Genomic DNA, 50874 nt, shown 5'->3' with positions numbered 1-50874 from the left:
GTAGTTCATCGCCTTGCCGCCGCCCGACTTGGCCAGCGTCATCGTGATCGCCGCCGTCAGCGTCGTCTTGCCGTGGTCAACGTGACCGATCGTGCCGATGTTGCAGTGCGGCTTGGTGCGTTCGAACTTTTCCTTGGCCATGGCCAAAACTCCTGTGGCCCTGGTGGGGCGGTGGTCAGCGACAGAAAACTGGAGCGGGTAGACGGGATCGAACCGACATCCTCAGCTTGGAAGGCTGCTGCACTACCATTGTGCTATACCCGCGCGGAGAATGCGTCGGCCAAAGCCCCGCAGGGCATCCTGTCCTTCGCACCCGGCCTCCTCGAGGTCCGATCCGTTCCGGTCTTCATCAGCGCGTGGTGGGGGAAGCAGGACTCGAACCTGCGAAGCTTACGCAGCGGATTTACAGTCCGCCCCCTTTGCCGCTCGGGACATTCCCCCGCGCGCGATGTGAAGACCGATCCGGAACGCCCGAAAGCGGTCGAAAGACCGTTCTCGAACAAAAGCCTTCGAAGTCCGGCAATCCCTGGTTTAGAGGAGGCGCCTGACCCGGAATGCCCTTGGGCCCCAAATCGGAGGGCGTCTTATAGTGTCGTCAAACAGAGAACGCAACGACCGGAAAACCGGGAAAAAGCAAGGCTTCCGGGGGCGTCCCGAAGGCCCGAAAAGCGGCGGCTGGAGCCCGACTCCGCCCGCCCGCGGCGCTGCTGATTCCGCCCCGCGCGACCGCAAGCCCAAGGTCGACGCCGATCACTGGCTGTGGGGCCGTCATCCGGTGCTGGCGGCCCTGGCCAATCCGGCCCGCAAGGGCATGGGCCGGCTGCTGGCTGTCGCCGACCGCGCCGCCGAGATCGAGACGGGCCGGCTCGCGCCCCACGGCCACAAGGTCGAGGTCGTCGACGGGCCGGCGCTGGCCCGCATGCTGCCCGCCGGCGCCGTGCATCAGGGCCTCGCCTTCAAGGTCCAGCCGCTGGAGGGCGTGGCCCTCGAGGACTTCGCCGACCCGGCCGCCGGCGTCATCGTCATGCTGGATCAGCTGACCGACCCCCAGAACGTCGGCGCCATCTTCCGCTCGGCCCTGGCCTTCGGCGCCCGGGGCATCGTGGTGCAGGACCGGCACTCGCCGGCGCTGGCCGGGGCCCTGGCCAAGGCGGCGGCGGGGGCGACCGAACGGCTGCCCTGCGCCCGGGTGACCAATCTGAGCCGCGCGCTGGAGCGGCTGGCCGATCTCGGCTGGCGCGCCGTCGGCCTCGACGGCGAGGCCGAGCTGACGCTGGATCAGGCGCTGGACGCCCGCCCGACCGTGCTGGTCATGGGCTCCGAGGGCGACGGCGTGCGCCGGCTGGTGGCCGAGCATTGCGACGTCATGGCGAAGATCCCCATGCCCGGCGGCTTCGAGAGCCTGAACGTCTCCAACGCTGCGGCGGTCGCCCTCTATGAAGCGGCGCGCAAACAGTCCGGAACCTGAGGCGGCTCTGACGCCTTGCCCAACCGCCCTCCCCTGCCCTAGAGCGCGCCCATGGAATTCCTCAGCTCTCCCGAACTCGCCTCGCAGATGGCCGCCCTCGGCCAGGTGCTGATGATCGACCTGGTGCTGGCCGGCGACAACGCCGTCGCCGTCGGTCTCGCCGCCGCCGCCCTGGCCCCCGAACAGCGCAAGAAGGCCATCCTGATCGGCCTCGCCGCCGCCGTGGTGCTGCGCATCGGCTTCGCCCTGATCACCGTCCAGCTGCTGGCCATCATCGGCCTGCTGCTGGCCGGCGGCGTCCTGCTGCTCTGGGTGTGCTGGAAGATGTGGCGCGAACTGCGCGAACAGGCCACCCACGACCAGGCCGAGGCCGAGGCCGAGCTGGAGATGGCCCTGTCCGTCCACCACGGCGGCGGCCCGCCGCCCGAAGCCCTGGGCGTCAGGCGCAAGAGCTTCGGCGCCGCCCTGCTGCAGATCATGATCGCCGATGTGACCATGTCGCTGGACAACGTCCTCGCCGTGGCGGGCGCGGCCCATGAGCATCCGGTCATCATGGTCTTCGGCCTGATCCTGTCGATCGCCCTGATGGGCGTGGCCGCCACCTTCATCGCCAAGCTGCTGACCAGACACCGCTGGATCGGCTACGTCGGCCTCGTCATCGTGCTGTACGTCGCCCTGCACATGATCTGGGACGGCGCCCGCTCGGTGATCGTGCGCACCGACCGGATGGCGGAGTTCAACGCCTCGGCCCCCGCCTTCCTCGACATCAGCGAGGAAGAGGCGGCGCACCACCTGAAGGGCACGCGCGGCGAGGAAGACAGCGCGGCGCCCGCGCACGGAGACCCGGCCGAGCCGCCCCCGCCCCAGCCCGCGACGCCGAAGACCCCCTAGGCAAAAAGGCCCGGAGCGATCCGGGCCTTTTCTGTTTCTGGGACGGGCAATGGACCTCAGCCCTCCGCCCCGCCGAACCGCTCCGACCATTCGGCCACCTGGGCGTCCTCGATCTTGGTGAACAGCACGCCTTGGGCGGCGACCGTCTGGCCGCGCGGCAGGGCGTCCAGCAGCGCCTCCTCCCGCGCAGGCCACGACAGGTCCGACGCCCCGACGGAGGCAGCGATCTTCTCCGCCGAAAACGGCATCACCGGCGCGGCCAGTCGCGCGAACAGGGCGACCAGGTTCAGGCCCGTGCGCACCCCGACGGCGGCGCGATCCACATCCGTCTTGAAGGCGGTCCACGGCGCCGCCTCCTGCAGATATTCGTTGCCCAGCACCCAGACCGCCCGCAGCGCCTGCGCCGCCTTGCGGAACTCCATGGCCTCGAACGCTGCCGTGGCCTCGGCGATCCCTGCGCGCAGATCGGCCTCCAGCTTGGCCTCCAGCGGCCCCGGCTCGCCCGCGTCCGGCACAACCCCCTCGAACTTGCTCTCCGCGAACTTGACGATGCGGTTGACGAAATTGCCCAGCACGTCGGCCAGGTCCTTGTTGGTCGTCGACTGGAACTGCTCCCAGGTGAAGGCCGCGTCCGAGCCCTCGGGCCCATAGGCGGTCAGATGCCAGCGCCAGTAGTCGGCGGGCAGCAGCTCCAGCGCCTGGTCCATGAACACGCCGCGCTTCTGGCTGGTCGAGAATTTGCCGCCGTACCAATTCAGCCAGTTGAAGGCCTTCAGCGTATCGACCGTCTTCCACGGCTCGCCCGAGCCCAGAATCGTCGCCGGGAAGCTGACGGTGTGGAAGGCGACATTGTCCTTGCCCATGAACTGGACGTAGCGGACGTCGTCCGCGCCCTCGTCGGTGCGCCACCAGTCGCGCCAGGTCCGGCCCGTCGCCTCGGCCCATTCCTCGGTGGCGCCGATGTATTCGATCGGGGCGTCGAACCAGACGTAGAAGACCTTGCCCTCCATGCCCGGGCGCGGCCCGCCGTCGGGCCCCACCACCGGCACGCCCCATTTCAGGTCGCGGGTGATGCCGCGGTCGATCAGCCCCTCGTCGAGGTGTTTCAGGGCGATCGAGCGGGCCAGGGTCTGCCAGTCGCTCTTGGTCGCGATCCAGTCGCGGATGCGCTGCTCCAGCTTCGTCTGCAGCAGATACAGATGCCGGGTGTCGCGCACCTCGAGGTTCCGCGACCCCGACACCGACGAATAGGGATCGATCAGGTCGGTCGGGTCCAGCAGCCGCCCACAGTTGTCGCACTGGTCCCCCCGCGCGCCGACGTGGGCGCAGTGCGGACAGGTCCCCTCGACATAGCGGTCGGGCAGGAAGCGGGCGTCGTCGACCGAATAGATCATCCGGTCGACCCGTTCCTCGATCAGGCCATTGTCCTCCAGCACCCGGGCGAAATGCTGGGTCAGCCGCTGGTTCGGCGCGTTCGACGAGCGGCCGAACCAGTCGTAGCTCAGCCCGAAGGCCTCGCCGGCCGCCTTCTGGATCTCGTGCTGCTCGTCGCAATAGGTGCGCACGTCCTGACCGGCCGCGGCGGCGGCCAGCTCGGCCGGGGTGCCGTGCTCGTCGGTGGCGCAGATATAGAGCACCTCATGACCCTGGGCGCGCTTGAACCGCGCCCAGACGTCGGCCGGCAGCATCGACCCGGCCAGATTGCCCAGATGTTTGATGCCGTTGATGTACGGCAGGGCCGACGTGATCAGAATGCGGGCCATGGTCGTCCGGGGAGTCTGCGGGAGGCGTCGGATATAGAGGGCGGCGCCGCCAACGTCACCACAGGCTGTGCGATTGCGCGGTCCAGACATAGATTGGCCGGATGGCGATCATCCCCACAGTCAAATGCAGCGCCCTCAAGAGGTCGATCGCCTTCTACACCGAAGTGCTGGATTTCGAGGTGCGGCGCGAATGGTCGGATGAGACCGATCCCGGCTTCGCCTGGCTGATGCGGGCTGGCGACGTCCTTCACCTGTCCAGCCATCGCGGCGACGGCGTCTTCGGCCAGGCCATCGTCGTGGATGTGCCCGAGGTGGACGCCCTGTTCGAAACCTTCCGCGCGCGCGGCCTCGACCCGTCGGGCAAGCCGGACTCGCCGGTGCATCAGGGCCCGCTGGATCAGACCTGGGGCACGCGGGAGTTCTACGTCGACGACCCCGACGGCAATACCCTGCGCTTCACCCGGCGCTGACCGGAGCCGCCTCGCCGGGGTGAGCCGCGTCAGGTTCGGAGGGCTCGCCAGTCTGCCGGGATCGTGCACACTGGCCGCAGAGGAGGGATTCCATGCGCCACACACTGCCTGCCGTGCTCGCGACCTTTCTCCTTCTCGCCGGCTGCGCCAGCGCGCCGGCGCCGGCCGTCGCCCAGACAGCCGGGCCGCCCCTGTCAGAGGAATGCGCGGCCTTCCGCTTCCATCCCGTCGCGGTGTGGGTCGACGCCGAGGTGATCCGCCCGGGCGACACCGCGCCGCTCAGGGCGGGGTCCACCCTCGGCCGCGCCTCGGGCGTTGTCGCGCCGGAGCCCATGCCGATGACCTGCCTGTCCGACTGGCGGATCACGCCCGCCGGCGCCGCCCAGGTCTCCGCTGACGGCGCGACCCTGACGGTGTCGCCGGACGCTCCCGCCGGCGCCGCCCTGACCCTTGAAGCCCGGACGCCGGGCGAACCGGCCCGCTACCAGACCCGGATCGTCGGCCGCGACGAGATCGTTCTGACCGGCCGGTACAGCCAAGTCGAGGTCGACTGCGGCGGGGCGGAGCTCCCCGCCCGCCCGATCAGGGAGCTGGTCTTCGGTCCGACCGGCCGCTTCTCCGTGACCTGGCAGCCGTTCGAGACCTACACCGATTACTGGGGCGAGTTCGTCTGGGACGCCGCGGCCGGACGGCTGGCGCTGACGATCACCGGCGGCAACCGCCATCCGGGCGCGAACGCGCGGCTTGAGGGGACGGTTGAGGTCGAGGCCGACGGGCGGCTGGTCCTGAACGGGTTCAACCTGGGCGACGTCCTGAACGGCGGGGCGCCGTGCCGCTATGTGTTCGGCAAGACCTGAGAAACGGGCAACCGTCGCGCCACCCGGACGAACCGCCCGGTCAGCAGCACCGACGACACCAGGCTGGCGATGACCACGGCCCAGACGAGGCCGTCGACGCCCATGGCGTGCGCCAGCTGCCAGCCCAGCGGCATCATCACCAGGCTGTAGGCGCCGAAATGCATGATGGTCGGCCACCAGACGTCGCCGGCCGCGCGGTTGGCCGAGGCCGACACCACCTGGATGCCGTCGGCCACGAAGAACAGCGTCGCCAGCACCAGCGCCGGGATCACCACCGCCAGCAGGGCCGGATCGCGGTTGTAGGCGCTGGCCACCAGCGGCGCCGTCGGCCACAGCACCAGCGCCACCAGCAGCGTCAGGGCGCTGACCACGCCCAGCCCGACCAGCCCGGCCCGCAGCACCCCGCGCCCGTCGCCGGCTCCATAGGCCCGTCCGACCAGCACCGCCGTCGCCGCCGACAGGCCCATGGGGACCATGAAGACGATGGCCGACACGTTCAGCACGATGGTCCAGGCCGCGGTCTCGATCGCGCCCAGCTGGCCGGCGATGAAGGTCATGGCGGCGAAGGCGCCGACCTCGATGAAATAGCTCGACCCGGCGCCGTAGCCGATCTTGCGCTGCTCCCGTTCGGCGGCGATGTCCTTCGCCGGCCGCCGGAACACGCCGATCTCCCGCGCCTCGGGCAGGCGCATGATGTAGACGATCAGGAACACTGCCAGCGAGGTCCGGGCGAAGAAGGTCGCCCAGGCCGAGGCCACGGCCCCGTCCAGCCCGATCCCCAGCAGGTCGGGGACCAGCAGCAGGTTCAGCGCCAGGTTGATGCCGTTGGCCACCCACATGGCCCACATGCCGGCGCGCGGCCGGTGCATGGCCTCGAGGAAAAATTGCGCCGCCACGCTGACCAGATAGCCCGGCATCGACAGGGCGAAGACCACCAGCACCGGCGAGGCGCCCTCGCCCAGCCCGTCGGCCAGACCCATGTGCCGCAGCGCCCATGGCCCCATCAGGATCATCCCGATCATGGCGGCGATCCCCAGCTTCAGCGAATAGGCCACGCCCCGGCGGAGCACGGCCCCGACCTCGTGTCGCCGCCCCTCGCCGAGGAAGCGGGCGGTCATCACCTGCACCCCCATCATCAGCCCGACCGCCGTGGTCACCACGATCGCCGTCGGCGCCAGCGCCAGCGAACTGAAGGCCAGCTCCAGCCCCGAATAGTTGCCGACCACGATCACGTCGGTCAGCCCCATGGTCATGATCCCGACGCGCGCCAGCACCACCGGCCACGCGAGGTGCAGCAGGTCTTTCAGGGTGGCGCGGGTCTGGAGGCTGAGGGCGAACATGGGACGCGCGACAGGCCACGGGGAGGGTTCGGCGTCAACACAGGAAAATCGATCGAGGCATAAGGGCAGCGCCTTCTCCCTCCCCGTCCCGGGGAGGGTCGTCGATGCGAAGCATCGACGGGGTGGGAGCGGCTCGGCGAGAGAGGCGCTCCCGTCGCCGAGCCGTCCCCACCCGGTCGCTGCGCGACCACCCTCCCCCGCCGGGGGAGGGAGAACGCTTCTTCCCCGCCGCGCGGAACCACCCTAAACCAGCCCCATGCCCAAGCTGACGTCCGCCATCGATCCGAACAGCCCCGCCTTCAAGGCCCTCGACGCCCACAACCGCGCGCTACGGGACGAACTCCACGCCCGCGTCGCCGAGGCGGCCCTCGGCGGTCCCGAGAAATCCCGCGAACGCCACGTCGCCCGCGGCAAGCTGCTGCCGCGCGACCGCGTCGAACGCCTGCTCGATCCCGGCTCGTCCTTCCTCGAGATCGGCCAGCTCGCCGCCAACGACATGTACAAGGGCGAGGCCCCCGGCGCGGGCATGATCTGCGGCGTCGGCCGGGTCTCGGGCCGCGAGGTGATGATCGTCGCCAACGACCCGACGGTGAAGGGCGGCGCCTATTTCCCGATGACGGTGAAGAAACACCTGCGCGCCCAGGAGATCGCCGAGCAGAACAATCTGCCCTGCGTCTATCTGGTCGATTCCGGCGGCGCCAACCTGCCGCACCAGGCCGAGGTCTTCCCCGACCGCGACCATTTCGGCCGCATCTTCTTCAACCAGGCGCGGATGAGCGCGAAGGGCATTCCCCAGATCGCCTGCGTCATGGGCTCCTGCACCGCCGGCGGCGCCTATGTCCCCGCCATGTCGGACGAGACGGTGATCGTGCGCGAACAGGGCACCATCTTCCTCGCCGGCCCCCCGCTGGTGAAGGCCGCCACCGGCGAGGTCATCTCGGCCGAGGAACTGGGCGGGGCCGAGACGCACGGCCGCCGCTCCGGCGTGGTCGACTATGTCGCCGACAATGACGAGCACGCGCTCGAGATCGTCCGCACCATCGTCGACGGCCTCAACACCGTGAAGCGCGTCGACCTCGACGTCCGCGAACCCAAGGCCCCCGCCCTCGACCCCGAGGAGCTGTACGGCCTCATCCCCGACGACGTCCGCGCCCCCTACGACGTGCGCGAGGTCATCGCCCGTCTGGTCGACGGCTCGGAGTTCGACGAGTTCAAGGCCCTGTACGGCACGACCCTGGTGTGCGGCTTCGCCCGCCTCTGGGGCTATCCGGTCGCCATCCTGGCCAACAACGGCGTGCTGTTCTCCGAGAGCGCGCTCAAGGGCGCCCATTTCATCGAACTGGCCTGCAAGCGGAAAATCCCGCTGGTCTTCCTGCAGAACATCTCGGGCTTCATGGTCGGCGGCAAATACGAGGCCGAGGGCATCGCCAAGAACGGGGCCAAGCTGGTCACCGCCGTCGCCTCGGCCGAAGTTCCGAAATTCACCGTCCTGATCGGCGGCAGCTTCGGGGCCGGCAACTACGGCATGTGCGGCCGCGCCTACTCCCCCCGCTTCCTCTTCACCTGGCCGAACAGCCGCATCAGCGTCATGGGCGGCGAGCAGGCCGCCGCGGTGCTGGCCACCGTCCACCGCGACGCCGAGACCTGGACGCCGGAGGAGGCCGAGGCCTTCAAGGCCCCGATCCGCCAGAAATACGAGGACGAGGGCAACCCCTACCACGCCACCGCCCGCCTCTGGGACGACGGCGTCATCGACCCGGCCCAGACGCGCGACGTGCTCGGGCTGGCCATCTCGGCGAGCCTCAACGCCCCGATCCCGGACACGACCTTCGGCGTGTTCAGGATGTAGGAGTGACGGTGCTGGTGAGCGGGAGGTGAGCCGCTGTCGCCGGCGGCGAGCGCCGTCCCGCTCACCCCTTGCTCACTGGCACTGGCACCTCACCCCGCCCGCAGCACCTTCTCCATCGCCTTCCCGGCCGCCGCCTCATCGACCAGCTTGTCGAGGTGGCGCACCTCGCGCATGAACGGGTCCTCGATCTCCTCGACGCGGTGGCCGCAGATCATCCCGGTGATCCGAAAGCGGTTCGGGTTCATCGCGGGCGCCTCGGCGAAAAACGTCTCGAAGTCCGTCTTCGCTTCCAGCAGCGCCTCCAGCTGGTCCTGCGAATAGCCGGTCAGCCAGCGGATCACCTGGTCGACCTTCTCCCGCGTCTGGCCCTTCCGCTCCGCCTTGGCGACATAGTGGACGTAGACGCTGGCCACGCTCGTCCTGCGGATGCGATCCGTCGCGCTGGTCGCCATCCGTAACACTCCGTATTCCGTTCCGCCGTCGGCGCGTTATACCGCTCATGCCGCAGGAGAGCACCATGACCGATCCGACCGAAGCCGACCTCAACGCCCTCGACGTCACTCCGGGCGAAGCGGCCGAGATCAACGCCATCGCCCACCCGCTGCTGGCCGGGGCCGCGCCCGACGCCAACGACCAGCTGGTCCAGATCCGCTCCACGCCGGACGGCGTCGTCTTCGTCACGATCAACCGGCCCGAGAAGCGCAACGCCTTCGACGCCGCGACCATCGCCGCCCTCTACGAGGCCTTTGAGACCCTGCAGGGCGCCGACCACGTCCGCGTCGTCTTCATCCGCGGCGCGGGCGGGACCTTCAGCGCCGGCGCCGATCTCGGCTGGATGCGCGACGCGGCCGACTGGTCGGAGAGCGACAACCGCGACGACGCCATCGGCCTGGCGAAGATGCTCAAGGCGCTGCACGACGTTCCGGCCCTGACCGTGGCCATCGTCGAGGGCGCGGCCATGGGCGGCGGGGCCGGCATCGTCGCCGCCTGCGACATGGCCGTGGCCGTCAAGGGCGCCAAATTCGCCTTCTCCGAGGTCAAGCTGGGCCTGATCCCGGCGACCATCGCCCCCTATGTGGTCGAGGCGGTCGGCGCCCGCACCGCCCGGGCCCTGTTCATGACCGCCGACGCCTTCGACGCCGACGCCGCCCGTGAGTTCGGCCTCGTCGGCCACGTCCTCGCCTCGGCCGACGACATCGACGGCTTCGTCGCCGCCTTCGCCGACTCGATGAAGGCCTGCGCCCCCGGCGCCGTCGGCGACGCCAAACGCCTCGTCCACCACGTCGCCGGCCACCGCCTCGACCACGGCCTGATGGAAGACACCGCCCGCCGCATCGCCCACGCCCGCGTCTCCGAAGAAGGCCAGGAAGGCGTCCGCGCCTACCTCGAAAAGCGCAAGCCGCGCTGGGCGGAGTGAGGCCGCGGTCAGTGGCTGGCGGCTAATGGCCAGTGATTGCCGCTTTCCCGGCCTGCGGAAGGGCGGCGCCGTCAGCGGAGAGCCGCAGACGGCAGCCAGCCACTAATCACTAGCCACTCCTCCCCGCTCGCCTCTAGAAGCGAGACATGTTCACCTCCGTCCTGGTCGCCAATCGCGGCGAGATCGCCTGCCGCGTGTTCCGCACCGCCCGCCGCATGGGCCTGCGCACCATCGCCGTCTATTCCGAGGCCGACGCCGACGCGCTGCACGTGCGCGAGGCCGACGAGGCCGTGCTGATCGGCCCCGCCCCCGCCCGCGAGTCCTACCTCGACGCCGCCAAGGTCCTCGCCGCCGCCAAGGCCACGGGCGCCGAGGCCATCCACCCCGGCTACGGCTTCCTGTCCGAGAACGCCGACTTCGCCGAGGCGGTCGCCGCCGCCGGCATCGTCTGGATCGGGCCGAAGCCTGCCTCGATCCGCGCCATGGGCCTCAAGGACGCGGCCAAAAAGCTGATGATCGAGGCCGGCGTGCCCGTCACCCCCGGCTACCAGGGCGAGGACCAGTCCGACGAGACCCTGACGGCCGAGGCCGCCCGCATCGGCTACCCCGTCCTGATCAAGGCCGTCGCCGGCGGCGGCGGCAAGGGCATGAAGCGCGTCGACCGTCCCGAGGACTTCGCCGACGGCCTCGCCTCGGCCCGGCGCGAGGGCCAGTCCTCCTTCGGCGACCCGCGTGTGCTGATCGAGAGCTACATCACCCGCCCGCGCCACATCGAGGTGCAGGTTTTCGGCGACAGCCACGGCAATGTCGTCCACCTCCACGAGCGCGACTGCTCCCTCCAGCGCCGCCACCAGAAGGTCATCGAGGAGGCGCCCGCCCCGGGCATGGACGCCGCCACGCGCAAGGCCGTCACCGACGCCGCCGTCCGCGCCGCCAGGGCCGTGAACTACGAGGGCGCCGGCACCATCGAATTCATCGCCGACGCCTCCGACGGCCTCAAGGCCGACCGCATCTGGTTCATGGAGATGAACACCCGGCTCCAGGTCGAGCACCCGGTCACCGAGGCGATCACCGGCGTCGACCTGGTCGAATGGCAGTTGCGCGTCGCCGCCGGCGAGCCCATCCCGCTCAAGCAGGGCGATATCCCCCTCAACGGCTGGGCCATGGAGGCGCGGCTGTACGCCGAGGACCCGGCGAACGGCTTCCTGCCCAGCATCGGCACGCTGGAGCATTTCCACCTGCCCGACGACATCCGCGTCGACACCGGGGTCACCTGGGGCAGCGAGGTCAGCCAGTTCTACGACCCGATGATCGCCAAGCTGATCGTCCACGCCGACAGCCGCGAGGCCGCCGCTGCAGCGCTGGCCGAGGCCTGCGGCGAGGTCGGGGTCTGGCCGGTCAAGGCCAACGCCGGCTTCCTCAAGCGGTGCCTCGAACACCCCCGCTTCGTCTCGGGCGACGTGGACACCGGCTTCATCGCCGCCGAGGAGGGGGCGCTCGTGGTCAGCACGCCGCCCACCGAGGCGAAGATCGCCGCCCTGGCGGTGCTCGCCTCCAACGCCCACCACGAGGAGGAATGGGCCCGAAGCGATCCGCGCAGACGGGGGCAGAGTCCCTGGTCGCCGACCGTCGGAGGCCTCTACGGTTTCCGCATGAACGGGGCCCGCCCCGCGCCGCTGGGCGCCCGCCTGAACGGCGCGCTGATCGAGGGGCGCGCGACCCCGGGGGAACATGGCAGCTACTGGACGGTCGATCTCGGCGAAACGAGCGGCGGCGCCTATGTGCTGACCGGCGGCGTCACCCTCTTCAACGACGGCGAGAAGGACCGCGAACTGGGCCGGTTGGTCGACGAGCCGGTGGTCTTTGTCGGCGGGGAAGCGTGGTCGTTCGAGCCGGTCACCCACAGCGGCGGCGCCGCCTCCGGCCCCGCCTCCGACGGCGCCCTCCGCGCGCCCATGCCCGGCAAGATCGTCGCCACCCCCGCCAAACCGGACGACAGCGTCACCAAGGGCCAACCCGTCGTCGTCCTCGAGGCCATGAAGATGGAGCACGCCCTCGTCGCCCCCTTCGACGGGGTGATCGAGACCGTTTCGGCCGCGGTCGGAGACCAGGTCGCAGACGGGGCGGTGCTCGCCGTGGTCAGGGCGGCGGAGGCCTGATCGCCGCTGGTGACAGTGGGTCCCAATCACGCCAAAAGGGAATCGGAGGACCCATTCAATGAAAACGATGATGATCGCGACGGCTTTCGCCCTCTCGCTGGCGGGCGCCGCGCCGGCCGCGGCCCAGGATCTGGAGCCGCAGAACAAGGCCGACATGCAGTGCTTCGCCGCCCTCTCCTGGCTCGGCGGACAGGTCGCCGAGGACAGTCCCGAAATGGCCGGGCTGACCGGCGGCATGATGTATTATCTCGGCCGCCTCGAAGGCCGGTCGCCGAACACCGACTGGCTGCGCCAGCTTGGGATCTATCTCGACAGCGTCACCGAGGCCGAACTCGGGTCGGACCTCGAACGGTGCGGGAACGAGCTGTCGGTCAAGGGCGCGGCCCTGGTCGCCTGGGGCGACTCCCTCGGCGGCGAATAGCTGACGCCGGCCGGGGCCGGTGCTAAGGCCCCGCCATGTCCCTCCACATGATCAAACTGTGCGTCGGCGTCGCCAGGGTCGAGACGCTGGAACGCCGCGCCTCGAAAGGGGAATGGCTGACCGTTCACACCCGCATGACCCCCAAGCGGGCCGTCGAACTCGAGGACGGCGGCTCCCTGTTCTGGGTCATGAAGGGTTCCGTCGTCTGCCGCATGCCCATTCTGGACATCTCCACCAGGGGCGAGGGCAAGGCCTCGATGTGCCACATCCAGCTGTCGCCCCAGGTGATCCGCACCGCGCCCCAGGCCCGCCGCCCCTTCCAGGGCTGGCGCTATCTCGATGCGAAAGACGCCCCGCCCGACCTCTCCTCCATGGACGCCGGCGACCTGCCGGAAGACCTGGCGAAACAGCTGCGCGAGATGGGGGCTTGGTGAGACAGGCAGCAGGCGACGGGCAGCAGGCAGCAGGGTGCCGGGAACGTATCTCACGACGGTTCGATCGCGGGTTCTTCCTGCTGCCCGCTGCCTGTTGCCTGCTGCCTCGCTTCCCCCCGCCGACTCCGGTTAGCCTTCCCTGATGGCCCAGCCCCGCTCCGACCGCCTCGAAGACGCCCTGCAACGCATCTTTGAGGGCGGCAAGAACACGCAGGCCAGTTGGTTCGCCCTGACCGGCGGCGAGACCCTGTTTGCGGAGGGCGACACCGCCGACACGCTTTACCTGGTCCGCTCCGGCCGTCTCGGGGTCTTCCGGCCCAACCCCGACGAGGACCGTCCGCCCCAGTTCGTCGGCGTCATCCGCCCCGGGGAACCCGCCGGCGAGATGGCCATGCTGGCCGGCACCGAACACACCGCCGACGTCGTGGCCCTGCGCGATTCCGAAGTCCTGGCCCTCCCCCGCGACGCCTTCTTCGAGGCCGCCCGCACCGAGCCCGACCTGATGGTCGAGCTGTCCCGCCTGATGATCCAGCGCGCCCGCGACCGGCGCTCCGGCGGCGGCGAGCCCAGCGTGTTCGGTTTTCTTTCAGCCCGGCCGCGCCCGATCCGCGCCTTCGTCGAACGCATCGCCGCCGCCATCGAGGCGGACGGCTTCTCCTGCCAGGTGATCGACCAGTCGGCCCTGTCCTCGGCCAGCGAATGGTTCAGCCGGGTCGAGGACGCTCACGACTACGTCCTCTACGTCGCCGAAATGGACGAGCCGGCCTGGGCCGCGCTGTGCGCCCGGCAGGTCGACCGCGTCTTCGTCGTCGGCGCCGGGCTGATGGCCCCGCCGAACCGGCCCCTGCCCCACGCCGGGGTCCTGGACGCCCAGCGCCGCACCGACCTGATCCTGCTGCGCGATCCGCGCATGGCCCATCCCGCCAACACCGGCGTCTGGATCGACGCCATCAGCCCCGGCCGCTGGTTCCAGGCCGTCGAGGGTGACCAGGCCGATGCGGAGCGCATGGGCCGCGTCATCACCGGTTCGGCCGTGGGCGTGGTCATGTCCGGCGGCGGCGCCCGGGCCTATTCCCATATCGGCGCCCTCAGGGCCCTGCGCGAGGCGGGCGTGCCGATCGACTTCGTCGGCGGGGCCTCCATGGGCGCGGTGATCGCCGCCGGCCCGGCCCTGAACTGGTCGCAGGAAGAACTGGAGGCGCGCATCCGCAAGGCCTTCGTGCAGAGCGATCCCCTGTCCGACCTCGCCTTCCCCATGCTGGCGATGACCCGCGCGAAGAAGGTCGATCGGCTGCTGGAGGAGGCCTACGGCGACGTCGATCTCGCCGACCTGCACCGACCCTTCTTCGCCGTCTCCACCAACCTCACCAGCGGCAAGCTGGAGGTCCACCGGCGCGGCCTGATGCGCCGCGCCATGCGCGCCTCCATCGCCATTCCCGGCATCCTTCCGCCCGTGGTCATGAACGGCCAGGTGCTGGTCGACGGCGCCGTGCTGAAGAACCTGCCGGCCGAGGTGATGCGCCAGATGAACTCCGGCCCGGTGATCGGCATCGACATGTCCGAGGCGCGCGGCGTCGATCCCGCCGTGATCGAGCATCCGCCTTCGATCTGGCGCCTGATCGCCACCGGGGCCTGGCGGCGAGGGCCGCCCATCGTCTCGATCCTGATGCGCTCGGCCACCCTGACCACCGACGCCGATCTGGAGAGCTCGCGCGCGGCCACGGACTTGCTGATCCAGCCTACGCCCGACGGCGTCGACATCCGCGACTGGAAGGGCTTCGATCCCGGCGTCGAGGCCGGCTATCGGGCCACCCGCGAGGCCCTCGACGGTCTCGACCGCCCCGTCACCCAGTTGCGCCGCCGCGCTCCGATCAGCGTCTGCGCGCCAGCAGAAACAGACGCGGAAACGGCATCAGCGTCGTCCCGTCCGCCCGCCGCGGAAACGCCGCGGAAAGCCGCTCGCCGAGCACGTCGAGAAAAGCCGACCGCATGACCTCGTCGGGCAGGGCCGCCAGATAGGGCCGCAGCGCCGTCCCCTTCATCCACTCCAGCACCGCGTCCGGCCCCGACAGCGCCTGGAGGTAGGTCGTGGACCAGATGTCGATCCCGACACAACGCTCCGCCAGCACCGCGTAATAGGCCTCCGGCTCCAGCAGCGGCGCGATCGTCCCCACCCCCGCCAGCGCCTCGGCCCACGGCCCCTCCGCCGCCGCCTCGCGCATCAGCGAATGGTGCCGCGTCTCATGCGCCATCGGCATCTGCACCGCGATCACCCCGCCGGGCGCCAGCGCCCGGGTCAGCCGCCGCAGCAACGCCTCGTGATCGGGCAGCCAGTGCAAGGACGCATTGGCGAAGATCAGGTCGACCGGTCCCTCCGGAGCCCAGCCGGCGATATCGCCCGGCCGCCAGTCCACTTCCCCGCCGAGCGCTCTCGCCTGCGCCAGCATGGCCTCGCTGGTATCCAGTCCATGCACCCGGGCCCCGGGATAACGTCGTTTCAATGAGACCGCATGCTGCCCCGCCCCGCAGCCCAGATCCCAGACCTCCCCAGGCGCGAGATCGTCCGGCAGACGCGCGATCAGGTCATGCGCGGCGCGGTCCCGCTCGCGGTCGAAACGACAGTACTGGAGGGGGTCCCACGCGGGCGCGGTCCTGGTCATCACGGCTCCCCCTGGACGGGGATGGTACAGCCTCTCAGGATTGAACTGAGGACCTCCGGCTCCACAAACCGGCGCTCTAACCAGCTGAGCTAAGGCTGCACATATCCGCGCGAGCGGCGTATCTAGCCGTGTCGCTGGCGCCGATCAAGGTGGATTTGAAAGAAGCAGGCAACAGGCAGCAGGCAGCAGGTAAGAGGCGCCGGGTCCGACAGAAGCTGGAGGATGGCTGCGGGAAGGCGACCCCGTCATCCTGCCGCTCCTCGCCGGCCCCCTGCTGCCTGCTGCCTGCTGCCTGCTGCCTACTGCCCGCCGCCTCCTGCCTCAGCTCCACCCCTTCGACGCGATATACTCTTCCAGCGCTGCGATCCGGCTGGCGTCCGACGGGTGGGTCGAGGCGAACTCCGGCGTCGAGCCCTGACGCTGCTCGGCCATCAGCCGCCACAGGGCGATCGCTTCGGAGGGGCGGTACCCGGCGCGCTGCAGATAGTCGACGCCGAGCCGGTCGGCCTCCAGCTCGTGCCGGCGCGAGAACGGCAGCAGCACGCCCAGCTGGGCCCCCAGGCCGCCGATCGCCCCCGCCGCCTTGGCGTAGTCGCCGGCGGCGCTCTGCACCCCGCTCAAGACCAGGCTGGTCGCCGCCGAGGAGGAATAGCGCTCCGCCGCATGCCGGGCCACCACGTGCCCGACCTCATGGCCTAGCACCGCGGCCAGCTGGTCGTCATTGCGCACCAGGCTCAGCAGCCCGGTGGTCACGCCGATCTTGCCCGACGGCAGGACGAAGGCGTTCGGGCTCTGGCTGACGAAGACCGCGTAGTCCCAGCTGCGGTCGGTCAGGCCGGCGGCTTCGACGATGCGGGCGCCGACGCGGCGGATGCGGGCGTTGGCGGCGGCGTCCGACGAGGTCGGCTGGGTGCGCAGCGCCTCGGCCCAGGCCGCCTCGGACTGCTGCGTCAGGGCGCCGTCGTCGACGATCAGGAACTGGTTGCGCCCGAGGGTCTCGTTGTAGGCGCAGCCGGCGGCGGTCAGGGCGGCGGCGGCGGCGATGGCCAGGGTCAGGGGGCGTTTCATGGCGGGCTCCGTTTTCAGGCTCGCCGCACAACGTCCGAAGCGGCGCAACGCTCCACCACGCACGAAAACGCCCCGGCCGCAGGGACCGGGGCGTTCCGCTTTACTGTATCGCCGGTCAGTCCCTGGGGAGCTGGAACCGGGTGGTGAAGGTCACCCGCGCATTGACGGCGGCGCCGTCGACGGTCCGCGGCGACAGCCGGGCTCGCCGTGCGCCGGCCAGGGCGGCGGATCCGAAACCGGCGCCGGACGGGCTTTCCGACACGATGTTGCAGTCCGACACGCTGCCGTTCTGGTTCACCAGGCAGTTCAGGACCACCGTACCGCTCTCGATGCCGCGCGACTGGGCGCGTTCCGGGTATTCGATCGGCGGCTGGCGGGCCCAGCTCGGGTTGGTGATCACCGACGGCTTCGGCGGCGGAGGCGGCAGCGGGACCGTCACCGGCCCATCGATACGGCCCGGCGGGATCGTCGAGGCGATCCGGTCTTCTTTCGGCGTCGGCGGCACCGGCAGAGGCGGCACCGGCAGGGTCACCGGAAGAGGAGCGGGCACCCGCACCTGCAGCTTCGGCGGCGGCGCCGTTTCGGGCGGCGGCGGCGGGGGCGGCGGGGGCGGAGGCGGCGGCGGAATCGGCTCGATCAGCTCAACGTCGACCGCATCGTCCGAATAGTGCACCTCACGCAGCTTGAACTGCGCATTGATGAAATAGAAGGCGAGCAGTCCGAAGAACAGGCACACCACCACGATACTGGCGATGAACACGTGCGGAGGGACACCGAAGATGCCCTTCTGCTTCGGCGGATCGTAGAGGCTGCGATGATATTCGACTTCAGTCATGCTCTCACCGCTCCTACTTCGTCGTCTGCTCTTCGCCGACCAGGGCGACGCTGTAGAAACCACTGTCCTGGAGCGAATTCATGACCTGCATGAAGTCGCCGTACCGGGTCGTCTGATCCGACCGGATGAAGATCCGCTCGTCCGACGGCGTCTTGTTGCCGATCAGGCCGAGCAGGGCCGCGCCGACCCCGTCGGGCCCTTCCAGGATTTCGTTGTCGCCGATGTAGACCTTCGAATTGGCCTGGATCGAGACGAAGAAGGGCTTGGGCGGATTCTCTTGCGGTTCGGCGACCGCGACCGGCAGTTTCACCACCACCGACACGGTGGCGAGCGGAGCCGCCACCATGAAGATGATGAGCAGGACAAGCATGATGTCCACGAACGGCGTGACGTTGATCTCGCTGTTCTGCTCGATGGCGTACTTGCCGCCGCCGCCACCGGAAAGTTTGGCGGCCATCCGGGTTACGCCCCCTTGTCGAGGTTACGCGACACGGCGTTCATCAGCTCGGCGTTGAAGCCGTCCGAACGGGTGCCGTAGGCCGCGATGCGGGTGTTGAAGTAGTTGTAGAAGATAACCGCCGGGATAGCGGCGAACAGGCCGATGCCGGTGGCCAGCAGCGCTTCCGAGATACCCGGGGCGACCGAGGCCAGGTTGGTCGTGTTGGTGTTCGCGATGCCGATGAACGAGTTCATGACGCCGTAAACCGTGCCGAACAGACCGATGAACGGAGCCGTCGAACCGACGGAGGCCATGAACTGCTGGCCGCCCGACAGGCGCTTGGCCAGGCCGGACTGGACGGCGGACACGGCGGCCTGGGCGCGGTTCAGCGCCGAGTCGCGGTGGTCGCCGGTGACCGACAGGCCCGCCTGACGCGACAGTTCGACTTCGTCGGTGGCCGCGGCGGCCATGTCGGCCAGCGGGTTGCCTTCGAACTCTTCCGAGGTGGCCACGCGACGCATGTCGGCGATCGTGCGGGTCTGGCGGAAGGCTTCCAGGAAGCGGTCGGTGCTGCGGTTCAGGGCGCCGAACTCGAACAGTTTGATGAGCAGGATCACCCAGGTGAACACGGACGCCAGCAGCAGGCCGATCATCACGACCTTAACGACGATGTCCGCTTCCATGAACATCTTGGCGGGGGTCAGCTTGTTGCCGCCGCCTTCGCCTTCAGCAGCGGCTTCCGCGTCGGCGGCGGCCGGGGCCGCGTCGGTCGGGGTCGCAGCGGGGGCCGCGGTGGTCGCGGCGGGGGCCGTGGCCGCCGGAGCGGCGGCCGGGGCGGCGGCATCCTGCGCGAGGACCGGCGTACCGGCCATCAGCACGGCGGCGCCGGCCATGGCCAGGAGGATGTTGGTCTTCTTGATATCGAGCATAGTTCGCCAGTTCCTGCTTTTTTGGTCTGACTCGTGGAACCCTGAGGAACGGCCGCAGACGACGCCCGCCCCTCCATGAAAATCTCGTCTGCAGCGCCGGGGGTTTGTGGAACCCCGGTCTGCGGAACGCCTCCTGACGCTTCCGGTTGCCTGTCGGCTTCCGGGGCGGTGTCGACGGCGTGGGATATGGCTAATCCCGTCCCCGCCGACCGCTTGCCAAGGAAAGCGGTCAAGCTCCTTTGGCGAACGCATACCAGAGCGTCAAGTGCGCAACGGCGCTTTTCCCCTTGAGGGAGAGCAAGCGCGTTCAAAGCCGAGGATTCAGGCCGAAAACGACATTTTCATGATGCGATGACACCGATTTCCGGCCGGGCGGGAAACGATGGTGCCTGGGGGCGGATTCGAACCACCGACACGCGGATTTTCAATCCGCTGCTCTACCAACTGAGCTACCCAGGCGAGGCGTCCATTCGCGAGAGCGGCGTCTATAGGCGAGCCGTTTTCAGGTGTCCAGCGGTCTTGTCAGCCTTCGCGGTCGTCGTCCGGCGGCGTCTCGTCGGGGGGGCCCGGAACGGCATAGGAGCCGGCGAACCAGCGCTGCAGATCCACGTCCGCGCAGCGTTTGCTGCAGAACGGCTTGTATTTCGGGTCAGCCGGCGCGCGCCGGCAGATCGGACAGGTCGCCATCGTCTCAGCTCAAATCGATTTGCACGTCGTCGGCAAGCGCCTGATCGGCCTTCACCCTAGCCCGCGGGCCCAGCCGCGCCGCCAGCGGTTCCACCGCGGCGGCCACGGCGGGCGGGCAACGCACGGTCAGATAGGGCGTGGCGGTGTCCTGCGCCAGCGCAAGCCGCAGCCGCCGCGCCGCGTCGATGGCCCGCGTCGCCAGCGTCGGCCGATCGCCCGGCCCCAGCAGCCGCTCCTCGACCGGCGTGGTCCGCCACGGCAGCGACAGCATCAGCACGCCGAAGCGGTTCACGGGGCCCCAGGCGATCTCCGGATCGTCGCCGAACGCCGCCCGGGCTGCCGCCAGCATCGCCGCCCCGTCGTGCCCGGTCCCGACCAGGTCGATCGCCACCAGCCCGCCCCAGCCCTTCAGCCGGATCATCCGCGCCGCCTGCATCAGCCCGTCGCGATTGGCCCGCGCCTTGTCGCGCCGCCCCTCCCGGCCCGGCGCCGCGGCGTGATCGATATCCACCGCGACCAGCGCCCGCGTCCGCTCCACGGCCAGCCGCACGCCCAGATGGGCGAACAACCCGCCGGGGGCGAGCGCCTCCTCCTCCGCCTCGAGGGCCGCGCGAATCGCCGCCGCCCCGGTGCGCGCCTCCGTGCCGGGCGCCAGCGCCGCCAGACTCTCCGCCACGGTGGCCCCGGCCTTCAGCAGCCGCGGCTCGCCCTCCCCCGGCCCGACCAGCCTCAGGGTCGGCCCCTTGTGCTCGCGCGGCTCGGCCGAGACCTCGACCTCCACCTTGGCGCCCGCCGCGGCATGGTCGCTCTTGCGCAGCGGCAGGAAGCCGAACGGCTCGCCGGCGCCGAGGTCGACGAAGGCGCCCCTCAGCCCCCCGTCGACCGCCGCGATCCGGCCGACCGACCGCGCCCCCAGCCGGTGCTGCGCCGCGTCGCTCTCTCTTTGTATAAGGAGGCGTTCGAACCGGCCGTTCCGGACGACCACGCCCCGGGTCTCTCCGGGCGTTTCGTCCAGAAAGGCCTCGAGCTCGCTCACTCGGCCCGCCAGCCGGCCCCGGCCAGCAGGTTGACGGTCTCGAACAGCGGCAGGCCGACGATGGCCGGATAGCTGCCGACGATGCGGGTCACGAAGGCCCCGGCCCGGCCCTGGATCCCGTAGCCCCCGGCCTTGCCGCGCCATTCGCCGGAGCGGGCATAGGCGGCGATTTCGCCCTCCGACAGCACCTTGAACGAGACCCGCGCCTCGACCACCCGATGCCGGATGGTCCCGCCCGCCGCCACGGCGACGCCGGTGAAGACCCGGTGGTTGCGCCCCGACAGCAGTTTCAGGAACCGGACCGCCTCGGCCTCGTCGGCCGCCTTCTCCAGCAGCCGACGCCCCACCGCCACCACGGTGTCGGCGGCCAGCACCACGGCTTCGGGCGCCCGGGCGGCGACAACCCCGGCCTTGCCGCGCGCCAGCCGGGCGGCGAGGCGCGGCGGCGTCTCGTCCTTCAGCGGCGTCTCGTCGATGTCGGCGGGTTCGATTCGGTCGGGAGCGATCCCGATCCGCGCCAGCAGCTCCACGCGGCGCGGGCTGGCCGAGGCCAGCACAAGTTCCGGACGGGCGGTCACGCCCCGTCCTTACTTGAAGCGGTAGGTGATGCGGCCCTTGGTCAGGTCGTAGGGCGTCATCTCGACCAGGACCTTGTCGCCGGCCAGCACGCGGATGCGGTTCTTGCGCATCTTGCCCGCGGTGTGGGCGATGATCTCGTGGTCGTTCTCGAGCGTCACGCGAAACGTGGCGTTCGGCAGCAGTTCGCTGACGGTGCCGGGAAACTCGAGCAGTTCTTCCTTAGCCATGCGGCCTCTCGCGCCCTGTGAATACGAGTCTGGACGCGCGCCGGGCGGAGCGCGCGTCGTTTGGAGGGGGCGCTAATGCACCAAAATCGGCGGTTAGTCGAGGCGGCAGCGAGAGTGAAGAGTGTTAGTGAGCAAGGGGTGAGCTGGATGGCGGAACCGCGGCGTCCCTTCGCTCACGACTTGCTCACTAGCACTCTTCACTCCCTATCCCCGCCGGTACAGCGCCGTCACCAGGGTGAACAGCCGCCGCGCCGTCTCGTGGTCGATGGCGATCTTGCCGTCCAGCCGGGCCTTCAGCAGCTCGGCGCCCTCGTTGTGCAGGCCGCGCCGGCCCATGTCGACCGCCTCGATCTTGCCCGCGTCGGCGCCCCGCAGCGCTTCGTAATAGCTGTCGCAGATGGCGATATAGTCCTTCACCACCTTGTTCAGCGGGTTCAGCGACAGGCCGTGGGCCTTGGCGAAGTCCGGCCCCGCGATGTCGAACACCAGCCGCCCGTCCAGCAGCGACAGGGTCAGCCGGTAAGGTCCGCCGTTCCCGCCCACGGGCTCGAAGCTGTTCTTCTCGATCAGATCGAAGATGGCCACCCGGCGCTCGTGCTCGATCTCTGCGGTGGCGGCGGGAAGGGTGGCCGTGTCCAGCTCGATTGACGACAGGCGGTGCTCGCTCACGCCGGCTCCGGACCTTCGGCCTCGTGGGTGGGCGCAAGCCTGGCCGGCCAGCGCTCGGACAGATCGGTCAGCACCGCGTCGAGGCATTCCACGTCGATGCGCAGGTCGCCGCCGCCGGCGAACATCAGGGTCACCCGTCCTCCCGGCGCCTCGCCCGGCTCGAAATCCATGGCCAGCAGCTCCAGGGCGTGCTCCGGCCCGCGTGGCAGCCGCCGGCTCTTGACCGATATCACGTCGCCGAACTGCATCGCCGACATCACCCGCGTGCCGCCGCATTCCCAGCAGAACCGGCTCAGCGCCAGGGTCACGCGCCGCGCCGACGGCTCCCAGACGATATCGACCGGACGCAGGATCGCGTCCTGCAGCGCCGCCGAGATGATGTGCAGGTCGTCGGCGTCCTCGGCCAGCAGGCGCAACGGCTCTGCGGCCGTTCCCGCGGGCGTGTCGTCGGCGGCGGCCGCCTCAGTGCTCATGGTCCTCGCCCTTGATCCGGCGGATTTGCGCGCCGCAGGCGCCGAGCTTCTCTTCCAGCCGCTCGAACCCGCGATCCAGATGATACACGCGTCCGACCGTGGTTTCGCCCTCGGCGGCCAGGCCGGCGATGACCAGGCTGACCGAGGCCCTCAGGTCCGTGGCCATGACCTGGGCCCCGTGCAGGACCTCGACGCCCTTCACCACCGCCTCGCCGGCGTGAACGTGGATGTCGGCGCCCAGCCGCATCAGCTCGGGCGCGTGCATGAAGCGGTTCTCGAAGATGTTCTCGTGGATGACGCTGTCGCCCTCGGCGGTGGTCATCAGGGCCATGAACTGGGCCTGCAGGTCGGTGGCGAAGCCCGGATAGACCTCGGTCGCGACATTGACGGCCTTCAGCCGCCGGGTCGGGTCGCGCCTGACGATGACGCCGTCGGCGGTCGGCGTGACCTCGACCCCCGCCTCGACCATCTTCTCGCTCAGCGCCGTCATCAGCTCCGGCCGCGCCTTGGTCAGCCGGACCTCGCCGCCGGCCATGGCCGCGGCCACCGCGTAGGAGCCCATCTCGATCCGGTCGGGAATCACCGACCAGGTCGTCCCGCCCAGCGAGCCGACGCCGGTGATGACCAGCTCGTCCGTATCGATGCCGTCCACCCTGGCCCCCATGGCCACGAGGCACCGGGCCAGGTCGCCGATCTCCGGCTCGCGGGCGGCCTTTTTCAGCACCGTCACGCCATCGGCCAGCACCGCCGCCAGCAGGGCGTGCTCGGTCGCCCCGACCGAGACGAACGGGAACTCGATCTCGGCCCCCTTCAGCCCGTTCGGGGCGCGCGCGATGACATAGCCCTCGTCCAGTTCGATCTCGACGCCCATGGCGGTCAGCGCCTGCAGGTGCAGATCGACCGGCCGGGCCCCGATGGTGCAGCCGCCCGGCAGCGACACCTTGGCCTCGCCGGTGCGGGCCAGCAGCGGCCCCAGCACATTGAACGAGGCCCGCATCTGCCGGACCAGGTCGTACGGGGCGAAGGTCGATTTGATCCCGGCGGCGTGGAACAGCGTCTCCTGCTCGCCGCCGTCCCCGTTCTCGGTGACCTCGACCCCCAGTTCGCGCAGCAGCCGACCCAGGAATTTGGTGTCGGCCAGCCGCGGCATGTTGGTCAGGCGCAGCGGCTGATCGGTCAGGATCGAGGCGGCCATCAGCTTGAGGGCGGAATTCTTGGCGCCGCTGACCGGAATGGATCCGTTCAGCCGGGCGCCGCCTTGGATGGCGATGCTGTCCATGTCGTCTCTGTTGGCCGGCCCGAAGCGATCTGCCTCGGGCGCCGGGGGGCCGGCTATCTAGCCCGGACGACGGGGGTTGCGAAAGGCCGCCTGCACCGTACGGCCGATGACATTCAGTTGCTTGGCTTCGTGGCCCTGGGCGGCCGGGCCGCCGCCTTGCGCCGCTTCAAATTGGCCCGCAACGCCGTGGCGAGCCGCTGGGCCCGCGCCGTCGCGGGCGTCTTCGGCGGCGCCAACGGATCCGGCAGGCTAGGCGGAAGGTCAGGCAGGGGCGCTGGAATCTTCGACTCGTCCATGGCTCGATCAGACCCTTCCGGAACCTTTTTCGCAAGCGGGGGAAATCGGGGCTTCCCCCATTGTCCACCGTTGGCTATAGGGCCGCTTCCTCAGTGACGGCCGCCGTAGCTCAGTGGTAGAGCGCATCCTTGGTAAGGCTGAGGTCGTGGGTTCGATTCCCCCCGGCGGCACCACTAAGCAAAAGGCCCGATCCGCCGGATCGGGCCTTTTTCTATTCCGCGGCCGGCGGTTGCGGCACGGGCGCCAGTCGCGCCCAGGGCGGGCCTTCGGGGCGAGCCAGGCGGCCCTCGTACTCCGCCGCCGCGCCGGCCCGGGCGGCGCCGGGGAAGACATAGCCGCCGTCATCGAAATACGGCTCATAGCCGTAGCCCCGGCCGTAGCCGTATCCGTAGGGATACAGGCCGTTCTCGACCTGGCGGACGCTGATATCCAGCCGCCCGCTCTCGCCGATCGGCAACGACACCGCCGCGCCATAGTCGCGATAGCCGCCCGTGCCGATGCCGAGGCTGACCTCGCCGTGCGGCTTGCGATCGTCGCGCCAGAATTCCGTCTCGCCGGAACGCGTTTCCACCGGGGCGCGGGCCGCCAGCCATTGTGCGATCTGCTGGTCGGTGTTCAGGCCATGGGGGTCCATGGCCGGGGCGGCGTCGTTCACCGAAGGCGCCACGGGCCCCGCCGCGGCGTCGAGGGCGACGGCGGTCGCCGGGGCGGTGGCCACCACGCTGTCCGGATCGGCGCCCGGCTCGCCCGGCGTCGCGGCGCCCGGCAGGAGGGCGGCCATCAGCAACGCGGTGATCAGCATGGGTTCGACTCCTGCGGGAAACCCACCCTAGCCTCAAATGCGGCCAAGGTCAGGCGCGCCCGTCCCCGCGGCCCAGCGGATCCGGCAGCGCCTCGCCGTCCGGGACGAAGGCCAGGGCCACCGAATTGATGCAGTAGCGCAGGCCGGTGGGCGGCGGACCGTCCGGAAAGACATGGCCCTGATGGCTGCCGCAGCGGGCGCAGCGCGTCTCCGTCCGGGTCATGCCGTGCGAGCGGTCGGTGACCGCCTCCACATGGGTGGGGTCGACCGGCTCGGTGAAGCTGGGCCAGCCGGTGCCGCTCTCGAACTTGGTTCCGGCCCGGAACAGCGGCAGGCCGCACTCGCGGCAGCAGAACACCCCGGGCCGCTTCTCGCCCAGCAGCGTGCCGCAGAACGGCGCCTCGGTGCCGTGGGCCAGCAGGACCCGCCGCTCCTCCGGCGACAGGTCGGCCTCCAGCCGGGCCCGCTGGGCCTCGTCGGGCGGCGTCAGGTCGAAGCCCGAGGGCGAGCGCAGGGTCGGGGCGATGTCGGTCATGGCTTCGAAATAGGAAGGGCCGGACGAGGGTTCCACCCCTTCTCCCTCCCCTTCATGGGGAGGGATGTCGCCGCAACGCGGCGACAGGGTGGGGTACGTCCGCGCCCCACCCGTCTCGCTTCGCGATCCACCCTCCCCACAAGGGGGAGGGAGATCATCTCGCTTAGGAGCCGAAAAGGCTCCCCACCCAGGTGCGGACGGCGGTCTCGTCCACCGGGTTGCCGGTGTAGGTCAGGCCCTGCGCCGGGATGAACGGCTGGTTGTTGCCGCGCTGGCGCGACGTCCAGGCCTTGTGGCCATAGCTCAGGTCGGCATAGGTCGACGGCAGCCGGGTCACGGTCTGTTCGATGAAGATCGAGTCCGGGGCCGTGGTCGTGCCGGCGATGCGCACGTTGGGCAGGCGGCTCAGCAGGTCCAGCGTGTCCAGGCAGCCGCCCGAGCAGCCCGCGTCGACCAGCACCACCACCGGTCCCTGCACCGGATTGGCGGCGTTCGGATCGGCGGCCGTGGCGGCCTGCGGTTGGGTGAAGCTCGGCTGGCCCGCGGCGATGGCGGCGTCGAAGGCGGCGAGGATGGCCTGGGTCTGCTCGATCACCTCCGGCGCCTCATAGACGAAGCGGGCGTCCTGCTGCATCCGGCCGATCACGTCGGCGTACCACTGGCGGTTCCCGGCGGTGGCGCGATAGGTGAAGTCGCCGCCGGTCGGCTGGCGGCTCTGGGTGAATTCCGAGGTCCAGAGGCGGTTCAGCACGCCGTAGCCGCGCGCCGTCGAGCCGAGGTTCGAGGCCCCGCTGCCGCCGCGCAGGTCCAGCACGAAGCCCTGCGGCCCGCGGATCGTGGCCAGCTGGCCCTCCAGCTGGGCGTTGAAGGCGTCCCAGCCGGCGCTGTCGGCGAACGAATGGACGTTGATCCACGGCCGGCCGTTGACCGACTCGACCGACAGCGGCACGGGTCCCGGGGTGTACAGGGTGGCGCGATAGGCCGCCTCGAGATTGGCCGGCGTGGCCGTGGCCAGCTGCGGCCGCATCTCGTAGTCGCGCTCGCGGCGGTTGCCGACCTTGAACTTGCAGGTCGAGGGCACGCCGCCGGCGAACGGGTTGTTGCGGTTCCACAGCAGATAGGGGGCGGTGGTGATCCGGCCGGCCTCGGTGTTCAGGTCGCCTTCCCACAGGTCCAGCTTGGCCCGGGCGTAGTCCTCGATCGGCGTCGCATTGCACTCGGTGACCACCGCGCCGACCGGCGGCAGGCCGCGCAGGCCCGGCTGCACATAGGTCACCACATATTTGCCGTCGCGCCAGCCGGTGGTCACCCCGGCCCAGTTGGTGGCCGAGAAGCGGTCGGCGGCGGTCTCGTAGCTCGGGCGGATGACGATGTTCGAATCGCGGAAGCCGGCGGCGTAGTAGCGCAGCAGATAGGCGTGGCTGGAGCCGCTGTTGGCCTGGCCGGCCTTCGACATCGCCTCCTGCAGGCCGCGGTCCAGCCAGGCGCGGAAGGTGTCGCTGGCCTGGCCCGGCACGACCGGCGCGGGATGGTTGGCGGCCAGCTGGTCATGGGCGGCCTGCAGGTCCTGACGCGCCAGGGCGCGGAAGTCCTGCGCGGAGACGGAGCCGGCGCCCAGCGCCAGGGTCAGGGCCGCGGTCGCGGCGACGGGGAGGATACGGGACATCAAGTCTGGCTCCGGGGCCGTGGAACAGGGAACGGGCAGCGTTAAAGCCCATAGGAGCCGGCCTTGCCAAGCCCGTACCCCGTCCGGATGAACGCCCCCTCCGGTTTACTCGCCCCGGATCGCGGCCTAATCGGGGCGACGCCCTCACCGGCGGATCACGTTCGCTTCAGAGCCCCAGACTCATGTTCTCCAAGATCCTGATCGCCAACCGCGGCGAGATCGCCGTCCGCATCATCAAGACCTGCCGCCGCATGGGGATCGCCACGGTGCAGGTCTATTCCGAGGCCGATGCGGGGTCGCTGGCGGTCGAGATGGCCGACGAATCGGTGCTGATCGGCCCGGCCCCGGCCAACCAGTCCTACCTGCTCGCCGACCGGATCATCGAGGCGGTGCGCCAGACCGGGGCCGAGGCGGTCCATCCGGGCTTCGGCTTCCTCAGCGAGAACGCCGGCTTCGCCCGGCGCCTGCGCGACGAGGGCATCGCCTTCATCGGCCCCAACCCCGAGGCCATCGAGGCCATGGGCGACAAGATCAGCTCCAAGAAACTGGCCGCCGAGGCCGGCGTCTCCACCGTCCCCGGCCACATGGGCCTGATCGAGACGACGGAAGAGGCCGTCCGCATCGCCAACCAGATCGGCTATCCGATCATGATCAAGGCCTCGGCCGGCGGCGGCGGCAAGGGCATCCGCGTCGCCCATTCCGACGCCGACATGGCCGAGGGCTTCGCCGCCGTGAAGGCCGAGGCGCTGAACGCCTTCGGCGACGACCGCGTCTTCCTCGAGAAATTCATCGTCGACCCGCGCCACATCGAGATCCAGGTGCTGGGCGACAAGCACGGCGATGTCGTCCACCTGTTCGAGCGCGAATGCTCGATCCAGCGCCGCAACCAGAAGGTCATCGAGGAGGCCCCCTCCCCCCTGCTCGACGAGGCGACACGCGCGGCCATGGGCGCCCAGGCCGTCGCCCTGGCCAGGGCCGTGAACTACGACTCCGCCGGCACCGTCGAGTTCGTCGCCGGTCAGGACAAGTCCTTCTACTTCCTCGAGATGAACACCCGGCTGCAGGTCGAGCATCCGGTCACCGAACTGATCACCGGCGTCGATCTGGTCGAGCAGATGATCCGTTCCGCCTGGGGCGAGACCCTGGCCTTCAAACAGTCCGACCTGGCCATCAGCGGCTGGGCCATCGAGAGCCGCGTCTACGCCGAGGACCCCTACCGCGGCTTCCTGCCCAGCATCGGCCGCCTCGTCCGCTACGACACGGCCGAGGAAGGCGACCAGGGCGACTACGCCGTGCGCAACGATTCGGGCGTCCGCGAGGGCGACGAGATCAGCATGTTCTACGACCCGATGATCGCCAAGCTGTGCGCCTGGGGCGAGACCCGCGACGCCGCCATCGACGGCATGGCCCGGGCGCTGGAGGACACCCACCTGCAGGGCGTCGGCCACAACGTCCCCTTCCTCGCCGCCGTCATGGACCAGCCGCGCTTCCGCTCGGGCCAGATCTCGACCAGCTACATCAAGGACGAGTTCCCCGACGGCTTCCACGGCCTCGCCCCCACGCGGCGCCAGACCGACATCCTCATCGCCGCCGCCGCGGCCATGAACGAGATCCTGACCGAGCTGTCCGGCGATCCGTCCAACCGCACCGACTGGATCGTCCTGATCGGTCCGGAGGCCCACGGCGTCACCCTCGGCTATGACGACGACGAGGCCCTGACCCTCGACCTCGCCGGCGAGGACCGGGCCCTGCAGCTCTCCGACATCGACTGGCGGCCCGGCCAGGCCCAGTTCCGCGCCCTGCTCGACGGCGAGCCCTTCACCGCCGAGGTCGCCCGCGTCGCCGACGGCTTCGTCATCCGGCATCGGGCCGCCCGGGCCCGCGTCCGCGTGCTCACCCCCGCCGTCGCCGCCCTCTACGCCCGCCTGCCGGAAAAACAGGCCGCCGACACCTCGAAGCTGATCCAGTCCCCGATGCCCGGGCTCGTCGTCGCCATTCCCGTCGCGGTCGGCCAGGAGGTCAAGACCGGCGAAACGGTCGCCATCATCGAGGCCATGAAGATGCAGAACATCCTCAAGGCCGAGCGCGACGGGCTGGTCAAGGCCGTCAGCGCCGCTGCCGGCGACCCGGTGGCTGCGGACGACGTGCTGGTGGAGTTCGAATAGGCGGCGCCGCCGCCTCAGCCGCCGACGGGATAGAGGATGTCGAAGCGGCCGTCCCGCTCGCCCCCGACCACCCAGGTCATGGTGTGGCCGACGCTGAACTGGACGGTCCACGCCTCGACCCGGCCGTAAGGGGGCTGTTCGCCCGCCTCGACGAAGGTCACGCCGTCGATGGTTCCGAGGTCGGCGAGCGCCGGCGTCAGCTGCGGCAGCTGCTCGGTGCAGGCGGCGCGCAGCGCCTCGCCCATGATGTCCGCCGGACAGCGCTGCCACCCGATCTCGTGCAGCATCCGCCCAAGCGCCGCGCCGTACCGCCCCGCTTCCGTCGGCGCAGGGGCGTCCTGTGCGACGGCTGACCCGGCCGTCAGGCCCGCGGCGGCGATAGAGGCGAGCAAGAGCGGGAGGCGCATGAGCCGGTCCTTGGAGCTGAGCGGAGGCGAGGATGCAGGAGGGCGAGGCGACCGGCAAGCGGCGGACGGCTCGCCCGGCGCCCCGGGGGCCTAGCTCTTCTGATTGCGCGAGCTCCCCGCCGCGCCCCGGCCTCGCCGCTCTTCCGGGGCCGCATCCGGGCCGCCGCCCTGGTCCCCACGCCGCTCCTCGCCCGCCCTGCGCCGGTCATCGCGCCGTCGATCGTCGCCCGCCCTCCGGCCGCCGTTCATCATCATCAGCTCCAGCCGGATCTCGATCAGCCGCTGCTCGATCGAGCCGAGGGCGATCATCAGCACGGCGCCGCCCAGCAGCACGCCCTGCAAGGTCAGGGCGAGGGCCGGGATGTGCAGGGCCAGCATCTCGCCGGCGAGGACGGTCAGGGTCAGGACCGCGCTCATGATGGCCACGCCGAAGGCGCCGAATACCTTGATCAGCGACTGGTTGGGGGCGGCGCGGTTGACGCGGTTGCCCGGCTTGCGCCGCTCCCGGCGTCGGCGCTCGGTGCGGGCCCGACGCTCGACGTCGTGGTCGCCCTCGAGGCGTTCGGTGATGACTTCGGCTTCCATCGCCATGGGCGGGCTCTCTACTCGATCAGACGGACGCCGCCGGCGCGGGGTCCGACGCCGGCCGGGACCGGCACGTTGGACGCGTCGTAATTGGCGTTGATGAACAGCGACGGAGAGCCCTTCAGCTGGACCTCCTTGGCGACGATGACGGTCCAGGCGCTGTCGCGGGCCACGTCGGCGTTGCCCTCGACGATCAGCCGGGCCGAGGGGACGTAGAGGACGCCCAGCAGGCTCTCGACGTTGTCGGCTGAGATGATGAAATTCTGCTGATTGTTGCGGGAGCTGCCCATGACGATGCCGGCGTAGGGGCCGGATTTACGACCGTCCAGCGACACCAGGGCGTTGTCGGTGAAGGTGAAGCTGGAGGCGCTGTCGAAGAACAGCACCACGTCGACGCCTTCCAGCCGGGCGTTCTCCTTGATGACCAGGCTGCCCTTGAGGAAGAAATGCTCCCCGGGGGCCAGGACGATGCGGGCGTCGCCGATGGCCTCGACGCCGCCGCAGTGGCGGCCGGGCGGGATGGTGTGGACGCCGGACGAGACCTTCACCCGGTTGAGCAGGTCGGCGACGGTGCACAGCAGGCCGAGGCCGTTGGCCTTGTCGATGTCGAGGCTGGCGAAGGGGTCGTCGATCGAGGCGGCGCCGGTGCTGGGCGACGGGCTGATCATGCCGCCGGCGGTGGTCACGGCCTGCACCGAGGCGGCGTCGATCATGCCGCCCTCGACAAGGATGTCGCGGTTGGAATGGACCAGGCAAGCCGGGGCGTTCATGCGGCCGGAGTCCTGGATGTTGAGCAGCTTGTTCCCCGTCTTGCCGGTGACGAGGACGCACAGGGGCACCAGGCCGACGGAGCTGGCCACCGCCTCGGCGTTGAAATTCCAGCCCCCGGGCGGAAGCATGCTGGCGAAGAAGGACGGCCGGTGGCCCTTGAGCAGCACCCGCAGGGCGCGCTGGCCCATACGGTCGACGATCTCATAGGTGGCGGTATAGGTCGGGGCCTCGTCGCCCCACTCCTCCATCTGGGCGTCAATGAAACTGGCGGCCCGCTCGCGCGCCTCGGTCCCGTCGGTGGCCAGCGCCAGCGAGGGTGCGCCGGCGAGGGCGCCGGAATCGGCGATGGCCTGCAGCCGGGTGTCCGCGGCGTTGACCGCCAGCAGGTCGATGGCCCCGACGCCGACCAGCAGGACGGCCGGACCGAGCAGGGCGAATTTCAGGGCGATGGAGCCGTCCCGCGAGCGCCTGAAACGCCCCAGGAATCCCGAAAAGGCCGCAAGCACGCCCATCACGCTACCGCCCGGACGGGGCCGGCCCGCGCCTGACGCTCGGCCCGCAGCACATAGCGCACCTGATAGCTGAGCAGGCGCCAGTTCAGCGGCTTCATCACGAAGGAGGTGGCGCCGAGTCGGAAGCAGCGGTCGATCGCCTCGACGTCCTCGCGGCCGGTCTGCACGATGACCGGGACGTGGGCCAGGGCCGGGTCGGCGCGGATCTGCGTCAGGGTCTCGAAACCGTCGAGGCCGGGCATCTCGAGGTCGAGCAGGACGACGTCATAGGCCTGCGCGCGCAGCGCCTGCAGGGCCTCGGCCCCGCCGCTGGTCACATCGATGGTGGTGTTCGGGCTGGCCAGGTTCACCTGGGCGAACTCCCGGAGAATCGGGTCGTCATCGACGAACAGGATCCTCGCCTCGTCATCCAGCACGTAGAAAAAACCACTCATTGGGATCCCTCGGCGGCCGCAAACCGGCCCCTCAGCCCGCCCCTACTGGTCCTCATTAAGCGTCAAGTCATTAAAGGTCAGTATAGCTGCGCCTGACGACGAGGAGCGGCGGGTTTTGGCACTACTGGTTCGCAATGTCGGATACCGTACGATCGGGCGAAAGCTTGTCGTCCTTGTGCTTTCGGCGCTCGCGGCGACCGCGGTTGTTACGGCAACGCTTCTTGGATGGACCGACGCCCGGCGTCAGACGGCCGCCGAGACCGAGCGGCTGACCCGCACCGCCAAGGTCATCGGCTCCCTCGCCGCCGAGTCGGTGCGGGCGGAGGACCGGGCCGGCTCCTTCGCCGCCCTGCGCGCCATCTCCCAGATGCCCGACGTCACCTACGGCCGCATCCAGATGCGCGACGGCCGGCTGCTGGCCGAGACCGGCGGCGGCGTCCGCCTCGCCTCCGACGTCAGCGTCGGCGACGGCGGCCAGGCCTCCGTCTGGTCGGTGCTCAACACCGGCACCATCGAGGTCCAGGCCCCGGTGGTCAGCCAGGGCGAGCCGGTCGGCCAGATCACCCTGCTGGCCAAGGCGCCCGGCGTGCGCGAGCGGGTGCTCGGCTCGATCATGATCACCATCCTCGGCGTCGGCGTCGCCGCCCTCGCGGGCCTTCTTATCGCCCTGCGGCTGGGCCGCCGGATCAGCCGGCCTATCGTCCAGCTCGCCGCCTTCGCCAACCAGGTGCGCGACACCCAGGACTATTCCACCGACCCCGACGTGGTGGCCGACGACGAGGTCGGCGACCTGGCCGACGGCGTTCGCTCCATGCTCCAGGGCCTGCGCGAGCGCGACCGGCGCATCGCAGAGCACGTCGCCGGCCTCGAAACCACCGTCGCCGAGCGCACCGCCCAGCTCACCGAGGCCAAGGCCGCCGCCGAGGCCGCCAACGCCGCCAAGTCGGACTTCCTGGCGGTGATGAGCCACGAGATCCGCACCCCGCTGAACGGCATCCTGGCGCTCAGCGACCTGCTCAACCGCGCCGACCTGCCCGAGAAGCCGCGTCGCTACGCCGAGGTCATCGCCAGCTCCGGCAAGTCGCTGATCAGCATCATCAACGACATCCTCGACTTCTCGAAGGTCGAGGCCGGCAAGATGGAGCTGGAGAGCGTCGAGCTCGACCTCGGGGTCATCGCCGCCGACGTCGCCAGCCTGTTCGCCGGCCGCGCCGCCGAGAAGGGGCTGGACCTGGCGGTCTATGTCCATCCGTCGCTCGGACCGGTCGAGGGCGACCCGACCCGCCTGCGCCAGGTGCTGAGCAACCTCGCCAACAACGCCATCAAATTCACCGAGACGGGCGGCGTCACCCTGCGCATCGAGCCGGCCACCGACGGCTCCGGCCGCATCGAGCTCAGCGTCGTCGACACCGGCCCCGGCATCCCCGCCGACAAGCTGCCCGGCCTGTTCGAGGCCTTCTCCCAGGCCGACCAGAGCACCACGCGCAAGCACGGCGGCACCGGCCTCGGCCTGGCCATCTGCGACCGGCTGGTCCGCGCCATGGGCGGCGAATGGGTGCTGTCCAGCCGCGAGGGCGAGGGCTCCTGCTTCGGCTTCCGCGCCGCCATGCCGGCGATCGGCGAGGCCCCCGCCCTGCCGGCGTTCGAGCCGGGCTGGTCGATCAGCCTCGACGGCCCGGCCGCCTGCACCCTCGCCGTCCTGCAGCTCTACGCCGACCATCTGGGCCTGCCCGTCGTCTCCAGCGATCAGGCGGAGGCGCGGATCACCGCCGATCCCGCCGAGGGCGTGCGCGTGGTCCCGGCCGCCGCCGCCGACCGGACCTGGGTGCTGACCGGCCCGTTCCGCGGCGACGAATTCCTCCAGGGCCTGCATCGCCTGTCGATCGGCCTCGACCCCGGCCAGGGGGTGCGCAAGGCGGGCGACCAAGGCTCGCGCTTCCCCGGCGCGCGGGTCCTCGTCGTCGACGACTCCGAGGTCAACCGCGAGGTCGCCGCCGAGGCGCTCAACCAGTTCGACGTCGACGCCGCCTTCGCCGTCGACGGTCTCGACGCGGTCGAGCGGCTCAGGAGCGAGCGCTTCGATCTGGTGCTGATGGACGGGTCGATGCCCCGCCTCGACGGCTTCCAGGCCGCCGCCATGATCCGCCGCGAGGAGGCCGAGACCGGCCGCCCCCGCGCCACCATCCTGGCCCTGACCGCGCATGTCATCGGCACCGCCGCCAACGCCTGGGTCGAGGCCGGCATGGACGGCGTCATCCACAAGCCCTTCACCCTCGACGACATCGAGACGGCGCTGGTGCGCCACTGCGCCGCCTTCGCCGTGGCCGCCGCCCCGCCGGCCGCCGCCGCCGCGCCCGCCCCCGCCGCCGACGACCTGTTCGACCCCGCCATCCGCGCCGACCTCGACCGCATGGCCGCCTCGGGCCGCCAGGACTTCGTCCAGCGGGTCCAGGGCCTCTACGCCGAGAACGCCCCGCTCCGCCTCGCCGAGCTGCGCACGGCCGAAACCGCCGGCGACCTGGACGACGCCGCCCGCGCCGCCCACGCCCTCAAGTCGATGAGCCTGAGCCTCGGGGCCCGCGCCGTCGCCGAGGCCGCCTCCGCCCTGGAGACCGCCGCCCGCGCCGGCGACTGTCCCGCCGAGGCCGTCGCCGCCCTGTCCGGCCTCGTGTCCCGCACCCTGGAGGCCATGGGCCTGGCCCTCGCCCCCGCCCCCGGCCCCGGGCCCGACTCCCGGCCCGACATCCGCGAGGCCATCCGGGCCGGCGAGCTCGACGTCGTCTTCCAGCCGATGATGAACCGCTCCGGCCAGTTCGCCGGCAAGGCCGAGGCCCTGGCCCGCTGGACCCGCCCCACCGGCGAAGCCGTGTCGCCCGCCGACTTCGTGCCCCGGCTCGAGGCCGACGGCTCGATCCGCTGCCTGACCGACTTCGTGCTCGAGCGGGCCCTCACCCTGGCCGTCACCCGCCCCGGGCTGAAGGTCTCGGTCAACGCCTCCGCCGTGGAGTTCCAGCAGCCCGACTTCGCCGACCGCGTCGGGGCCGCCCTGGCCCGCGTCGGCTGTCCCGGCGAGCGCCTTGAGATCGAGGTCACCGAGACCGCCATCCTCGACATCCCCGCCGCCCGGCCCACGCTCGAGCGGCTCGGCGCCCTCGGCGTCGGCGTCGCCCTCGACGATTTCGGCGCCGGCTACACCAGCCTGCACGCCCTGCGCGAGCTGCGCTTCACCACCCTCAAGATCGACCGCAGCTTCGTCGATCACTGCCTCGACGACACCGCCTCGGCGGCGATCATCCACGCCGTCATCGCCGTCGGCCGCTCGCTGGGCATGCAGGTCGTCTGCGAGGGCGTCGAGACCGAGGCCCAGGCCCAGTTCGTGCGCACCGCCGGCGTGCACATGATCCAGGGCTTCGTCTATTCGCGCCCCGTCGCCTTCGACGCCCTGCCCTTCGGCGAGGCGGTGGCGGCATGACGTTAATCATCCCTGTTTCAGCTTCCGTAGCGCTGTTCGCGCATCATCGGGCCCGGAGGACAAGATGGCCGTAGTCGTAGTGGTCGATGACGACCCCACCATCCAGATGATCGCGGCCGAACTGCTTCGGGAAGGCAACCACGCGGTCGTCTCCGCCGCCGACGGCGACGAGGCGCTGCGCGTCCTCGCGGCCATGAAGGTCGACCTCGTCGTCATGGACATGCTGATGCCGAACAAGGACGGCCTCGAGACCATCATCGAGGCCCGCGGCCTCTATCCCGACCTGCGCATCCTCGCCATCTCCTCCGGCGGCCGGGTGGGGGTCGGCGACCTGCTGCGCATGGCCCGCCTGTTCGGCGCCGACGAGACCTATGTGAAGCCCCTGCGGCTGGACACCTTCGCCCACACGGTCGACCGCATGCTCGCCGAGCCGCGCCCGACCATGGACATCATGGTCGCCGAGGCCAAATAGGCCGGCGCCGCCTCACAGCCGGCTCACCCTCGGCCCCCGCTCCCCGTCCGGCGCGTCGACCAGCAGGTCGGTGATCGCCCACACCAGGGCGTCGGCCCGGTCCAGCGATCCCGCCGCCTCCATCTCGCCGCCGAAGGCCATCAGCTCCTCCTCCAGCGCGTCGAAGGCGCCGGCGTGGCGGATGCGGCCCTGTTCGTACAGGGCGGCCACCGGCTCGGCGCGCACGTATTTGCCGCGCGTGGCGTGCACCTCGCGGATCTTCAGCTTCGCGCCCGCGGTCTTCAGCACCGCCTTGACCATGTCCCCGCCCTGGTTGACCTCGGCGACCAGGGCCGAGGCCCCGAACTCGCCGGCGAGGCCCACGGCGCGCCGCGCCCAGGCGTCGGGGCCGAGGCCGGCGATGGAACGGTCGGCCAGGATGTCGGCGCAGCGGACCCCGTCCGGGCGGCGATAGCGGGCCGCGGCGATCAGGCCGCAGGCGGCCCCGCCGGCCGAGGCGGTCGGGTCGATGGCGACGACGACGCGGTCGTAGGCGGGGTCGGGCGCGGCGTCGCCCTCGCCGCCGGCCCCCCGCCCCTCGACCCTCCTGGCCCGCGCCATCATCGCCGCCGTGAACAGCGCCCCGTCCAGTTCGACGATCAGTCCCTCCAGTTCCTGGGCCGCGCGCCGCGTGCCGCCGTACAGCGCCTGCAGCCCGTCGAGGAACCCCGGCGACAGATGCCCGGCGTTGGCCGCCGTCGGGGCATGGGTGTGCACGCACGACGCCTCGTCCCTCAGCCGGACCAGCGCCCGCGTCGGCCGCGGCGTGGTGGTGACGACGAGGCGGGGGTGAGCGGGGCTTGAAGAAGGGTTGAGGGTCGAGGGGCGAGGGTCGAGGGAGGAAGAGGCTTGAGATGCGGAGGCAAGATCGGGGGCTGAGTCGCCCTCGCCCCTCGACCCTCGACCCTCGACCTTGGGGGAGAGCGGCAGACGCAGGCCCATGCGCAACAGCGCCAGCGTCTCCGCCGCCCCCCTCGGGCCGCTCCCCCGCCAGGCGCAGAACTCATCCGCCCAGGCCGCCGAAAACTGCGGCCCGCGCAGGCTGTCGGGGTCCTCGGCCGAAAAGGCGTAGGCCTGGCAGCCGTTGGCGAACACCAGCCGCCGGCGCGACGCCTCGAAGCGCGGGCGCGTGGCCCGGGTCCAGCGCGGCAGCGACCGGATGCCGCTGACGCCCTCGATCATCACCTCGCGCACGTCGTGCAGCGTCGGACCGATCAGGGCCAGCCGCCCGCGGGGGCCGAGCGCCTCCGCCTGGTCGGCCAGCCAGCTGGCCCCCGCCAGGGTCTTGCCGGCGCCGCGGCCGCCGAGAAACAGCCAGGTCGACCACGGCGAACCGTCCGGCAGCGACCGGGGCGGCCGCTGCGACTCGCGCAGCACCAGCGGCGCCCCCGCCGGCCCGTCGGCCGGCGCGGCCTCCCGGGCGAAGAGGCTGCGCCGTTCCCGCCGGCGGTCCAGGCGGTCGGCCAGGATCAGCGTCTGATTCGCCATCCGATAGAGTTTGGAGACGAGGTCGTCCCGCCCCACCGGGGCCGCCTCCGTGACCCGCTCATAGATCGACGCGACCGTCGCCTCCGGGTCGCCGGCGTCGAAGCGGAAGGCCAGTTCCGCGCACACCACCCGCACCTCCCCCGCTTCGGCGCGGACGACCACCGGCGCCGGTCCCTTCGGCAGGGTCTTCGCCTTGACGTCGCGCTTTCGCATCCGCGCCTTGGCGGCCTGTCTGTAGATCGTGCTGACGTGGACCCGGTACTCCGCCGACAGGGCCCGGATGGGCTCGCCCGCGACATACCGCTCCAGCAGCGTCCGCCACCGCGCCGGCCCCATGCCGGACCGGCTCTGCCTGTAGGGCGTGTCCTCCGGCCAGGGCTCGACCGCCGACGGTGTCGCCCTGCTCTTGTCTGTGCGCGCGCTCTTCATCCGCACATTATCGGGCCGCCGCTTCCTGTGGCGGGTTCAGGACGCTGGGCTCGCAATGAGAGCCCGCCATTTCAACGCCTTGGCTGAAATTATTAGGGAGGTTCAGCCCGGATTGTCAGCACACCGGCGACGACTTCGCTTCGGATCCGGGGCGATCGAGGTCCGGTTCCGCCCCTACCGCCCCAGCAGTTCCGTCCATCGCCAGCCCGCCTTTCCGAACACCACCCGCGGTCCCCCCGCGAAGGTGATCAGCACCAGCCCGCGCATCGGCTGGCGGCGGCAGGCCTCGGGGGCGAAGGCGACCTCCAGGGCGATGGCCTGACGGACCCCGGCCAGGCCCTTGCCGGCCTGCCCGGGCGTCTGGATCCAGTCGCCGTCCCAGACCAGCAGGGCCCGGCCGGGACCGACCCCCCGGTGCGCCTGCGCCACGGCGGCGCGCACCTCGGGATCGGCGCGCAAGGCCTCCTGCAGGCGGCGGACCATGTCGCAGCCGGCGCCGTCGCCGCCGGGACCCGATCCACTCCCCTCCCCTGCGCCCGAGCCCTGGCCGGAGCCCTGGCCAGAGCCCTGGCCTGACCCCGAGCCGGCGGTGATCGCCCCGGCCAGTTGGGATTCGCCGAGGCTGGCGAACACCGGCGCCGGCGCCGCCGCGGCCGCCGGCAGCGGCTCGACGTCGGGCGGCGGCGGGGCGATCACCCGGGCCGCACGCGGGGCCGGCCGCGGCGGGACGGGACGCGGCGGCGCCGGCGGATCGGGCGCGGCCGGGGCCGGATCGGGCGGCGCGGCGGTCCCGGCCTCGGCCGGCGCCTCGGTCCGGCGCTCCGGAAGCGGCGGCGGCGGCGGTCGGAACAGGGTGACCTCGACCGGTTCGGGGACCGGCGCGGGCGCGAGGGCGGGAACCCCCGCCGGCCGCACCAGGAGGATCACCGCCAGCAGGGCGAGGTGCAGGCCCACGCTGCCGCCGCCCGCCAGCAGCCACGTCCGGCGGCGGGCGCGGGATTTCAGCATTCCCCGATCCGCGTTCCGTATAGACATTCGCCTTCCGAGTGCAGCCGCAGACGTTCTTCTGCGTCTTGCAGATCATCTACCCGCGTCAGGATCGTGGCGGACGGTTAGCGGATCATCGCTGCTTACGGCCAAGCTGACATTTTCTGGCCTTGTGCGGGTCATCACTCCGCCGTGACCGCTCAGCTAGCTGGACCTTCGGGGATTCACAGGAGACTTCATCTTGCAACGATCGACATTCAGAACGGCGGCTCTGACCGGCGCGGTGCTCGCCCTCGGCTTCGCGGCCAGCGGCTGCGCCAGCCACCGGTTCGTGCGCGACCAGGTGGAGGTGGTCGACACCCGGGTGACCGGCGTCGAAGGCCTCGCCGGCCAGGCGCTCGAGCGGGCCAACGCCGCCCACAAACTGGCGGAAGGCAAATTCCTCTACGAGGTCGTGCTGTCGGACGACTCGATGAAATTCCCGGTCGACGAGGACGCCCTGTCGCCGGAGGCCGAGGCCCGGCTGGCCGAACTGGTGCAGCGCCTCAAGGCCGAGAACCGCAACGTCTATCTTGAAATTCAAGGCCATACCGACGCCACGGGCGACGCGGAGTACAACGAGAAGCTCGGCGAGGCCCGGGCCGAGGCGGTCCGCCGCTTCCTCAGCCGCGACGGCATCGCCCTGAACCGCATGGCGACCATCTCCTACGGCGAGGCGGCCCCGGTGGCCCCCAATGACACGCCCGAGGGCCGCGCCCAGAACCGGCGCGTGGCGATCGTCGTCCTGAGCTAGGCGTCCCGACCGAGCGGGAGCGGCTTCCTTGCGGGGAGGCCGCTTCGCGCCGGATTCGCTGTATCTTCCAGACTGTTCCGGATAGACGGGACGGTAACGCTGTTCGCTGCGCCCGCCGGGCGCCGGTCGGCGGTTCCAGCGCCGGGGGGCGCGCGGGGAGATCGCCGATCATGGGTTCGCTTATCCGCGCCGGGGCTGCGCGCGGCTCCGCAAAGGCCGCCGCCAAGGTTTCCACGACCAAGGGTCCGGCCGGCGCTGTGACCCTCGGCGAGCGGTTGCGCTACGCCTTCGACAAGAGCATGGCCGCCGGCCCGGTGGCGCTGGCCGGATGGCTGGCGCTGGTCTCGCTGTGCGTGATCGTGCTGGCGGCGACGGTGCTGGCCCTCACGCGCATCGGGCCGGACGGCGGCTTCGACTTCATCGAGGCGGCGTGGCAGTCGCTGATGCGGACCATGGACGCCGGGACCATGGGCGGCGACTCGGGCTGGGTGTTCCGGCTGGTCACCCTGTTCGTGACCCTGATGGGCATCCTGGTCTTCTCGGCCCTGATCTCGATCATCTCGGCCGGACTCGATTCAGCTCTGGAGGGCCTTCGCAAGGGCCGGTCGCGCGTGCTGGAGAGCGACCACACCATCATCCTCAACTGGTCGCCGTCGATCTTCGACATCCTGTCGGAACTCGTCATCGCCAACGCCAGCCGCCGCCACCCCCGCATCGTCATCATGGCCGACCGGGACAAGGTCGAGATGGAGGACGAGATCGCCGACAAGGTCCCGAACCTCGGCAACACCCGGATCATCTGCCGCAACGGCGACCCGACCGACCTGTTCGACCTCAGCCTGGTCAACGCCCAAGCCTGCCGCTCCATCATCGTGGTCTCTCCCGAGGGAACCGATGACCCGGACAGTTGCGTGATCAAGACCGTGCTGGCCCTGACCAATGATCCCAACCGCCGGACCGAACGCTATCGCATCGCCGCCGAATTGCGCGACGCCCGCAACGCCGAAGTGGCCCGCATCGTCGGCGGCGACGAAGTCCAGCTTGTCCTCGCCGACGACCTGATCTCCCGCATCGTGGTCCAGTCCAGCCGCCAGGCGGGCCTCTCGGCGGTCTATTCCGAACTGCTCGATTTCGACGGCTGCGAAATCTACACCACCGAAATTGAAGACCTGACCGGGGTCGCCTACGGCGACGCCCTGATGGCCTACGAGGACTCGACCCTCATCGGTCTGCGCTATCCGGACGGCAGGGTGCGCATGAACCCGCCGATGGACGAGGTGATCGCGGCCGGCAGCCGCGCCGTCATCATCGCCGAGGACGACGCCGCGATCCGGATGACCCCGCTCCCCGAGGACGCGGTCGACGTCGCCGCCATCCGCGCGCCGGTCCGGACCCGACGCGCGGCCGAGCGCGTGCTGATCATCGGCTGGAACCGGCGCGGCCCGATGATCGCCCACGAGCTGTCGCGTTACGTCCGACCCGGCTCACTGCTGACCGTGGCCGCCGACACGCCCGGTCTGGCCGGCGAGATCGCCGCCCTGCCGCTCGGCTCGAAGAACATGAAGCTTGAGGTCCGGATCATCGACACCGGCCACGCCGCCTCGCTCGAGGCGCTCGAACCCCTGACCTACGACAGCGTCATGGTGCTCGGTTATTCCGATCACATGCAGGCCCAGTCGGCCGACACCCGTACGCTGATCACCCTGCTGCACCTGCGCAAGCTGTCCGAACGGCTCGGCGAGCACATCAGCGTCGTCTCGGAGATGATCGACATCCGCAACCGGGAGCTGGCCGAGGTCACCCGCGCCGACGACTTCGTGGTGTCGAACCGGCTCGTCAGCCTGATGCTGGCCCAGGCGTCCGAGAACGAATACCTCTCGGCCATCTTCGACGACCTGCTCGACGAGGACGGCTCCGAAATCTACATGCGGCCAATCGGCGACTATGTGGATCTGGACCTGCCGGTGAATTTCTACACCGTGGCCGAGGCGGCCCGTCGGCGCGGCGAAACCGCCATTGGCTACCGCCGCCGCCGCCCGGATGTCGACGACGGCCGCAACATGGGCGGGGTGGTGGTCAATCCGCCCCGGTCGGAACGCGTGATCTTCGAGCCTGAGGACCGGGTCATCGTCCTCGCCGAGGACTAGCCGTCGCCCTGGGCCGGCGGGGCTCCGGCCGCTGTCGCCCCGAACACGCGGGTGAAACTGGTCTTCAGCGCCGCGTCGGCCTCGTCCATCGTGGCCAGGACGCCCAGGTCGACCAGGCTGGTCACACCGTGCTCCTGGATGCCGCACGGCACGATGCCGCCGAAGTGGGACAGGTCGGGCTCCACGTTCAGGCTGACGCCGTGGAAGCTGACCCATTTGCGGACCTTGACGCCGATGGCCCCGATCTTGTCCTCACGCGACCAGCCGGGGCCCTTCCGCTCGACCCAGACGCCGACCCGCCCGTCGCGCACGTCGGCGGCGACGCCGAACTCGCCCAGCGCCCCGATGATCCACTGCTCCAGCCCGCGCACGAAGGCCCGCACGTCCTTGCCGCGCCGGTTCAGGTCCAGCATCACATAGCCCACCCGCTGGCCCGGGCCGTGATAGGTGAACTGGCCGCCCCGGCCCGTGCGATGGACCGGGAAGCGCCCGGCGTCCAGCAGGTCCTCGTCCTTCGACGAGACCCCGGCCGTGTACAGCGGCGGATGCTCCAGCAGCCAGACCAGCTCGGGGGCCTCGCCGGCCGCGATGGCCGCCGCCCGGGCCTCCATGGCCTCGACCGCCGCGGGGTAGGCGACGTAGCCGGCGGAGACGGCCCATTCGACCGGGGCTCCGTCCGCCCGGATCAGCTTCGGCGAGACCGGGGCCGGGGCCCGCGAATTTAAGGACTGGGAAAGCATGTCGCCCTCAATGTGGGGGTTGGGAGCGCCATGCAACAACCACCCGCCCAGTCCCAGTCAGCGTCAGAGTCCCCCGTGTCACAGATCGAAGCCGTCGATGTCGAGATTTCGGTCGTGCTGGGACGCTCTGTCCTGCCGATGAGCCAGCTGCTGCGGATGGGCCGCGGGGCGGTGATTCCGCTCGACGCCTCCGAGCATGACGAGGTCTGGATCCTCGCCAACAATCACCCGGTCGCCCGCGGCGAGATCGAAATCCGCGAGGACCGCATCGCCATCACCGTGACCCGCGCGGCCGACGTCTACGACTTCATGGCCGGGGCGGCCTGAACCCCCTTCCATTTACCCCCGACCTCCGCTATCTGCCCCCCTCCGATGCGAGCGGTCGTGGCGGAATTGGTAGACGCGCAGCGTTGAGGTCGCTGTTCCCTAACCGGAGTGGAAGTTCGAGTCTTCTCGACCGCACCATCGACTTTATTGAGGTAAACCAACGGCTTGTCAGCTAATGTGAGAGGAGGCCCGCGTGAGCAACACCGCCGACTCGCACATGCCCCCCGCCGCTGACGACGAAATCGAGCACGTGGCGCTGGACGAGGACTACGTCCTGACGCCCGCCTTCGTCGAGAAGGTCGTCGACGCCTCCGACGCCGGCGACGGCCTGAAACTGCGGTCCCTCCTCGAAGACCTGCACCCGGCCGACGTCGCCGACCTGATGGGCTTCCTGACCTCCGAGCACCGGGCCGTGGTGGTGCTGTGGCTGCCGCCGGACCTGCTCGCCGACACCCTGCCGGAACTGGACGACGGCATCCGCGAGGAAGTGCTGGAGCGCGTCCCGCACCTGACCCTGGCCGAGGCGCTGCAGGAACTCGATTCCGACGACGCCGCCGCCGTGGTCGAAGACCTCGAGGACGACCAGCGCGAGAAGGTCCTGGCCGCCATGCCGGAGGTCGACCGCGCCGCCATCGAAAGCTCTCTGGGCTACGAGGAAGACTCCGCCGGCCGCCTGATGCAGCGCGAGGTGATGGCTGCGCCCCAGTTCTGGAACGTCGGCGACACCATCGACCACATCCGCAAGCAGGGCGAGGAGCTGCCCGAGCTGTTCTTCGACATCTATGTCGTCGATCCCCTGAACAAACCCGTCGGCGGCGTCGCCATCAGCCGCCTGCTGCGCGCCCCGCGCCCGACGCCCCTGACCGAGATCATGGACCCGGTCAACGAGATCACCGTCGACCAGGACCAGGAAGAGGTCGCCTACATCTTCGAGAAATACCATCTGATCTCCGCCCCCGTGACGGACGCGGCCGGGCGGCTGGTGGGCCAGATCACCGTCGATGACATCGTCAACATCATCCAGGAGGAGAACCGCGAGGACATCCTCCGCCTCGCCGGCGTGTCCGACGAGGACCGCGGTTCGTCCGTCACCGAGATCGTGCGCGGCCGCGTGCCCTGGCTGGCGATCAACCTGGCCACCGCCGTGCTGGGCGCCAGCGTCATCGGCTGGTTCGAGGGCACGATCCAGCAGATCGTCGCCTTGGCGATTCTGATGCCGATCGTCTCGGCCATCGGCGGCAACGCCGGGACGCAGGCGCTGACGGTGACCGTGCGGGCGCTGGCGACGCGCGAACTGAACAGCTCCAATGCGCCCCGCACCTTCTGGCGCGAGCTGGCGGTCGGCCTGGCCAACGGCATGGTGCTGGCCCCGCTGATCGGCATCGCCACCGCTCTGTGGTTCCGCGACGAGGACTGGCGCATCGGCCTGGTGATCGCCGCCGCCATGGTGCTGAACCTGCTGGTCGCCGCAACCGTCGGAGTGCTGACGCCGCTGACGCTGTCGAAGCTGAAATTCGACCCCGCCGTCTCCTCGGCCGTGTTCGTGACGGCGACGACGGACTTCTTCGGCTTCCTGATCTTCCTCGGCCTGGCCACCATCGTGCTGACCTGAACCGGCCTCTGGACCGGCGCGGGGTTTGCTGGTTCTCCCATTGAGCGAGCACGTCCGTCTCGATTTGGGTCAATCCGGTGTCCGACGCGACCACCCCACGTCTGAAGGTCTCCCGCGAGGGGATCGTCCTCATCAAGAGCTTCGAGGGTTTTCGGCCGCGCGCGGTGCGGGACGACGACGGCGGCTGGGTCATCGGCTACGGCCATACGCTGTCGGCGCGCGAGGGGCTGACGGTCAGCGAGCAGGACGCCGAACTGCTGCTGCAGTACGACCTGCTGCCAGTGGTGAAGGCGCTGAACGAGCAGGTGTCGGCGCCGCTGAACCAGCACCAGTTCGACGCCCTCGCCAGTTTCGCCGTTTCGGTGGGCGTCGAGCGCTTCCTCGCCTCCGACGTGCTGCAACGACTGAACCAGGGACTGGCCGGCGAGGCGGCCGACGCCCTGATCGGCTGGCCAGAGCAGACGCCGCCAGACGCGCGCCTGCGCCGCCGCGCTGCCGAGCGGGCCCTGTTCGTCGCCGATCCCGCCAGTCCGATGCATCTGGCCGACCTGTTGGCCGCCCCGCTGCCGCCTCCGCCCATCGAGGACGCCGCGCAACCCGATGCGGAGCCGGAACCCGGCGAGGCCGCCGAGGCCCGGGCGGCCGCGGTTGCCAGCCTCCTTGGCGAAACGGGCGCCGCCGCCGCGCCTGAGCCGGACGCGCCGACCCATCCGGAGCCCGCAGCGGAGGCGCCGGCGTTCGAAGCGACGGCCTTCGCGACCGCGCCCACGGTCACGACGATCCATCTGCAACGCTATTCGGCCTACGCCCCCGCGATCGTGGGACCGCTGCCGGGCTTTCCGACCGCGCAGCCAAAGCCTGAGAGAGAAGCCGAGCCTGGACCGGAACCGGCGCCCCGGACAGACGTAGGGGATGAGGCGACGCCCGGGCCGGAGACCCCTCCGGGTCCCCCCATGGATGTCGCGCCGACGCCCGTCGTGCCGCTGGTCCCGCCTGCGCCCGGCGCGTCGCCGTTCCCCCCGATGCCGGTGGATGAACCGCTGGTGCTGACGCCGGCGACGGAGGCGGACTTCGTCGAGGCCGGGCGTCCTGTCTGGGAGCCCGACCAGCGCGCTGAACCCGCGGCGCCGCAAGACGACACCGTCCTGTTCGAGGATGAGCCGACGCTGTCGGTGCTTCGTCACGAGGCCGAACCGTCCGCGCCACGTCGCTTCGACTGGAGCGTCACCGGGGCCTTCCTGATCATGGGCGTCACGGGCCTGACCGCCTGCGCCGCCGCCGCCGCCGCCTTCCGCAAGGCGATGCTCGATGACTCGTCGCTGAACGACTACGTCGTCATCGGCTGGGTGCTGGCCCTGATCGGCGTGATCTGCGTCGGTGTGTCGTCGTGGAACCTGTTCGTGCGCTGGGGCCGCCGCGACTGACTTTGCCTGTCGCGCGGCGCGGTGCTACGCCCCCGCTCATGAGCATTCCCAACGCCCCCCAATCGATGGAATTCGGCCTCGGCGAGAACGCCGACATGATCCGCGAGACCACCGCCCGCTGGGCCGCCGATCGCCTCGCGCCTCTGGCCGCCGAGATCGACGAGAAGAACCAGTTCCGTCGCGAGCTGTGGCCCGAGATGGGCGAACTGGGCCTGCATGGCATCACCGTCGAGGAAGCGTACGGCGGCCTCGGCCTCGGCTATCTCGAACATGTCGTGGCCATGGAGGAGGTGTCGCGCGCCTCGGCCTCGATCGGCCTCAGCTACGGGGCTCACTCCAACCTCTGCGTCAACCAGATCCGCCGCTGGGGCACCGAAGAGCAAAAGCGCAGATACCTGCCCAAGCTGATCTCGGGCGAGCACGTCGGCTCGCTGGCGATGTCGGAGGCCGGCTCGGGCTCGGACGTCATGTCGATGCGGACCCAGGCCCGGAAGGACGGCGACCGCTACGTCCTGAACGGCACCAAATTCTGGATCACCAATGCTCCGTCGGCGGACACCCTGGTGGTCTACGCCCGCACCGGCGAGGGCAACGGCGGCGTCACCGCCTTCCTGATCGAGCGCGGCATGAAGGGGTTCTCGGTCTCGAAGAAGCTCGACAAGATGGGCATGCGCGGGTCGGACACGGCGGAATTGGTGTTCGAGGACTGCGAGGTCCCGGAAGAGAACGTCATGGGCCCGGTCGGCGGCGGCGCCGGGGTGCTGATGAGCGGGCTCGACTATGAGCGGGCGGTGCTGTCGGCGGGCCCTCTGGGCATCATGCAGGCAGCGCTGGACGTGGTCCTGCCCTACGTTCGCGAGCGAAAACAGTTCGGCAAGGCCATCGGCTCCTTCCAGCTGATGCAGGCCAAGGTCGCGGACATGTACGTCGCCCTGAACTCGGCCCGCGCCTACGTCTACGCCGTCGCTCGCGCCTGCGACCAGGGCAAGACGACGCGCTACGACGCCGCGGGCGCGATCCTGCTGGCGTCGGAGAATGCGGTGAAGGTGTCCCTAGAGGCGGTGCAGGCGCTGGGCGGCGCCGGGTACACCAAGGAGTGGCCCGTCGAGCGGCTGGTCCGCGACGCGAAACTGTACGACATCGGGGCAGGCACCAACGAGATCCGGCGCTTCCTGATCGGGCGGGAGCTGCTCGGGAGCTGACCCGAGGCTCCGGCGCGGAACCGGCATCGTGACTGCGCGGTTGCTCCTCGACGAAAGGAGACACCGCCATGCCCGCCAAATCCGCCGCCCAGCAGAAGGCCGCCGGGGCCGCCCTGTCCGCCAAGCGCGGCGACACGCCCAAGTCGGAGCTCAAGGGCGCCTCGAAGTCGATGATGTCGATGAGCGAGAAGCAGCTCGAGGAGTTCGCCCACACCAAGCGCAAGGGCAAACCCGAGCACGTCAAGCACTGAGCGCCGCGCGCGAACCCGGATGACCGCGGTCGCGCGCCCGGCTAGCGTCGCGGCATGACGCTGATCCAGACGTCGACGGGGCGGCCGCGCGCCTTTTCGGAGGTGGTGGAGAAGCTCGGCCGCCAGCCGGGTGAGAAGCTCTGTCTCGGCGAGGTGGTCGAGGCGTTCGGAGACCGGGCCTTCGGACCGGTGATGTTCTTTTTCGCCCTGATCAACATGATGCCGTGGCCGCCGGGCGGCACGACCCTGACCGGCGCGCCGCTGTTGTTGCTGTCCATGGAACTGGCCGGGGGGCGCGACGAGCTGTGGGTCCCGCGCTGGACCGAGCGGATCGCCGTCAGACGCGCCACCTTCAGACGGCTGAGCGGCCGCTTCCAGCGCGGACTGAAGACGACCGAGCGCCTGTCGCGGCCCCGGCTGCATTTCCTGACCGGACCGTTCGGCCAAGGACTGATCGGTCTCGCCTGCGTCTTCCTTTCGGTGGTGCTGGTCTTGCCGATCTGGGGCGCCAACCTGCTGCCGGCGGTGGCGGTCGGCTTCTTCGCTCTCGGCGTGATGCAGCGCGACGGCCTCGCCGTGATCGTCGGCTGGCTGCTGACCGCCGCGACCGTCGCGGTGCTCTTCCTGGCCTGGAAGCTGATCGTGGCCGGCTTCACCCACGGCATGGACTGGATCGGCCGGATCGTCTGACGGCGCATGGATGTTTGTTAAGTGGCGCCCGCCCACGGTCCCGCCTAGATCGAAGAACCCCGTCGCGCGAGTTCCCGCAGCCGCCCATGCCCGACTACGACTATCAAAGCGACACGCGGCCCTTTTCGCAGGTGCTGGAGGACATCGGGACCAAGCGCGATCCGAAGCTCTATCTCGGGGAGCTGGTGAATGCCTTCGGGGAGCGCGGCTTCGGGGCGCTGATGCTGTTCTTCGGTCTGATGAACATCGCCATCGGCATCATCCCGGGGACGACCACGATCCTGGGTGCGCCGCTGCTGCTGATCGGACTGCAGCTGATCATCCGCCAAGACCAGCTGTGGCTGCCGAAATGGGCGCTGAGCCGCTCGATCGAGCGCGAGGCCTATCGGAACGGGCTGGACACCGTCCTGCCGAGGCTCCGCAAGATGGAGCGGCTGTCGAAGCCGCGCCTGACGATCATGACAAGCGAGGTGTCGGAGGTGCTGATCGGCATCGCCACCTTCCTGCTGGCCTTCATCCTCGTGCTGCCGATCTGGGGCGGCAATCTGATCCCGGCGCTCATCATTTCGACCTTCGGCTTCGGCCTGATGCAGCGGGATGGTCTGGCCGTCCTGATCGGCTGGTGCGCCTTCGGCCTGATCTGCCTCGCCGGCCTGATCATCTGGCTGACATGGCAGTGGGTCTCGCCCTGGCTCCTGCCGGTCTGGGAGTGGGCCCAGGGGCTGATGCCTCAAGCCTGGGCGTGGTTCAGCGGCCTGTTCGGCGGCTGAAACGCACGAGGCGCCGGAGGGCGAACCCTCCGACGCCTGCGAGAACCGGATAACAGTCAGCTGCGGAACAGCGACAGGACCAGCTGCGGAGTCTGGTTGGCGATGCCCAGCGCCTGAACCCCCAGCTGCTGCTTCGTCTGCAGGGCCTGGAGCTTGGCGCTTTCCTTCGCCAGATCGGCGTCGACCAGGTTGCCCACCCCCGACTCCAGCGCGTCCGACAGCTTGCCGACGAACGTGATGTGGGTCGAGAGCGCCTTCGACTTCGTGCCCAGACGCGCGAGCGCGCCCGAAACGGCGTCGATGGAGTTGCTGACGGCCGTAAGCGAGGCCGTCGCCTTGGTCAGGGTGTCGATCGACTGCGTGGTGGCGACGGATACCGTCGTGCTGCCCAGAGCCATGACTTCCGCACCAACCGTCAGCGTGGACGTACCCTGCGCATTGGCCAGGGCCTGGAACCCGGTGGCGCCGGTCTTCAGCAGGTTGACCCCGTTGAATTCGGCGTTGCCCGTGACCGAGGCGATCTGGTCGCGCAGAGCCTTGAAGTCCTCGTTGAGGGCCGCTCGGGCCGAGGTCTTGAGCGACGCGTCGGTCGCCGCCAGTGCCTTCTCCTTCATCTGCAGCAAGAGGTCGGAGACCGTCTCACCCGCCGCAAGCGCCACATCGACCGCGGCGACGCCACGATCGAGAGACTGTTTCACCGCGTTCAGCGCCCCGATTTCGGCTCGTTGGCCCTGGGCGATAGCCCAGATGGCCCCGTTGTCCTTGGCGTTGGCGACAGTTTTCCCGGTGTTGATCCGGTTCTGCGTCGTCGCCAGCTGGGCGTTGGTCGCGTTCAGGTTCTGGAGCGCGATCATCGCGCCCACGTTGGTGTTGACCGACATAACCATCGGCTGTCCTTCCATTCTGGAGGTGGGAACGGCCTTCTGGCCGGAGAACCGGTTCTGGTTCGCGGGCGACTACGCAAGGAACGGGCCGGGGACTCGCAGGCCGCAAGATGTTGTTTCGCCGGGCATTATCCTGTGACCGGCGGCCGAGCCCGGCAGTTTTCGCCCGCTCTGGCTGAGCGGCGCGGCCGATCTTTTCCGGTCCCCCGCCCCGGCGCGCCGATCATATGATCGTTGTTAACCCGGGCCGCCTTCGCTAACCCGGTGCCGTCAGCACCGGAGCCGTCCATGACCCGCCAGAGCGACCGGTTCGAGGGCACCTCGAACTACATCGCCACCGACGACCTGAAGATCGCGGTCAATGCCGCCGTCGCGCTGGAGCGGCCGCTGCTGATCAAGGGCGAGCCTGGCACCGGCAAGACGGTGCTGGCCTATGAGATCGCGCGCGCCCTCGGCGCCCCGCTGATCACCTGGCACGTCAAATCGACCACCAAGGCCCACAACGGCCTGTACGAATACGACGCCGTCTCGCGGCTGCGCGACAGCCAGCTGGGCGAGGCGCGCGTCCACGACGTCCGCAACTATCTGAAGCCCGGCAAGCTGTGGGAGGCCTTCACGGCCTCGATTCGCCCGGTGCTGCTGATCGACGAGATCGACAAGGCCGACATCGAGTTCCCGAACGACCTCCTGCAGGAGCTCGATCGGATGGAGTTCTACGTCTACGAGACCGACACGACCATCGCGGCCAGGGTCCGCCCCGTCGTGATCATCACCTCCAACAACGAGAAAGACCTCCCGGACGCCTTCCTGCGCCGGTGCTTCTTCCACTACATCCGCTTTCCCGATGACGAGACCATGCGCCAGATCGTCGAGGTCCACTTCCCCGGCATCAAGCCGCGGCTGGTGTCCGAGGCGCTGAAGATCTTCTACGACATCCGCCAGGCGCCGGGCCTGAAGAAGAAGCCCTCCACCTCGGAGCTGCTGGACTGGCTGAAGCTGCTGATGGTCGAGGACATCGACGAG

At 70.2% G+C, this 50874-nt stretch carries 49 protein-coding genes, 6 tRNA genes and 1 pseudogene; 25 read left to right on the top strand and 31 right to left on the bottom strand.

Annotation, left to right across the window (positions count from 1 at the left end; genetic code table 11):
- The 3 genes from VEA98_RS02390 to VEA98_RS02380 form a co-directional block, all read right to left on the bottom strand.
- Nucleotides 1–141: GTP-binding protein (locus VEA98_RS02390; protein ID WP_324810169.1), on the bottom strand; the 141-nt coding region annotated here is incomplete at its 3' end.
- 49 nt (nt 142–190) lie between these two features.
- Nucleotides 191–264: transfer RNA gene (locus VEA98_RS02385), tRNA-Gly, on the bottom strand.
- A 93-nt stretch (nt 265–357) separates the two neighbouring features.
- A tRNA-Tyr gene (locus VEA98_RS02380) sits at nt 358–441 on the bottom strand.
- Nucleotides 442–589: 148 nt separating this feature from the next.
- Between VEA98_RS02380 and rlmB the strand changes: the two genes are divergently transcribed.
- Together rlmB and VEA98_RS02370 are read left to right on the top strand one after the other, a co-directional pair.
- The gene (gene rlmB / locus VEA98_RS02375; RefSeq protein WP_324810804.1) at nt 590–1468 is read left to right on the top strand and encodes a 23S rRNA (guanosine(2251)-2'-O)-methyltransferase RlmB; all 879 of its coding nucleotides are present in this window, start codon (nt 590–592) and stop codon (nt 1466–1468) included.
- 51 nt (nt 1469–1519) lie between these two features.
- Nucleotides 1520–2359: a TerC family protein gene (locus VEA98_RS02370; RefSeq protein ID WP_324810803.1), complete on the top strand. Its 840-nt coding sequence runs from the start codon at nt 1520–1522 to the stop codon at nt 2357–2359.
- A 56-nt stretch (nt 2360–2415) separates the two neighbouring features.
- Here the strand turns inward: VEA98_RS02370 and metG are convergent, their stop codons facing one another.
- Entirely contained in the window at nt 2416–4122 is a 1707-nt protein-coding gene (gene metG, locus VEA98_RS02365) for a methionine--tRNA ligase (RefSeq protein WP_324810800.1), read from the bottom strand.
- A gap of 101 nt (nt 4123–4223) precedes the next feature.
- Here metG and VEA98_RS02360 point away from each other — a divergent pair, with 101 nt between their 5' ends.
- A complete protein-coding gene (locus VEA98_RS02360; protein WP_324810798.1) occupies nt 4224–4592 on the top strand; it encodes a glyoxalase superfamily protein in 369 nt (122 codons plus the stop codon).
- A 92-nt stretch (nt 4593–4684) separates the two neighbouring features.
- Nucleotides 4685–5449, top strand: coding sequence for a hypothetical protein (locus VEA98_RS02355; RefSeq protein ID WP_324810796.1), 765 nt, complete (start codon nt 4685–4687; stop codon nt 5447–5449).
- Here VEA98_RS02355 and VEA98_RS02350 read toward each other — a convergent pair.
- On the bottom strand, nt 5428–6789 hold the full coding sequence (locus tag VEA98_RS02350; protein ID WP_324810794.1) for an MATE family efflux transporter: 1362 nt from the start codon (nt 6787–6789) through the stop codon (nt 5428–5430). The genes VEA98_RS02355 and VEA98_RS02350 overlap by 22 nt on opposite strands.
- A gap of 256 nt (nt 6790–7045) precedes the next feature.
- Here VEA98_RS02350 and VEA98_RS02345 point away from each other — a divergent pair, with 256 nt between their 5' ends.
- Nucleotides 7046–8638: a carboxyl transferase domain-containing protein gene (locus VEA98_RS02345; protein WP_324810792.1), complete on the top strand. Its 1593-nt coding sequence runs from the start codon at nt 7046–7048 to the stop codon at nt 8636–8638.
- 89 nt (nt 8639–8727) lie between these two features.
- Here VEA98_RS02345 and VEA98_RS02340 read toward each other — a convergent pair whose 3' ends face one another.
- On the bottom strand, nt 8728–9090 hold the full coding sequence (locus tag VEA98_RS02340; RefSeq protein ID WP_324810790.1) for a DUF2200 domain-containing protein: 363 nt from the start codon (nt 9088–9090) through the stop codon (nt 8728–8730).
- Nucleotides 9091–9155: 65 nt separating this feature from the next.
- Here VEA98_RS02340 and VEA98_RS02335 point away from each other — a divergent pair, with 65 nt between their 5' ends.
- The 5 genes from VEA98_RS02335 (at nt 9156) to VEA98_RS02315 (ending at nt 15062) form a co-directional block, all read left to right on the top strand.
- Nucleotides 9156–10055 carry an enoyl-CoA hydratase-related protein gene (locus VEA98_RS02335; RefSeq protein ID WP_324810788.1) on the top strand — a complete coding sequence of 300 codons (900 nt, stop codon included), beginning with the start codon at nt 9156–9158 and terminating at the stop codon, nt 10053–10055.
- Between the two features lie 146 nt (nt 10056–10201).
- Complete coding sequence (locus VEA98_RS02330) at nt 10202–12214, top strand: acetyl/propionyl/methylcrotonyl-CoA carboxylase subunit alpha (RefSeq protein ID WP_324810786.1); 2013 nt, start codon at nt 10202–10204, stop codon at nt 12212–12214.
- Nucleotides 12215–12272: 58 nt separating this feature from the next.
- On the top strand, nt 12273–12635 hold the full coding sequence (locus VEA98_RS02325; RefSeq protein ID WP_324810784.1) for a hypothetical protein: 363 nt from the start codon (nt 12273–12275) through the stop codon (nt 12633–12635).
- Between the two features lie 35 nt (nt 12636–12670).
- Nucleotides 12671–13069, top strand: a complete 399-nt coding sequence (locus VEA98_RS02320) for a DUF1489 domain-containing protein (protein WP_324810782.1) — start codon at nt 12671–12673, stop codon at nt 13067–13069.
- A gap of 142 nt (nt 13070–13211) precedes the next feature.
- Nucleotides 13212–15062, top strand: a complete 1851-nt coding sequence (locus VEA98_RS02315) for a patatin-like phospholipase family protein (protein WP_324810780.1) — start codon at nt 13212–13214, stop codon at nt 15060–15062.
- A 238-nt stretch (nt 15063–15300) separates the two neighbouring features.
- Here VEA98_RS02315 and VEA98_RS02310 read toward each other — a convergent pair.
- The 14 genes and pseudogenes from VEA98_RS02310 to murA all read right to left on the bottom strand — a co-directional run.
- Nucleotides 15301–15729: pseudogene (locus VEA98_RS02310) on the bottom strand (methyltransferase domain-containing protein); the annotation flags it as partial.
- Between the two features lie 22 nt (nt 15730–15751).
- Nucleotides 15752–15828: transfer RNA gene (locus tag VEA98_RS02305), tRNA-His, on the bottom strand.
- 222 nt (nt 15829–16050) lie between these two features.
- Complete coding sequence (locus VEA98_RS02300) at nt 16051–16797, bottom strand: M48 family metallopeptidase (RefSeq protein ID WP_324810778.1); 747 nt, start codon at nt 16795–16797, stop codon at nt 16051–16053.
- A gap of 115 nt (nt 16798–16912) precedes the next feature.
- The gene (locus VEA98_RS02295) at nt 16913–17632 is read right to left on the bottom strand and encodes a TonB family protein (protein ID WP_324810776.1); all 720 of its coding nucleotides are present in this window, start codon (nt 17630–17632) and stop codon (nt 16913–16915) included.
- A gap of 13 nt (nt 17633–17645) precedes the next feature.
- The gene (locus tag VEA98_RS02290) at nt 17646–18089 is read right to left on the bottom strand and encodes a biopolymer transporter ExbD (protein ID WP_324810774.1); all 444 of its coding nucleotides are present in this window, start codon (nt 18087–18089) and stop codon (nt 17646–17648) included.
- A 5-nt stretch (nt 18090–18094) separates the two neighbouring features.
- Nucleotides 18095–19000 carry a MotA/TolQ/ExbB proton channel family protein gene (locus VEA98_RS02285; RefSeq protein WP_324810773.1) on the bottom strand — a complete coding sequence of 302 codons (906 nt, stop codon included), beginning with the start codon at nt 18998–19000 and terminating at the stop codon, nt 18095–18097.
- A gap of 383 nt (nt 19001–19383) precedes the next feature.
- A tRNA-Phe gene (locus tag VEA98_RS02280) sits at nt 19384–19459 on the bottom strand.
- Nucleotides 19460–19522: 63 nt separating this feature from the next.
- Nucleotides 19523–19687: a DNA gyrase inhibitor YacG gene (locus VEA98_RS02275; protein WP_324810771.1), complete on the bottom strand. Its 165-nt coding sequence runs from the start codon at nt 19685–19687 to the stop codon at nt 19523–19525.
- Between the two features lie 4 nt (nt 19688–19691).
- Complete coding sequence (locus VEA98_RS02270) at nt 19692–20723, bottom strand: RNA-binding protein (RefSeq protein ID WP_324810769.1); 1032 nt, start codon at nt 20721–20723, stop codon at nt 19692–19694.
- Complete coding sequence (locus VEA98_RS02265; RefSeq protein ID WP_324810768.1) at nt 20720–21301, bottom strand: nucleoside triphosphate pyrophosphatase; 582 nt, start codon at nt 21299–21301, stop codon at nt 20720–20722. The genes VEA98_RS02270 and VEA98_RS02265 overlap by 4 nt, the downstream gene beginning before the upstream one ends.
- A gap of 9 nt (nt 21302–21310) precedes the next feature.
- Nucleotides 21311–21529, bottom strand: a complete 219-nt coding sequence (infA, locus tag VEA98_RS02260) for a translation initiation factor IF-1 (protein ID WP_008261544.1) — start codon at nt 21527–21529, stop codon at nt 21311–21313.
- Between the two features lie 204 nt (nt 21530–21733).
- Nucleotides 21734–22198: a UPF0262 family protein gene (locus VEA98_RS02255; RefSeq protein ID WP_324810765.1), complete on the bottom strand. Its 465-nt coding sequence runs from the start codon at nt 22196–22198 to the stop codon at nt 21734–21736.
- The gene (locus VEA98_RS02250; protein WP_324810763.1) at nt 22195–22671 is read right to left on the bottom strand and encodes a DUF2948 family protein; all 477 of its coding nucleotides are present in this window, start codon (nt 22669–22671) and stop codon (nt 22195–22197) included. Before VEA98_RS02250 ends, VEA98_RS02255 begins: the two co-directional genes overlap by 4 nt.
- Nucleotides 22661–23950, bottom strand: a complete 1290-nt coding sequence (murA, locus tag VEA98_RS02245; protein WP_324810760.1) for a UDP-N-acetylglucosamine 1-carboxyvinyltransferase — start codon at nt 23948–23950, stop codon at nt 22661–22663. Before murA ends, VEA98_RS02250 begins: the two co-directional genes overlap by 11 nt.
- 395 nt (nt 23951–24345) lie before the next feature.
- On the opposite strand from murA, the gene VEA98_RS02240 reads away from it, so the two are divergent.
- Nucleotides 24346–24420: transfer RNA gene (locus VEA98_RS02240), tRNA-Thr, on the top strand.
- A 38-nt stretch (nt 24421–24458) separates the two neighbouring features.
- On the opposite strand, the gene VEA98_RS02235 is transcribed toward VEA98_RS02240, so the two are convergent.
- The 3 genes from VEA98_RS02235 to VEA98_RS02225 form a co-directional block, all read right to left on the bottom strand.
- A complete protein-coding gene (locus VEA98_RS02235; RefSeq protein WP_324810758.1) occupies nt 24459–25049 on the bottom strand; it encodes a hypothetical protein in 591 nt (196 codons plus the stop codon).
- Between the two features lie 49 nt (nt 25050–25098).
- The gene (gene msrB, locus VEA98_RS02230) at nt 25099–25584 is read right to left on the bottom strand and encodes a peptide-methionine (R)-S-oxide reductase MsrB (protein ID WP_324810756.1); all 486 of its coding nucleotides are present in this window, start codon (nt 25582–25584) and stop codon (nt 25099–25101) included.
- Between the two features lie 163 nt (nt 25585–25747).
- Complete coding sequence (locus VEA98_RS02225) at nt 25748–27250, bottom strand: hypothetical protein (protein WP_324810754.1); 1503 nt, start codon at nt 27248–27250, stop codon at nt 25748–25750.
- 182 nt (nt 27251–27432) lie between these two features.
- Between VEA98_RS02225 and VEA98_RS02220 the strand changes: the two genes are divergently transcribed.
- A complete protein-coding gene (locus tag VEA98_RS02220) occupies nt 27433–29415 on the top strand; it encodes an acetyl/propionyl/methylcrotonyl-CoA carboxylase subunit alpha (protein ID WP_324810752.1) in 1983 nt (660 codons plus the stop codon).
- Between the two features lie 14 nt (nt 29416–29429).
- Here VEA98_RS02220 and VEA98_RS02215 read toward each other — a convergent pair whose 3' ends face one another.
- From VEA98_RS02215 to VEA98_RS02200, 4 genes are all read right to left on the bottom strand, one after another.
- Nucleotides 29430–29822: a hypothetical protein gene (locus tag VEA98_RS02215; RefSeq protein ID WP_324810750.1), complete on the bottom strand. Its 393-nt coding sequence runs from the start codon at nt 29820–29822 to the stop codon at nt 29430–29432.
- A 90-nt stretch (nt 29823–29912) separates the two neighbouring features.
- Nucleotides 29913–30413, bottom strand: coding sequence for a hypothetical protein (locus VEA98_RS02210; protein ID WP_324810749.1), 501 nt, complete (start codon nt 30411–30413; stop codon nt 29913–29915).
- Nucleotides 30414–30424: 11 nt separating this feature from the next.
- On the bottom strand, nt 30425–31684 hold the full coding sequence (locus VEA98_RS02205; RefSeq protein ID WP_324810747.1) for a TadE/TadG family type IV pilus assembly protein: 1260 nt from the start codon (nt 31682–31684) through the stop codon (nt 30425–30427).
- Nucleotides 31685–31689: 5 nt separating this feature from the next.
- Nucleotides 31690–32124, bottom strand: coding sequence for a response regulator (locus VEA98_RS02200; protein WP_324810745.1), 435 nt, complete (start codon nt 32122–32124; stop codon nt 31690–31692).
- A gap of 175 nt (nt 32125–32299) precedes the next feature.
- On the opposite strand from VEA98_RS02200, the gene VEA98_RS02195 reads away from it, so the two are divergent.
- Both VEA98_RS02195 and VEA98_RS02190 read left to right on the top strand, forming a co-directional pair.
- Nucleotides 32300–35596, top strand: coding sequence for an EAL domain-containing protein (locus VEA98_RS02195; protein ID WP_324810743.1), 3297 nt, complete (start codon nt 32300–32302; stop codon nt 35594–35596).
- A 64-nt stretch (nt 35597–35660) separates the two neighbouring features.
- Nucleotides 35661–36068, top strand: a complete 408-nt coding sequence (locus tag VEA98_RS02190) for a response regulator (protein ID WP_324810740.1) — start codon at nt 35661–35663, stop codon at nt 36066–36068.
- Nucleotides 36069–36080: 12 nt separating this feature from the next.
- Here the strand turns inward: VEA98_RS02190 and VEA98_RS02185 are convergent, their stop codons facing one another.
- Together VEA98_RS02185 and VEA98_RS02180 are read right to left on the bottom strand one after the other, a co-directional pair.
- Entirely contained in the window at nt 36081–38024 is a 1944-nt protein-coding gene (locus VEA98_RS02185) for a terminase large subunit domain-containing protein (protein WP_324810738.1), read from the bottom strand.
- 174 nt (nt 38025–38198) lie between these two features.
- On the bottom strand, nt 38199–39032 hold the full coding sequence (locus tag VEA98_RS02180; protein WP_324810737.1) for a hypothetical protein: 834 nt from the start codon (nt 39030–39032) through the stop codon (nt 38199–38201).
- 220 nt (nt 39033–39252) lie between these two features.
- On the opposite strand from VEA98_RS02180, the gene VEA98_RS02175 reads away from it, so the two are divergent.
- Nucleotides 39253–39804: an OmpA family protein gene (locus tag VEA98_RS02175; protein WP_324810735.1), complete on the top strand. Its 552-nt coding sequence runs from the start codon at nt 39253–39255 to the stop codon at nt 39802–39804.
- Nucleotides 39805–39974: 170 nt separating this feature from the next.
- The gene (locus tag VEA98_RS02170; RefSeq protein WP_324810733.1) at nt 39975–41951 is read left to right on the top strand and encodes a CASTOR/POLLUX-related putative ion channel; all 1977 of its coding nucleotides are present in this window, start codon (nt 39975–39977) and stop codon (nt 41949–41951) included.
- Here the strand turns inward: VEA98_RS02170 and lipB are convergent.
- Nucleotides 41948–42691, bottom strand: a complete 744-nt coding sequence (lipB, locus tag VEA98_RS02165; protein ID WP_324810731.1) for a lipoyl(octanoyl) transferase LipB — start codon at nt 42689–42691, stop codon at nt 41948–41950. The genes VEA98_RS02170 and lipB overlap by 4 nt on opposite strands.
- Before the next feature lie 75 nt (nt 42692–42766).
- On the opposite strand from lipB, the gene VEA98_RS02160 reads away from it, so the two are divergent.
- The 8 genes from VEA98_RS02160 (at nt 42767) to VEA98_RS02125 (ending at nt 48967) form a co-directional block, all read left to right on the top strand.
- Nucleotides 42767–43018: a FliM/FliN family flagellar motor switch protein gene (locus VEA98_RS02160; protein WP_291832481.1), complete on the top strand. Its 252-nt coding sequence runs from the start codon at nt 42767–42769 to the stop codon at nt 43016–43018.
- Between the two features lie 51 nt (nt 43019–43069).
- Nucleotides 43070–43156 (top strand) — tRNA-Leu (locus tag VEA98_RS02155).
- A gap of 79 nt (nt 43157–43235) precedes the next feature.
- Entirely contained in the window at nt 43236–44630 is a 1395-nt protein-coding gene (gene mgtE, locus VEA98_RS02150; RefSeq protein ID WP_324810806.1) for a magnesium transporter, read from the top strand.
- Between the two features lie 77 nt (nt 44631–44707).
- Nucleotides 44708–46054, top strand: coding sequence for a lysozyme (locus VEA98_RS02145; RefSeq protein WP_324810729.1), 1347 nt, complete (start codon nt 44708–44710; stop codon nt 46052–46054).
- A gap of 38 nt (nt 46055–46092) precedes the next feature.
- Nucleotides 46093–47256: an isovaleryl-CoA dehydrogenase gene (locus tag VEA98_RS02140; RefSeq protein WP_324810727.1), complete on the top strand. Its 1164-nt coding sequence runs from the start codon at nt 46093–46095 to the stop codon at nt 47254–47256.
- A 68-nt stretch (nt 47257–47324) separates the two neighbouring features.
- Nucleotides 47325–47507: a DUF3008 family protein gene (locus tag VEA98_RS02135; protein ID WP_292258404.1), complete on the top strand. Its 183-nt coding sequence runs from the start codon at nt 47325–47327 to the stop codon at nt 47505–47507.
- Between the two features lie 54 nt (nt 47508–47561).
- Nucleotides 47562–48197 carry an exopolysaccharide biosynthesis protein gene (locus VEA98_RS02130; protein ID WP_324810723.1) on the top strand — a complete coding sequence of 212 codons (636 nt, stop codon included), beginning with the start codon at nt 47562–47564 and terminating at the stop codon, nt 48195–48197.
- 86 nt (nt 48198–48283) lie between these two features.
- Nucleotides 48284–48967, top strand: coding sequence for an exopolysaccharide biosynthesis protein (locus VEA98_RS02125; RefSeq protein ID WP_324810721.1), 684 nt, complete (start codon nt 48284–48286; stop codon nt 48965–48967).
- A 56-nt stretch (nt 48968–49023) separates the two neighbouring features.
- On the opposite strand, the gene VEA98_RS02120 is transcribed toward VEA98_RS02125, so the two are convergent.
- On the bottom strand, nt 49024–49869 hold the full coding sequence (locus VEA98_RS02120) for a flagellin (protein ID WP_324810718.1): 846 nt from the start codon (nt 49867–49869) through the stop codon (nt 49024–49026).
- A gap of 270 nt (nt 49870–50139) precedes the next feature.
- Here VEA98_RS02120 and VEA98_RS02115 point away from each other — a divergent pair.
- The coding region (locus VEA98_RS02115) for a MoxR family ATPase (RefSeq protein ID WP_324810717.1) at nt 50140–50874 on the top strand (735 nt) is incomplete at its 3' end.

The organism is Brevundimonas sp. (assembly GCF_035627055.1).
GTDB lineage: Bacteria > Pseudomonadota > Alphaproteobacteria > Caulobacterales > Caulobacteraceae > Brevundimonas.
The sequence above is the reverse complement of the archived record's forward strand: the minus strand, read 5'-3'. Positions and strand labels throughout refer to the sequence as shown.

Excerpts from the sequence above, each read along its gene's own strand:
- VEA98_RS02370 (WP_324810803.1), top strand. The coding sequence starts at position 1,520 with ATGGAATTCCTCAGCTCTCCCGAACTCGCCTCGCAGATGGCCGCCCTC.
- metG (WP_324810800.1), bottom strand. The coding sequence starts at position 4,122 with ATGGCCCGCATTCTGATCACGTCGGCCCTGCCGTACATCAACGGCATC.
- VEA98_RS02360 (WP_324810798.1), top strand. The coding sequence starts at position 4,224 with ATGGCGATCATCCCCACAGTCAAATGCAGCGCCCTCAAGAGGTCGATC.
- VEA98_RS02355 (WP_324810796.1), top strand. The coding sequence starts at position 4,685 with ATGCGCCACACACTGCCTGCCGTGCTCGCGACCTTTCTCCTTCTCGCC.
- VEA98_RS02350 (WP_324810794.1), bottom strand. The coding sequence starts at position 6,789 with ATGTTCGCCCTCAGCCTCCAGACCCGCGCCACCCTGAAAGACCTGCTG.
- VEA98_RS02345 (WP_324810792.1), top strand. The coding sequence starts at position 7,046 with ATGCCCAAGCTGACGTCCGCCATCGATCCGAACAGCCCCGCCTTCAAG.
- VEA98_RS02340 (WP_324810790.1), bottom strand. The coding sequence starts at position 9,090 with ATGGCGACCAGCGCGACGGATCGCATCCGCAGGACGAGCGTGGCCAGC.
- VEA98_RS02335 (WP_324810788.1), top strand. The coding sequence starts at position 9,156 with ATGACCGATCCGACCGAAGCCGACCTCAACGCCCTCGACGTCACTCCG.
- VEA98_RS02330 (WP_324810786.1), top strand. The coding sequence starts at position 10,202 with ATGTTCACCTCCGTCCTGGTCGCCAATCGCGGCGAGATCGCCTGCCGC.
- VEA98_RS02325 (WP_324810784.1), top strand. The coding sequence starts at position 12,273 with ATGAAAACGATGATGATCGCGACGGCTTTCGCCCTCTCGCTGGCGGGC.
- VEA98_RS02320 (WP_324810782.1), top strand. The coding sequence starts at position 12,671 with ATGTCCCTCCACATGATCAAACTGTGCGTCGGCGTCGCCAGGGTCGAG.
- VEA98_RS02315 (WP_324810780.1), top strand. The coding sequence starts at position 13,212 with ATGGCCCAGCCCCGCTCCGACCGCCTCGAAGACGCCCTGCAACGCATC.
- VEA98_RS02300 (WP_324810778.1), bottom strand. The coding sequence starts at position 16,797 with ATGAAACGCCCCCTGACCCTGGCCATCGCCGCCGCCGCCGCCCTGACC.
- VEA98_RS02295 (WP_324810776.1), bottom strand. The coding sequence starts at position 17,632 with ATGACTGAAGTCGAATATCATCGCAGCCTCTACGATCCGCCGAAGCAG.
- VEA98_RS02290 (WP_324810774.1), bottom strand. The coding sequence starts at position 18,089 with ATGGCCGCCAAACTTTCCGGTGGCGGCGGCGGCAAGTACGCCATCGAG.
- VEA98_RS02285 (WP_324810773.1), bottom strand. The coding sequence starts at position 19,000 with ATGCTCGATATCAAGAAGACCAACATCCTCCTGGCCATGGCCGGCGCC.
- VEA98_RS02275 (WP_324810771.1), bottom strand. The coding sequence starts at position 19,687 with ATGGCGACCTGTCCGATCTGCCGGCGCGCGCCGGCTGACCCGAAATAC.
- infA (WP_008261544.1), bottom strand. The coding sequence starts at position 21,529 with ATGGCTAAGGAAGAACTGCTCGAGTTTCCCGGCACCGTCAGCGAACTG.
- VEA98_RS02250 (WP_324810763.1), bottom strand. The coding sequence starts at position 22,671 with ATGAGCACTGAGGCGGCCGCCGCCGACGACACGCCCGCGGGAACGGCC.
- murA (WP_324810760.1), bottom strand. The coding sequence starts at position 23,950 with ATGGACAGCATCGCCATCCAAGGCGGCGCCCGGCTGAACGGATCCATT.
- VEA98_RS02235 (WP_324810758.1), bottom strand. The coding sequence starts at position 25,049 with ATGCTGATCACCGCGTTGCTGATGGCCGCCCTCCTGCCGGGCGCCGCG.
- msrB (WP_324810756.1), bottom strand. The coding sequence starts at position 25,584 with ATGACCGACATCGCCCCGACCCTGCGCTCGCCCTCGGGCTTCGACCTG.
- VEA98_RS02225 (WP_324810754.1), bottom strand. The coding sequence starts at position 27,250 with ATGTCCCGTATCCTCCCCGTCGCCGCGACCGCGGCCCTGACCCTGGCG.
- VEA98_RS02220 (WP_324810752.1), top strand. The coding sequence starts at position 27,433 with ATGTTCTCCAAGATCCTGATCGCCAACCGCGGCGAGATCGCCGTCCGC.
- VEA98_RS02215 (WP_324810750.1), bottom strand. The coding sequence starts at position 29,822 with ATGCGCCTCCCGCTCTTGCTCGCCTCTATCGCCGCCGCGGGCCTGACG.
- VEA98_RS02210 (WP_324810749.1), bottom strand. The coding sequence starts at position 30,413 with ATGGCGATGGAAGCCGAAGTCATCACCGAACGCCTCGAGGGCGACCAC.
- VEA98_RS02200 (WP_324810745.1), bottom strand. The coding sequence starts at position 32,124 with ATGAGTGGTTTTTTCTACGTGCTGGATGACGAGGCGAGGATCCTGTTC.
- VEA98_RS02190 (WP_324810740.1), top strand. The coding sequence starts at position 35,661 with ATGGCCGTAGTCGTAGTGGTCGATGACGACCCCACCATCCAGATGATC.
- VEA98_RS02185 (WP_324810738.1), bottom strand. The coding sequence starts at position 38,024 with ATGAAGAGCGCGCGCACAGACAAGAGCAGGGCGACACCGTCGGCGGTC.
- VEA98_RS02180 (WP_324810737.1), bottom strand. The coding sequence starts at position 39,032 with ATGCTGAAATCCCGCGCCCGCCGCCGGACGTGGCTGCTGGCGGGCGGC.
- VEA98_RS02170 (WP_324810733.1), top strand. The coding sequence starts at position 39,975 with ATGGGTTCGCTTATCCGCGCCGGGGCTGCGCGCGGCTCCGCAAAGGCC.
- lipB (WP_324810731.1), bottom strand. The coding sequence starts at position 42,691 with ATGCTTTCCCAGTCCTTAAATTCGCGGGCCCCGGCCCCGGTCTCGCCG.
- mgtE (WP_324810806.1), top strand. The coding sequence starts at position 43,236 with ATGCCCCCCGCCGCTGACGACGAAATCGAGCACGTGGCGCTGGACGAG.
- VEA98_RS02140 (WP_324810727.1), top strand. The coding sequence starts at position 46,093 with ATGAGCATTCCCAACGCCCCCCAATCGATGGAATTCGGCCTCGGCGAG.
- VEA98_RS02135 (WP_292258404.1), top strand. The coding sequence starts at position 47,325 with ATGCCCGCCAAATCCGCCGCCCAGCAGAAGGCCGCCGGGGCCGCCCTG.
- VEA98_RS02130 (WP_324810723.1), top strand. The coding sequence starts at position 47,562 with ATGACGCTGATCCAGACGTCGACGGGGCGGCCGCGCGCCTTTTCGGAG.
- VEA98_RS02125 (WP_324810721.1), top strand. The coding sequence starts at position 48,284 with ATGCCCGACTACGACTATCAAAGCGACACGCGGCCCTTTTCGCAGGTG.
- VEA98_RS02120 (WP_324810718.1), bottom strand. The coding sequence starts at position 49,869 with ATGGAAGGACAGCCGATGGTTATGTCGGTCAACACCAACGTGGGCGCG.